The following is a 57,671-nucleotide window of genomic DNA, read 5'->3' on the forward strand; positions in this document are numbered from 1 at the left end:
TGATGTTCATCAAAATTATATCATTGCGTTCCACAAAAATGAGAGGTTTTATAAAATCTAAGCCAAACAAAATCTAAAACTTAAAATCGCACATAAATCGTGTTTCATGATTTTATATTGTTGTTACTTTAATCAAATTACATTTTAATTGATTTGTGTTGAGTATTATAGAATATTGGTCTTTAATGTGAAAAGGAATAGCAATGTTTTCAAAGAAGCACAAAATGCAACTATGCTCAGCAGATATGACTGAGACAAAATCTTTCATGAAAAGTTATAGTCCCTCTTCAATATAATCCCCTTATCTTTGGTTACCACAATACAGACCACACCATTTTCAATATTCCACCAATCTTCAAGGTATGCTGCAAATACCAATGCCACTTCTCTGAGCGGTAACATCAAATCCTCTTGAATAGGAAATACCTGATACTTTTTATTTTTGGGTAAAAAGGAACTTGAATTAATGGAAATATTTCAATAAACTCTAAATCGCCATAACTTTCTACATATCCTGCGGTTGCTTTAAGAGGTACAAATTATATAGAGAACCTTATCAGGAGTAATAAATATCTATTCAAATATTTTCTACTTATCATCAAGAGTTAGCTACACTATTTATACAAGCAGCTTTGGAATGAAATCACGTTGTTTATAAAACATTTTGAACATTAGGTAATTCTACGCTAAAATATTTAAAAGTTATTTCGTTTATTTGTAACTGATAACTCACTCTAACAATTAACTACATTTTAACTATGAATTCAATCTACCTCAAACACCTCATTAGTATATTCCCCTCATTCCCTCAATTCATTTCGTAAAATATAATGGCAGTTATGACTTATCATGATAGTGTAATTACTTTACACTATTTAGTCCTTACTTTGCATCTGAATATAACCTAAATCAATGATTAAAATTCGATTCCTAAAAATTCAGTTCGATACCGAAATTGAAGCCTATGAAATCCCTGCTTTCCGTGGAGCTGTGATTGCCAAAGCTGGTAACGAGCATATCATTTTCCATAATCACCTCAACGACCGTGAGTTTCTATATGGCTATCCTGTAATTCAATATAAACGTATTGGAAAGAACCCTGCTATCATTTGTATAGACTATGGGGTAGAAGAAATACACCATCTTTTTAATAACACTAATATGGAGATTGTCATTGGGCAACGACCTGTTTCTTTGGTTGTTAAAAACCTACAGATGCAACAGTATAATTTACAAGTATGGGAAAAACATTTTGAATATCGCCTATATAACTGGTTAGCACTTAATCAAGAAAATTACGAAAAATATCAGGCTTTAAAAGACGAACTATCACAAACCATATTCTTAGAAAACATATTGAAAGCTAATATTATTTCTTTCGCCAAAGGTGTAAAATGGGATGTTGATAAAGAAATATCATTACGTATAGACGAATTAATTAAAGCCAAAATAGTACCCTATAAGCAACAAAAGTTGTTGGCATTTGACATCCGTTTTAGAAGTAACGTGTTTTTGCCCGACTTTGTGGGTTTAGGGAAAGGCGTTAGCCTTGGATTTGGTACGGTTTCACAGATAAAAAATAGATAGAAAAAGAAGATATAATTATGGCTAATCAAACAAGAGATATAATACACTTAGCTGCATTACTGCACGATATTGGTAAGTTTTGGCAACGAGCGGATGTGTCATACTATAATTCACCCCAATTAGCTAAATATCCATTTGTTATGAAGAATGCGGATAGCATTTGCCCAACTTCTCAAGAAGGGTATTTTAAGTATCAGCACGTTATTTGGACTCAGCTTTTTTTTGAAGATAATTTAGCGATGTTTGAAAAATTGGGAATATATGACAAGAGTAGCCAAGATAACCTGGTTAATATTTCTATTCAACATCATAAACCAGCGTCAAAACTACAAGCTTTTGTTCAGTTGGCAGACTGGTGGGCAAGTGGAATTGACAGAAGTACTTCTGAATATCAGGAAGGTGACAAAGTAAAAAGAGGAAAACTTAAATTCAAAGAAGAGCCATTAATCAGCATTTTTGGGAATTTAAAGGTAAATAACTCGGAAAGTAAGTTCGCAAAAACTGCTTTCAACTTAACTAAATTGTCCTTAAATAATATTTTTCCAACTACAGAAAAATACCAAGCTGGAGTTTCTCAAAATGAATATGCTGAACTGTGGACAGCGTTTTCGGCAGAGTTTAAAAACTTACCAACCGATTCGCTACAAGTTTTTAATACCTCCTTACACTATTTACTAAAAAAATATTGCTGGTGTATTCCTGCTTCTACCATTGATTTAGCAGACAATAGCCTGTTTGACCATTTAAAGATAACTGGTGCAATTGCTCAATCTTTGTATGATTATCATTGTGAAAACTTGAGTGCCTTTAACTATAACCAAAAGTTGACTTTGCAACAAGGGCATTTACCTCTACTATTACTTTGTGTAGATGTATCTGGTATTCAAAAGTTCATCTATGATATTTCCTCAAAATTTGCATCAAAAAGTTTAAAAGGAAGGTCGTTTTCTCTTCAATTAATGCTGGACGAAATTGCAAATGAAATTATCCAGAAGACGAAAACGACTCTTAGCCATATTATTTATAGCAGTGGTGGCAAGTTTTTTATGTTACTCCCTAATACCCAAGCGGTAAAAGATGCGTTGAACAAGCTTGAAGAAGAGATAAAAAACGCTATCTGGAGTAAGTATAAGGGTAATATATATGTCTGTATGGGCTTTGAAGCTTTCGCTTTTGATTTAAACAAAAAAACGGTCATTATCGAAAAAGAACATAAAACACTCGGTGATTTATGGAAAAAAGTAAGCGAAAAAACAGCTGAGAAGAAGTACCAAAAATTCAAGAACTTACTTTTAGCTGATTATGAAAACTTCTTTAGCGATGAAGGTATTGGACACGGCGGACAAAAAGCAATTTGTTCGGTTACAGGTGAAGAATCAGATGAAATAAGTAAAATTGATGATGACGTTAAAATTTCATCACAAGTCAAAGAGCAGAAAGAAATAGGTCAAGCTTTAGCTAAGAACGACTATCTCATATTTTCAAAAAGTAACCAGCCAAATTTGAAGGTTAGAAATTACGAGTCTTTAATTGGTAGGAACTATTGGTTATTGACAAACAAAGATTTACTACAAACTGAAAATTCAGAAGTTTGTTTAACGGTAAAAAATGAAATAAACTTCATCAAGCCTCAAAGTACCAGTGCAAAAAATACCGCATATTCTTTCCGTTTTTATGGTGGTAGTGAGTCGGCACTGGATAAAAAAGGAGAATCCAAAAACTTTGAGCAACTGGCTGGTATTGAAAGAGAAGATAATGACAAAGAGGGTTCTCTCATAGTGAAAAGTGAATGTGCTGGTTTATTTAACAGACTTGCTATTTTACGAATGGACGTTGACGGATTAGGACAATTATTTATTAAAGGCTTTAACAAAGAAACGGCATCATTTTCTGCTTATGCGACATTGTCGGGACAGTTAGATTGGTTTTTTAGTGGCTACCTAAATACGATTCGCTCTAAAGAAGCCTACAAAGATTGGGTAAATATTATTTATTCGGGTGGAGATGATGTATTTGCGGTGGGTCGTTGGGATAACATCATTGCTTTTGCAGAGGAAGTACAACAAGAGTTCAAGAAATTTACAGGTAGAGATGACATTACTATTTCGGCGGGTATAAGCATTGTTACTCCAAAGTTTCCAATCGCTAAGGCGGCAGATTTAGCAGGAGAAGCCGAGCATTTAGCGAAAGACTTTAAAAGGAGTGATAAAAAGGAAAAAGATGCTTTGTGTCTATTCGGTATTGCCGTAGGTTGGGAAGAGTTTACGTTAATCAAGGAAATTAAAGATTTCTGGATTGAACATCTCAATGCAGAAAATCCTGTTCTTTCTCATGGCATTCTCCAAAAGGTGTTTGATTGGTACGAAATATCTAAGCAGAAAGACAAACAAGGTAATCTTAATTTATCATGGAAGTGGAATGCCGCATATTCTTTAAAAAGGTACGAATCAAAGAATAATAAGCAGAAAAATGACGCTTTGAAAGTGATAGAAATAGCGTTGTTGTGTAACCAATTTAGAGAAAACTCAATTAGATTTGATGTATTTGCAGTAGCCTCTCGTTGGGCTGAGTTGATTTTAAGAGATAAAAGAAATTACAACCTTAAACATAAGAAATAATGCCAGAAAAAATTCCAGTTTCTATCCTTTCAGAAGGGATAAAAGATTTAAAATTGATAAAAGAATGGGGTGAGTATTTAGCCAAAGAAGAAGGCTTTGCCAAAGATAAGGTTGGGAAACTTTCTACCTCCCAAATTAGAAAATTCTTTGGGTCAATAAAAAGAATTCAAGCAAGTTTTGAAAAAGCAAAAGGAGAAATTCTTTTACTTGAGCCAAAGTTAGCTTATGCAATGGGTAGAGATAAAGGTAAATCAAAAATAAAAGATTTGTTCTCATTATTAAGTCCAATGATACAAGAAATTAAAGAAGATAAAGCTAAATTTCAGAATTTCGTTAATGTACTGGAAGCAATTGTTGCTTATCACAAAGCAGCAGGTGGCGAATAATTTTTAAACTATTAAAAATCAAGAAAATGAAACTCAAGAAAAAAATAATAATACAAGGGAAACTTACACTGCTTTCAGGTTTACACATTGGCGACAGTAAGGAAAATGTAGAAATCGGTGGCGTTGATAGCCCTATAATTCGCAGAAAAAATAATAATCAGCCTTACATTCCTGGAAGTTCTCTGAAAGGAAAAATTCGTAGTCTTTTAGAGGTAGCTATGGGTGCAAATGCGGATACTTCGTTCAAAAAATATTCCGCAACAAGTATAATAATAGCACAACTTTTTGGCTGGTTTGGAAATGAAAACCATACTGGAAATCCTTCTCGCATTTTAGTGAGAGATGCTATTTTAACAGCAGAGTCAGCAGATTTATTAGAACGTTCAGAATTCACAGATATGCCTTACAGTGAGGTAAAATTTGAGAACGTGATAGACAGATTAACAGGAACAGCTAAAAATGGAGGAATAAGACAAATTGAACGTGTTCCTGCTGGAGCAGAATTCGACATTGAGTTTGTAATTAATGTAATGGAAGATTCGGACGAAACAGCGTTTATATCATTATTGAAAAGTGGAATCGCTTTATTGGAACATGATTATTTAGGTGGTAGTGGTACAAGAGGTTATGGACAAGTGTCTATAAAACTATTTGAACCTATTCATAAAACAGCAGAAGAGTATTTAAACCAAACAACCTGAAATGAAGCAATCTTTTGAAGTCATTTATTTTGAGTTTACAGCTCCTTTGCATATCAGTAATGCAAGAGCTGATGACTATGGTGTAAGTGAAAAAACAATACATTCAGATACTATTCATGCCGCTATTATGCAATCATGGGCAATACTTGGCAAAACTGAATGGATAAAAGCCATTCCTGATTTTACAATAAGTAGTTTGTTCCCGTTCACACCAAAATTAAAGACGAATGAGATGGTCCATTTTTTTGCAAAACCATTTTTGAAGCCAAATGCTGGTAAAAGTGAGGTGCGAACAGAAGATGCAAAGAAATTCAAAAAGATAAAATATGTGGATATCCCTCATTTTGAAAGCTATATTTCTAATAAGGAGGTGGCAAGTACGACTGATTCGATTCAAGATAGCTATCAAACTTTCGATGCAATAGACAAAGATTTTATGACCAGTGATGTACAACCAAGAATAAAACGCCCACGAGATGAACAACAAGATTCTAAGCCTTTTTATACTGAGCGAATATTTTTCAAAAAAGGGTCAGGAATGTTTTGTTTAGTTCAATATGAAAATGAATCTATTAGAAAACAAGTGAAGGCTGCTTTGAATCTGTTGGCAGAAAATGGAATCGGGACGGATAGAGCAGTTGGTAATGGACAATTTAAAGTTTCTTTTGGTAAAATAGATATAGAAATTGCAGAAAATACCAATTATGCCATGAATATGTCACTTTTTTGCCCTGAATCCAAATCTAATTTAGCCGAAATATTAGAAGATAAAAATGTAAAATACGAAATCATAAAGCGTGGTGGATGGCTTTCTGAACCGCATAATAAATTAAGAAAACGCTCTATTTATATGTTTAAAGAAGGCTCTGTTTTTAGAATTAATGCTGCTAAGCCATTTTCTAAAGGAAAGACTGTTGATTTACTGCCTGCCCTTCCGAGCAAAATCGAAAATCCAATTTACAGAGTAGGCAAAGCCTTATTCTTACCAGTAAAATTATGAAAGACATAGACAAAAGCACTATTACTAATACTTTTGAAGTGGAAATACTGACTCCGACACATATCGGCGGAGCTGGAGAAAACCATTGGCAAAAAGGTATAGATTTTATTGCAAAAGACAGTAAAACTTGGATTTTGGATTTTAATAAATTGTGTAAAGTTATACCGGTAGATAAAATCACCTTAGCTTTTACGAGAGCAGATAGAAATATAACGATTGAAAGTTTAATAGGTAATTTGAATATTGAATCTGTTTCAAATAAAAACTTCAATTTTCCAAACCCATCTGGGAGTGAGTTAAAACGCCATATTTTTAATGGAATGAATGGAAAACCTTATATTCCAGGTAGTTCAATCAAAGGGGCAATTGCTTCTGTTTTAATGAATCATTTTTCTAAAAAAACGGATTTTGAGAAATTTAGAGACCCCAATACCAAACTTTTAGGGGGGGCGGATAATTCCATTATGCGATATTTTCAGTTTACTGATGTTTGTTTTGAAGGAACTGTATTAAAAAATACAAAAATTTTCAACCTTCATAATAATTCTGGAGATTGGATTGGTGGATGGAAACACAATAGAGAAACAAATCAAAACTTTAACAGTGAATTTACTACTACTTATGAAAGTTTAGCACCAAAAGATAAATCAACAATGATGCTTTCCTTTAAAATGAAAGCTATTGAGCAATTATATTTTTCTCAAAATAAAACCCCTGAAAAAAATATTCCACCTTCACACACAAAATCTTGGCTTATTAATAAGCCGATGGCAGAATTGTGTTCAATAATCAATAAGCATACACTCTCTTTTTTAGATAAAGAAATTAAGTTTTATCTAAAATATAAATTTGATGATAACTCTGAAAGTGCGTATGAAGAGCTTTTAAAGTTAAAAGAAGAAGCAAATAATTTAGATTCAAGTAAATCCTGTATATTACGATTAGCGGCAGGTTCTGGTTTCCACAGTATTACAGGAGATTGGCAGTATGAAGATTACGTAAATACTGGTGTGCATGGTAATGGAAAAAGAAAATATAAGTCCAGAAAGTTAGCTTTTCAAACAGATTCAAAAGGTAGTCGAGTCTTTCAACCGATGGGTTTTATCAAATTAACCTTGTTGGATGAAGAAACAAAACTAAAACGCCAACAAGCAGAAACTTTAAAGAAAGAACGAGACGCTCAGGATGCAGTAGAAAAAGTAAGAGCAGAGGCGGAACGTCTGGAGAATCAAAGAATTGCAAAAGAAGAAGCCAAAAAGCCTAAAATGTATGATGGTCTTCCAACAAAAAACTTAGAGGTAGATGCAGAGGTAATTGAGAGCGGAAAGCCTAATAAGGTAAAGATATTTGTGAAAGGCTATGAAGAAAAAAAGTTTGAAATGGTAGATTCTGCTTCACAACCAAAAGGTTTTATTTGTAGGGTAAGTTTAGTTATGGAGAAAGGTAGAATAGTAAGAGTTTCATTCAAAGTTCCTAAATAAATCTAAAATATTCAATATTTTTATATAAATTTATAGATTAGATTCTATAAATTTATATAAAATGATAGAGAGAAAATTGCAATCGCATTTAGAGGCACATTGGAACGATGGAAAAGTTTTGATTGTCTTAGGGCCACGTCAAGTAGGAAAAACGACACTTTTGGAAAAACTATGCAGCCAAGAAGGGCAATACTTATTTTTGAATGGTGACGATATTATAACACAACAAAGCCTCGAAAATATTGGAGAAGTACAGCTCAGACAAATCATTGGGAATTATACAACCGTTTTTATTGATGAAGCACAAAGGATTCATAATATTGGATTGACATTGAAAATTATTCACGACCGAATCAAAAACGTGAGAGTTGTGGTTAGTGGTTCGTCGGCTTTGGAATTAAGCAGTAATATTAATGAACCTTTAACGGGTCGTAAATGGGAATATAATTTGTACCCAATAAGTTGGGCTGAACTAACAAATCATTTTGGCTATTTAGGTTCAAAACAACAATTTGAACTTCGTCTTATTTATGGGATGTACCCTGATGTAATTAATAATTTGGGGCAAGAAGAAGGGGTATTAAAACAGTTGGCAAGTAGTTATCTATACAAAGATTTGCTTAATTATGGAGGAATTCGTAAACCCGAAATCCTATCAAAGTTGCTGATTGCGTTAGCGTTGCAGGTAGGTTCTGAGGTTTCTTATAATGAATTGGCTCAACTCCTCAGAATCGACCGTGCAACGGTTGAGCAATATATTGGTTTATTAGAACAAGCCTACGTAATTTTTAGATTAAATCCATTTAGTAGAAATATTCGGAATGAAATCAGTTCCAGTCGTAAGATATATTTTTATGACAATGGAATCAGAAATGCCCTAATCGGTAATTTTAACCCAATAGCAATAAGAGGAGATATTGGAGCATTATGGGAAAATTTTTTGATTAGTGAGCGTATAAAATTAAATCAATACAATAATAGTAATGCCAAAGGATATTTTTGGCGAACACATGCCCAACAAGAAATTGATTATATAGAAGAACAAGGGGGACAAATGTATGCTTACGAATTCAAGTGGAATCCGAAGGCAAAGGCTAAATTTCCGAGTTCATTTGTAGAAATTTATCAACCAATTGAAAAGAAAATTATCAGTACACAAAACTTTGAAGAATTTTTGATATGAAAAATTATTTAGTTATTACACTTGGCACGAGAGAAATTCAGCTACCTGTAAATAAGATAGAAGAAAATAGTTTTGAAGTGATTGAAGAAAAAGGAGAGAGATTTTCCAAGTTCTTTGTTCAACGTATCAATGATTCATCTATTAGGTTTGAAGTAAGGCAACCAAGTAAGGAGTTTCCTGATTATTACACTATTTCACCAAGAACAACAGGAAAGGTAATTGACGAGTATTATGCTTTATTTCAACCAATTATTGATTTTCCGATTATAAGACCAGCAATTGAATACCTAAAACAAAAAAATGTATCACTTGATGTAATAATGCTTGTTTATACTGACCAAGAAGAAGCATTTAAAAGCGGAAGGGTAAAGTTTCAAAACAAAGAAAATGATTCGGTTTACTATGCCGATATAATTTCTAAATTAATCAAAGAAGATAGTTTCTTTATAAATACTGAAATTGACCAATTTGCAATTACAGATAATGTTACAGATTTAGGTTATCAGTATGATGATTTTAAAAGAATAAATCACCTTTTACTATATTCAGAACAGGTAAAACAAGTTTTTTTATATCCACAAGGAGGTATTGACCAAATTAACCAAGCCCTTATCTTACGTTTGATTGAAACCTTTAAGGGAAAAGTAAAGCAACTTCAAAAAGCAGAAGGAGTTGATTTTAAAGAATTAGATTTCCCTTCCAAGTTTTTGAGTAGTTTAAACAAGCAAAAGATTCTAAAGCATTTGGCTGATTATGATTTTGGACTTATTGATTCGGAATTAACAGATAATCCGATTATCAAACACATTTCAACTTACACAAAAAATCGATTAGAATTAAAACATGATAGTTTAAAGAATTCTTTTGATAATCTTATTGGAAGGAGTGAAATAAGTAATCAACTAAAGAACATATTGCAAATCCCAACTTCTAAAAATGAAAAACTAAAAGATTTATACTTGTCTGCAAAAATTTCTTGTCACCAAAAAAAGTATGGTGATTTTTTATGGCGAATTTTTACACTAAATGAAAATTTATTTAGAATAAAAGTAGAAAAATTTCTTGATACCAGAACTGAAAAGTACAGAAATGTAGCATTAGGACAGAGCGATTTAAATCAAGCATGGATTGATAAGTTAAATAGAGTTAACCCTACAATTGTAGAGAAACTTAAAGAAAAAGGTATTTGGTTAAATAATCCAAGTAGAAAAGCATTTTACGTAATATTACAAGTGCTTGACCCTACTTCATCCGATTATCAAAAAATTGGTGATAAACTTGAATTATTATCTGAAAAAAGAAATAAGTTAGCTCATGGTTTAGAAGCAGTTGATAGATACCAAATTAATTTAATTTTAGGTATTGAATATAAAATAGAAGGTCTCTTATCTGACCTCGATAAAATCTTCGATGTTCAAGGTTTTGGAATTTATGACGTGATAAGAAAAGAAATTGAAGATTTACTCTAAAGACCGCCCTTATCTTTTCATGTATATTTAGGAATACAATTCCTAAATATACATGAAACTCACTCATATATTTTCATCATCCCCAATACATTTTCAACAATCTCCTCCCTTAAACTTACAGGCTCTAAAACTTCTGCATCTTTGCCAAATTCCAGTATTTTGGCTATTAATTCGTTATTTATTCTCAAACGATATTCAAATATTTTATAGTTTTCTGTACTTTCTACTTCCTTCTGGCTGTGATGTAAAGGTTTGGTACTTATGTAATTAGCTCTTTTTGACTCAACTTTAATTTTCACTGTTTCCAATTGGGCATACGTATCTGTTCTGTGATTGTATAAATAGGTAAAACCAATAATATCATTCAAAAAAGCTAAATCCTTCGCTTTGGCTTTTTTGAACATAAATTCCGATTTGGTGATACTTACAATTCTATCTAATGCCAGATTATAGATTTTCTCTTTCTTATGCTCGTATCCATAGATATGCCAACGGTTATGATACTCTTTAAGAAGATAGGGACTTATGGTGTATTCACGCAATTCCTTTCCAAAATCTTGATATTTTATTTTAAGACATTCTTTGTTTTTAACCGATTCATATAGTTCATTTATTCTTTTTAATCCACTATAATCATTATTTGATTCAAATTGTACAATGTGTTCTTTGGTAGTATTTGGAATACGTTCTTTTAATTTAAGCCAAATGTCTTCTAAACCATTAAAGGCAGGAAATTCGGCAAATTGCTGTAAGAGGGTTTGTAATTCTTCTGCAAATTTTGAATCATCTACATTAAATCTTTTTAAAAAAGAGTATGGTTTAGTGTAAGAATATTTTCCCTTTTCAGGCTTAATTGGAGCTCTATAAGAATCCTCTAAATCATGAAGGTCATTGAAAATTGTTTTTTTTGTAACTTTTATCCCGTTGTGTAAATAGCTTTTCTCTATATCTGTCCAGCCAACTGGAGTACCTTTTGCCAATAGATTGTGTAATATTTCTAATCTATTAAATTGATTCTTTGTTTTTGCCATTTTATTGAAATTGTGTAATTATATTACACTAATATACACCAATTTTGTATCCGAAACAAGAAAACAAATCTTTAACATAACCCCCTACCATCTTCAATACAACACAAAACATTACTTCATTTCTTCCTTTTGTTCCAACTACTGAACAAGTTGTTATTCTTGAAAAAATCAAGATGTTCTTGACCGATGAGCAGGACTTTCTAATTGTGAAAGGTGCGGCTGGCACAGGAAAAACGTCTATTATGAAGGCGGTTGCTGATTTTTTAAATCAAGAAAGTATTGGTTTTGAATTATTAGCACCGACTGGTCGTGCTGCCAAAAATATTGCTTCAAAAGCTGGTTTTCAGGCTGAAACCATTCATGCTCATGTGTATATTCCTGAAACTAATGAAGATGAAGCCAAAGTCCGTTTCTTACGGAAGACTAATAAATTTTCGGAACTGAGAGTTTATATCATTGATGAGAGTTCAATGATTAGCAACTTAGTGAGTAATTCTCAGGAGTTTGAATCAGACACACCTATGCTCTCAGATTTGATTGCTTTTATCAAACAGGGGAATAAATCCAATAAAATTATTTTTGTTGGAGATGACTGTCAGTTGCCTCCTGTGGGTTATAAAGCTCATCAACAATCGCCAGCCCTGGACTTGTCTTATCTACAAAAGACTTTTCAATTACAGGGTAACATGATTCGATTGTCGAGAGTTATGCGTCAGTCTGAGGGTTCTTATATATTAGATGCTGCTTATGAACTTCGTTCTTTCATTGAAAAAGAACAGGCTTATACTGCCAATATTGGCAGAGCCATGTACAATCCAAATCACGTCACGGATTTATACTTGCAAAGGTATGATATAAATAATCCTGAGAATGTTTCCATTATAGCCTACTCGAATGATTACATTGACAGGTGTAATAAAATGGTACGTGAAAAATTAGGATTAAGAGGTTTATTAGCAAAAAATGATTTAGTTGTGCTTAATCGAAACTATTTTGGAAAAGACTTTACGTATATTCCAAGCGGTGAGGTTGCTAAAGTGGTTGCTACGGGTTCAGTACGCACCGTTGCCGAATTGAGATTTATGGAGGTAGAATTGGCTCTTTTTAATAAAGGAGATGAGGCATTTACGGTATCAACAAAAATTATGTTGGACGCTTTAGAGAATCCTAAATTGGTTACGCACGACAAGAAAAAGGCTCTTTTTGCATCAGCCAATAAGAATAACCCTGCTTATCGAAGTTCTAAAAATATTTGTGATGATGAATTTTTATCGGCAATGCAAGTAAATTATGCTCACGCCTTTAATTGCCACAAAGCACAAGGGAGCGAATGGAATACCATTTTACTCAATTCTTGGATGCCTGACACTGACCAGCGTTTTCTTTACACTGGCATTACACGTGCTAAGAATGAATTATTCACTAACAATGCTCATACATTTAAAAGAGCTTAACCCCAAAAAATCTTCAAGACAACTCAACTGATTATCAACCAAAGAGGTAGTAGCCTTAGTGTTAAAAATGGGCGTTATTGTATTCGTTCTGGTGAAAATGTGGCATTTGTGTCGGTACATGAGGTAAAAGTTATTCACCTTCATTCGGCTACTAAACTTTCATTTGAGGTAGTACAGACTGCTTTAGACCATCATACAGATGTGCTATTTGTTAACCGAAAGGGGCATCCGATTGGACGATTATGGGGAAATACTTTCGGTTCAATTTCAACAATTCGTAAAAATCAGTTGAAGTTTTCTCAAAGCTCGGCTGGTGTGGAATGGGTACGAACAGTTTTAAAGCAAAAAGCTGAAAATCAAAGCAATGTACTTGAATTATTATCTTTACTATCAGAAATTCCTATTGATATTTTGTTACAAAAAATAAACAGATATGCTGAAAAGTTTGTCAATTTTAAGCATGAAGATTTTTCTGAAACATTTGCCTCTTTTAGAGGATTTGAAGGAAGTTGCTCGAAGTATTATTTTGAGGGGATAAAACTAATTTTACCTCAAAAATATCGTTTTGAAAGGCGTTCGCAACACCCTGCATTGGATATGTTTAATTGTTTATTGAACTATGGCTACGGAATGCTATATGCTCATTGCGAATCGGCTTTGATTAGAGCTGGAATTGACCCAGCCATTGGCGTTATGCACCGTGATGAATATAATCGTCCTGTTTTGGTGTATGATTTTATCGAAAAATTTAGACATTGGATTGATTATGTGGTGTGTCATTTGTGTTTACAAGAAGTAATTTTTGAGGAGTTTTTTGATGTTGAAAATCAACAATTTTGGTTGAATACTTATGGCAAAAGAATATTGATTCAAAGTATCAATGAGTATTTAGAAGAACTAATAAATTTGGAAGGATTGAGCAGAAGCCGCTTAAATCATCTCGAATTGGAAGCTCAACGTTTAGCCTCTATGTTGAAAAAAATATAAGTGAAAATAGATTACACTTTATTGCTTTAAGTTTGTCATATCAAATCACATTTAAACCGATATATACCTTCAATACTACTCCACAACTTTCTTTAGGCTTTGCCATTACATCTGCTTCTGAGACTCTTCAGAGAGTAACTATTGAAGACGTTGTTGCTTTAATTTCAGGGCAAAAACCATCTTCATTAGCTCAGGAAGTGGCTCGTTTGCAGAAACTACGTAATATTGATAAGACTGCATACAGAGCTTTAAAAACTCGCCTTCCTTATATTGTAGGGGGGATTTTTCAACAAGACTGCCGTAGAATTGACAATATTAATGCTGTCAACTTTATTATTTTGGACATTGACCATTTGACAGATTTTGATGGTTCAATTCCAGAGGCTATCAAGGCTGATGATAGTGTGTTGATGGCTTTTATTTCACCAAGTGGCGAAGGTATTAAAGTAATTTTTAGATTATCAGAACCTCTTGTGTCTGCTCAGGGGTTTCAGATTGCGTATCGTGACTTTGCAGAGAAGTTTGGGGTAAAAGTGGGTCTTACTGGTTTCATAGACCTAAAAACTTCTGATGTTAGTAGAGCGTGTTTTCTCTCTTATGATACCAATGTGTATTATAATCCTTCGGCAGTTGGAATCACTTTAAATATTATGAGTGAAATTTTTGAAGCTACTGGAGCAAGTCATTATACTGAGGAAAATCAAATAGCTGTGTTGGAAGATAAAAATGTAAACATAGCCAAAGGAGTAATTAATGAAACTGCTTATAAAGCTATTTTAAGGGAAATTAACCCAAATACGCCTGTTCGTATTGAAAAGGATATTTTTGTTCCGAAAGAAATAACGGAGTTGTTTACTGAGGTTGAAAAACTTTGTACCCAAGTTGGCTTAGAACTTCTTGAACAAAAGCCTATTCAATACGGTGTAAAAATCATAGCTAAACAAGGTTACAGAAAAGCAGAGGTGAATGTTTTTTATGGTAAAAAAGGCTATTCTGTGGTAGTTTCTCCCAAAACAGGAATAGATGATAAGCTAAATCAGTTACTACATCAAACAATTTTTGATTTTCTTTTTCCTAAACCTATCCCCGAGGAAGTCTCGTTGGTAGGATTTATTTCACCTAACTAAAAATGTATGCCAAGAAAGAAAAAAACGCTCCCTAAACCAATCACGAAATTGAATGAAGATTGGAAAATGGCAGGATTACCTTTTTTACCTGAAAAACAAATTAATGAGCTTGTTGCCCTTGATAAAATTCCAGAGACAATTCCAGAAGGGTTAAAGGGTTTCTTTGATTTTTTTAAAAATGCTCAAAAACTAAAACGCTCAGAAGATATGTATTGCTTTATTATGTATGACATTGAAAATACTAAAATACGGAATATGATGGCGAAATATCTGATACAGAAAGGTTGTATTAGGGTACAAAAGTCAATTTATTTTGCCCGTTTCCATCGAAAACTACAAAAAGAAGTTACCATTACGCTTCGTAAAATGCAGGCTTGTTACGAAAATCAAGATAGCATTTTGGTATTACCTGTGGGCGAAGATATGCTCAATAGCTTGACTTGCATCGGGAAATCTTTTGAATTTAAAATTATTGCTGCCCCCAAACATACTTTGTTCTTTTAAAATAAACTTTCACATAATCCCCTACTATCTTCAATACTACTCAAAATGTAATCGTCAATGCTCAGGAGGTAACTCGTTTAAGAAAGGCAGGACAACTCAATGAATCTTTAGCTTTGGTAAATGTTTTATTGACTCAAGAACCTAACAATTTGTACAATCGTCGGGCGGCGGGATGGGTATATATCGAATTAATCAAATCTCGATGCAATACGGTAAGCGAATTGAATGATTACTTAGCAATGATTGCCCATTTAACCCTTGACAATCAAGAGTTAATATTTGGGGAGCAGCTTTGTTGGCAGGTGGCGAAACTCTTTTTTCGCTTGGATAATTCAACAACTGGGGAGTGTTGGACGATGTTTTATGACCTTTGGTCAAAAATTCCTCATAACGTATCATTGGGAAATAGTACACTTTTGAAGGCTATCTTAAAACATCAGACTGAAATACCCCATCAGTTATTTTGTCGAGACTTTGACAAATTTAACCAGTTTCAAACACAAGACTATCTTCCCGAAATAATGGCTAACGGTAAGGCTATGCCCGCACTGGTGGAACGGTATTATATTGCGGTTGCTAAAATTTGGTGTACGCTCATTGAAAATGATAAATTTTCTGATTTAACCTATAATTTGAATTCGTTTTTAGAAAAACTTGATAAGGTATCGAAAGAGCAATCTAAAATGGTTTATCTTATTTATTATCGGGCTGTACTAAGACTCAACTTAGGAAAGTTTGAAGAAGCAAAGGAGATTATCATTCCATTTGCTCAAAAAAAGCAGACCGATTTTTGGGTTTGGGATTTATTGGCACAACTACATCCAACAAATATGGATATGCAATTTGCGTGTTTGGCAAAAGCTCTACTTTGTAAAGCATCACCTGATTTTTTGGTAAAAGTGCGTCAGAGAATGATTGGATTATTGATACTTCGACAAGAATGGAATGCCGCAAGGGTAGAAATTGATAATATTATAGAGATTCGAGTTGGCAATAAATGGCAAATTCCTGTACAATTGAGAGAATGGTTATCACTCCCTGAGATTTCTAACGCTAATCAATATACGAATGTGCATGATTTATATAAAACTCATAGTATTGAAGCAGAAAGTCTTTTACAAAATACAGCTAAGTTTAAGGGCATTATTTGGAAAATAAACCCTGAGAAGAAAACGGCTCAATTTTTTGTTAGCGAAAATGTCTCTGGTGGTTTTAACTATGAAAGATTGAAGGTAAAAGTAAATGTTGGAACATTTATGGAATTTTCATTAGTCGAAGTTAACAATACAGACAGTTCTTTTTGGCAAGTGATAACAGCTTCTAAAAGTGATGATACAATTCCTATACATTTAGAAAAGGGGTTTTCGGGTATCTTAAAAAAAGTTGGAAATGCAGGTTTTGTAGAAAATGTATTTATTGAGCAATCATTGGTGATGAATAAAGAGGGATTGGTAACTGGCAAGGCAATTAGAGCGTTCGATTCTTCTAAAAAGATTTGGGGATGGAAAGCAATTGCTATCGACTAATGTCTTGAAACGGTTTCATTATTCTTAACTTTATTTGAGTATATTTGTGAATACGATTTGATGAATGTACCTTTTTTGATATTGACATTCCATGATAAAATATAAATTTACAGCAAAATTATTAATTAATTACCTATATTACAGCACATTACGAAAAAGTGCTACAGCAACCCAACTTCCAGTAGAATAAGGATTAAGACTAAATGTTTTATAAATTTATGAAATTATTTTTAATTTTCACAGCAACCCAACTTCCAGTAGAATAAGGATTAAGACTCGTTATCATTACAATAATTTTTTAATTTTAGTACATCATACAGCAACCCAACTTCCAGTAGAATAAGGATTAAGACTTTTCTCCTGTAATAATCCATTGTGAATAATTTCCAACAGCAACCCAACTTCCAGTAGAATAAGGATTAAGACTTTAAATTATTTTCTTATTTTATGAAGTATTTGTTTTACAACAGCAACCCAACTTCCAGTAGAATAAGGATTAAGACATCTTGTTTTCAATTTTATTACATTATGTTTAGAATTAACAGCAACCCAACTTCCAGTAGAATAAGGATTAAGACAGATAATCTAAAGTATTCAAAATACTTTCTATTTCTCTACAGCAACCCAACTTCCAGTAGAATAAGGATTAAGACCAATATGATATTTTTTATTTACTACTTTCATATTTCTAATTACAGCAACCCAACTTCCAGTAGAATAAGGATTAAGACTTGAACGTATAAGATTTTCTACCATGTGAAAGACGAATACAGCAACCCAACTTCCAGTAGAATAAGGATTAAGACTTGAACGTATAAGATTTTCTACCATGTGAAAGACGAATTTACAGCAACCCAACTTCCAGTAGAATAAGGATTAAGACATTTCTCAATATTTTCTTTGCTTACATTTCCTATTGACAGCAACCCAACTTCCAGTAGAATAAGGATTAAGACAAATAACTTTATTTTCTTCAATTTCTTTCATCAAAACAGCAACCCAACTTCCAGTAGAATAAGGATTAAGACATTTATCCAAAGCATCTAAAATGCTATCAGCATAAACACAGCAACCCAACTTCCAGTAGAATAAGGATTAAGACTCTCTTAAATTGAATGTTTGAAGCCTTTAAAGTGTTACAGCAACCCAACTTCCAGTAGAATAAGGATTAAGACTTTGAGTGAGTCTGTTACAAAATTCCATTAATTGAAACAGCAACCCAACTTCCAGTAGAATAAGGATTAAGACTTGTTAAATTTTTAAATTTTCATAAATTGAATCATAAACTACAGCAACCCAACTTCCAGTAGAATAAGGATTAAGACATAAGATTTTAATTTATCTACATTTAATTTTTTCATGGACAGCAACCCAACTTCCAGTAGAATAAGGATTAAGACATTACCTCTAAATAATTCAATGTTGTTACTATCATGCAACAGCAACCCAACTTCCAGTAGAATAAGGATTAAGACCAAATTTGCGGGAGGAGTCGAGCCTTAGATAAACCAACAGCAACCCAACTTCCAGTAGAATAAGGATTAAGACCCATTAAATTACACATTCTTAATAAATTATTAGCAAAACAGCAACCCAACTTCCAGTAGAATAAGGATTAAGACAGAAATTGAAAATCTATAAATATAGATGAATTTTTCTACAGCAACCCAACTTCCAGTAGAATAAGGATTAAGACAAGAATTCAATAACTTCATCTTGATTTAATTTTTACAGCAACCCAACTTCCAGTAGAATAAGGATTAAGACATTTTTCTTATGATTCTCTGTTGGTTCTTTTTCCATGTAACAGCAACCCAACTTCCAGTAGAATAAGGATTAAGACAAGCTATTCCATTTTCAACTGTATAGTAATTTCTGCTACAGCAACCCAACTTCCAGTAGAATAAGGATTAAGACATAAGGTACGTACAGTCTGAATAATCAGCACTGATATTACAGCAACCCAACTTCCAGTAGAATAAGGATTAAGACTAATTTCGGTTATTTTCGCAAAGTACGCCTATACCGTAACAGCAACCCAACTTCCAGTAGAATAAGGATTAAGACAGAAATTCACTAAATCATCAGGATAATTATCCTTACTTTTACAGCAACCCAACTTCCAGTAGAATAAGGATTAAGACGTCTCACTTGCAACCGTAAAGGCGAAGGTCACGCAAAACAGCAACCCAACTTCCAGTAGAATAAGGATTAAGACCACTATTGGAAAGCCCTTTTAATTCTTTATTGATTGACAGCAACCCAACTTCCAGTAGAATAAGGATTAAGACATTATTTGTAAAATATAATATACCATTCTTATTGAACAGCAACCCAACTTCCAGTAGAATAAGGATTAAGACCTTCAAAGGTATTTGAAATACTGTTTACATAAGACTTACAGCAACCCAACTTCCAGTAGAATAAGGATTAAGACATAAATATAATTAATACAAGGATAGCCCCAAGTTTGGACAGCAACCCAACTTCCAGTAGAATAAGGATTAAGACCATTTTTCTTTTCACCCCTGCAATGACCCTACCTGACAGCAACCCAACTTCCAGTAGAATAAGGATTAAGACTAAGAACATATCTCATGTTAGGTTGTAAGCCTAAACAGCAACCCAACTTCCAGTAGAATAAGGATTAAAACGTAACGTAGTCAGCGTTTTGAACGCTGACTACGTTTATACATCAACTCAACTTCCAGTAGAATAAGGATTAAGACTTTACGGAGTAAATATCATCGAAAAAACAGTCCTAACCCTCCGATAAAAAAGCAAGAATTAAGACTTCCTAACAACATGATTATCAAAACATTAATTTTTGTTTTCACGTCTAACATAGTAGGTCAGGAAAGTAGGAATTAAGACATTTTATTAAATACGGATGGAGCGAGATTTTGAGAAGAATTTTAAACTAAATCAAGCACATAAAGATGGTGTGAATGGCAAAAAATAAACAAAATAAAACAAATCTTTTAATATCCCATTCTCAAGAAATTTTGATTGAATTTTTCGTTATTTCCCCGAAATAAATTTCGGGGCTACAAAAATCTGCCGAGATTAAGGCTCTTTTTAGGGCAAGTTTTAAAGTGTCAAGAACGCTACAAGCCTAACAATCTCGTCAATTTTGGGAAATCTGATTGCGAATCTGCAAAACGTTTTTTCCCAAAATCAACGATATTCACCTCCTACCTAACCTCAACCATTCTTCGAATAGAATCTTCCAAAGCCATTTTAAAAGCTCCGTCGTTTACGTACAGTTTATAGAGTTCTAACTCGCTCTTGCGTTGCTGACTGATAGCATCACTAATCATTCGCATTAATGCCAAATCTCGGTTTTGCACATCATGATTATTCACATAATGTGTTTTAAAATTGGGGTGTTCTCTCACAAATCTGGCAATACTCACAAATTTAACCCGTTGTTCTTCGGGCGTGGCGTTCCAGCCTTGAAACCACTTTTCATTGAAACTCTTGATAATCAAATCCAAAGGGTCTATCTCTTCGCCATCACGTACTCCTCTCGGATTGGCATTTTGTGGGTCAATCATGGTTTCTTTATCGTCCAACGTTATGCTCTGCCCTAATTTTGTACGTTGTAGTCCATACGTTGATAAATCTATCTTGTTCAAGAGTTCGTCTAATTTATCATTTTCTGGGTTTTTGATAATGAGTTTTGGTATCAGAAATTTCAAAAACCAATACAATTTTTCCCAACGCTCATTCTCAAAACTCATGATTGCCGCTACTTGTCCGTAAATCTTTACAAACTGTTTGGCTTTAATTTTGAAGTCTGCTTTGTGTTTTTCTTCCAGTTCCAACGCTTCGTTAAAACGTTCGGCGGCGGTGTCAATAATTGGGCTTAGTTGTTGAGCATCGGCATTTTTGAAGTATTTCTCCACAAAATCTTCTATTTCGTTCCATTCATAAACGCCCACTTCGTCCAATTCTATTTTTAACTCGCTCAATACGCCTACATCGGTGGCTTTGCTGAGGGTTGTGGATGTATAGAAGGGGTCAAAAGCGGCTTTTATGTCTTCGGTTGAATTGAAGAAATCAAGAATAAATAAATCTTCTACTCTTTTACCCAATGAATTGGCTGAACGGTTGAGTCTTGAAAGTGCCTGTACCGCCAAAACGCCTTGCAGTTTTTTATCAACGTACATGGTGCAAAGTTTGGGTTGGTCAAAACCTGTCAAGAATTTATTGGCGACCACTAATATTTTGTATTCATCATCATCAAATTTGTCCTTGATGTCTTTTCCTGCAAAACCATTGATACTGTCTTCCGTATGTTCAATACCGTTCACGGTTTTCTTACCAGAAAAGGCTATTACAGCTTTGAAATTGACGTTTTTATCTGCTAAAATCTTACGAATTGCCATAAAATAAAGAATCGCCGACTCAATACTTTGCGTTGCCACCATTGCTTTGGCTTTGCCTTTTAGTTTTTTAGTAGCCACCACATTTCCGATAAAATGGTCAATCATGATTTCGGCTTTGGTTTGTATCGTTTCTTTGTGGCGTTCTACGTAGGCTTTTAATACTTTCTGAGCTTTTTTTGTCTTGAAATCAGGGTTTTCTTCAATGGATTTTTCTAACTCATAAAAGCTTTTGTAGGTGGTATAATTGGCTAAAACGTCTAAAATAAATCCTTCTTCAATCGCCTGTTTCATGGAGTATAAATGAAAAGGCTTGAATGATTCGTCTGTTTGTTTTACGCCAAATTTTTCGAGGGTTGTATTTTTGGGTGTTGCCGTAAAAGCTAAGTATGAGGCATTTCCCCGCATCTTGCGTGAACGCATCACTTCCAAAATCAAATCTTGGGTGTCTATTTCTTCTTCGTTTTCTTCATTCGCTTTTTTACCCATCGCACGGTTCATATTATCGGCGGCAGAACCGCTTTGCGAGCTGTGGGCTTCGTCGATAATGACGGCAAATCTTTTATCACTCAAATCCGCAATGCCATCTATGATGAAGGGGAATTTTTGAATGGTGGTAATAATGATTTTTTTGCCTGTTTCTAAATTGGTTCGTAATTCCTGCGAACTAAACGCTGGAGCTACAATATTTTTAACCTGTGAAAATTCTTTGATGTTTTCTCTAATCTGTTTGTCTAATATCGTGCGGTCGGTTACCACAATGACGGAATCAAAAAGAGGTTTTTCTATGCCTCGGTTGCCTCTCACGGTGTCGTCAATCGGATAACATTCTATCAATTGATAAGCTGCCCAAGCAATGGAATTTGATTTGCCCGAACCTGCCGAATGTTGAATTAAATAGGTTTGTCCTATTCCTTGCTGACTGGCATCTTTCAAAATTCGTCTTACTACTTCTAATTGATGGTAACGGGGGAAAATTAGATTTCTTTTGTTAAGTGGTTCATTGGCTTTTCCGTCTAAAGTAACAAAATGTTGAACAATATTGGCAAGGCTTTGGCGGGTCAATATTTCATCCCACAAATAGGCGGTTTTATGCCCATAAGGGTTTACAGGATTGCCTGAGCCTTGATTTACGCCTTTGTTGAAGGGTAAGAAAAAGGTGTCTTTGCCGTTCAAACGGGTGGTCATAAATATTTCGTCGGTGTCAACGGCAAAATGCACTAAACACCGCCCAAATTGCAATAATGGTTGGGTGATGTCTCGGTTATTTTTGTATTGATTTACGCCATGAACTCTGGCATTTTGCCCTGTCCAATGGTTTTTTAGTTCAATTGTTGATACGGCTAACCCATTGATAAACAGCACCATGTCTATTTCTTCACGGGGATTGGTTTTGGAATAACAGATTTGCCGAGTTACCGAAAATTCGTTTTTCTCAAAATTTTCTTTAACCGTTTTGCCACTCGACGCTAAGGGCGAAACGTAAAGCATCGTAAAATTGGCATCCTCAACTTCTAATCCTTTGCGTAAAATATGTAACACGCCGTATTTTTTAATCATACGGTCGAGGCGTTCTAATATTTTGAGTTTCCAATCGCTGGCACGTTGGAGTTTGGCTAATTCTTCGGCTTGGGTGTTTTCTAAGAAATGCCAAAAACGTTTTTGGTCAATGGCGTAGTCTTTGTTGAAGTCTTGCGGATTGCCCAACCAATAGCCGTTGCCCGAACGGTAACTTTCGGCAACTTCAAAAATATTGCCTTGCGGATATTGTGCTTTTAGTGCTTCGAGGGTAGAACCTGTTAGCTTTTTTTCAATGGCTGCTTCGAGAGCCTGTTCGTTGGTGGTGCTACTCATAGATTTTGGGGGTTTCTACGGAATAAATTCCGTAGGTAAGTTATCGGTTGCTCTTTTGCTACGGAATAAATTCCGTAGTTAAAATATCGGTCGTCCCGATGGGACTTTTTCATCATTCAAATGCCGTAGGCATGAACGATATTGTAGCAACCGATTAAAATCCGTTGCAATCGGTCGTCTCATTGGTTTGAAAATTTTAAATCAATTCTTCAAATAGATAAGTTTCATCGTAATCAATTTCGTATTTCTCAAGCATATTCAAATACTCTTCCTTGAAAGTTTGCTTTTTATGATGTTCCTCTTGGTTTAAAATATACTTATAAACCTTATCAATGTGTGATTTACTGTATGTAAACGCACCAAACCCAATTTGCCATTCAAATCTATGTGAAAGTAATCCGCTTTCGTTGAGCCATTTAGAGGATTTTGCTTTTGCATTTTTCATTACATCAGAAACGCAACAAGTTGGTTTTAGTTTAAAAAAACAATGGACGTGGTCTTCTACACCATTCACGATGATAGTTTTACAACCTGTTTCGTTTATTAAATTGCCAATAACCGCTAATAATTCTGATTTCCATGCTTTATCAATTACGGCTTCTCTGTATTTTACCGCAAAAACAGTTTGAATATACAATTGATGGTATGTATTTGCCATAAATTATTTTTTATTTAATTTTCAACCGATTAAAATCGGTTGCTATAATATCGTTCATGACTACGGCATTTGAGCTGTACCACATCGTTCCAGATTTCAACCGATTAAAATCGGTTGTTAGGATATCGGTCATGCCTATGGCATTAGAGTCTCTCCACAAAGTCCCAGCGGGACGACCGATGTACTAACTACGGAATTCATTCCGTAGGCTCAAACCCGCACCTTCCCCGTTACCGCACTATTAATTAAGGTACTTTTATATTCCTTCAATTTTTCAATTTCTTGCTCTTTTAATTTAATGGCCGTTGCAATCTTTTTTGATATATCTTTAATATAATTAACTATTTGCTCTTGTTCCATTAACGGAGGTCTTGTTAAGTAGCTATTTTGAATCGTACCTAAATAGACACCTGGTTGTGCCGAAAATCCTGCGTTTAACCACAAGTAGTTTTGGAAAGGTTCACTTTTTATGAAGTAGAATATAAATTTGGTTAGACATACATTATTTGCACGAATAGTACAAACACTTCTCTGTGTTACTATTGGCTCTATTAAATTTTCAACGATAGCTACCTTTCCCAAGGTTGCACCTACAATTGCTAATTGTATATCTCCATTTGAAACCAGAAATTTATTCGAAATTTCCTTAAAATGTTTTTCCGAAATACGGCTATCATCATCCCGAAAAACAAAATTATCTTCAATAATATTTCTTACACTTAATAGTCTGAAACCAGTCTCTACTCTTGGATAGCTTCCATGTGTTCCATCATATATAAATTCTGAGGCAAATTTAGTTTTTATAACCTCCCAATGCTCAGGAATATCCCCAATCCATTCTACGCCCGAGGGTTTTAGTTTTACATCTGGATTAATACCACGAGTTACCGCCCGATGAATCAATATTTGGCGACGCTCTTTTAACAAGGCAATTTGTTTTTCTTTTATCGTAACAGCTTGGTCTATTTGGGCGGTTTTACGGTCAAGAAATTCAGCAATGCGGGTTTGTTCGCTTAGTGGTGGGATTAATGTTCTGAATGCGAAAAAATTGTCCTTAGAAATCGTATTTCTTAATCCAGTATAAAGAGGCTTCATTCTCTTCCCATTATCTAAATTAAGATAAAAGTAATAAAGAAATTTTCTATCAAAGCTCTTGTTTACATCAAATACCGTGTAAGCACCTGTAATCATTCCATCAAATTCAGAGAGTCCGACAGTTCTTGGTGTTTCTTCTACATCAAATAAACAAAATATAAAATCACCTTTTTTAACCTCTTGATAAGTGTCAAATTCAGCAGGGAATTTACCTTGTGGGTTTTCCATATCACGTTTAATAACCCCAAAAAGTGTTAAAGAAAGTAGTTCGTACAAATGTGATTTTTTACCAACTAAATTTTTCTTTAATCTAAAAATGTATTTGTTATGTAATGCCTTCCAATGCTCAGGAATTTCCCCCAGCCATTCTACGCCAGAGGGTTTATAGGTGGTATATTTTTGTATGTTATTGTTCATGTTTAAATTGGTTCATTTTAGTTATTTCTATGGCTCTGTGCAATTTGTTAGCAAACCATTCTTTACTGGGTAATTCGGTTAAATATTGGGCTACTTTGTATTTTTCCTTTCCCAAACGAGTTTGTCAATAATTGCGACAGTGTCGCAAGAATCTTAGCACCATAGGGTAATTGGTTATTTTCTTTAAGATTCGTATTAATGTAGTAACCTATATTGAAATACAAAAGAGTCGTTTCTTTGTTGAGACTAATAGCCACTTTTTTTCGAGCTGAAAAAATCAGTTGTTCCACTCCTGCAAACAATTCATTACTTGTGCGTAAGATTAATTCCTTATTTTCCACGATTTATTTTTGTAAGTTTTCTGATTAAATAAGTTCGGAACTGTATACTTATTAATGCAAGTCCTAAAAACCTCACCCCCAGCCCCTCTCCGATGGAGAGGGGAGCATTCTTCCGCTTTTTTCTCCCCTCTCCATCGGAGAGGGGTCGGGGGTGAGGTTTTGCATTAATAAGTATATAAGTCCGAATAAGTTTCAGTAATGTCTGTTTTTCAGACAATTGAAGCATCTATTTGAAGATAAATAGCTATTTCTTCTATTTCCCAATCATCACATTTTTGAATTTGGCAGACGCTGTCTGCCAAATCTAAGACGCTTTAATTTCAATCTAAAATAAACCCAAAATCTCCCGAATCAAACCATCACTTTCATTTTCCAAAGCCAAAATATCGTTTGAAACTTCCTCTAAATCACGCAAAGGTTTATGACGATAGAAATACTTATTAAAACTGATTTCATAACCAATTTTGGTAGAATCCAAATTGAGCCAAGCCTCTGAAACGTGCGGTTTTACTTCTCTGATGAAGTAGTCGTAAATCAATTCTTTCAACGGCACATTTTCAGTATCACGCAAATCAGATTCCGTTTCGTATTCCAGATATTCTAATTTTTTAGCAGTCGGGAAATAGCCAAAATCAGCTAATTGGCTTTCTGTACAGCCCAAACGTTCTAATAATTGGCTGAGTTTTTCGGGGGTAAACTTACTTATACCTTTGATTACCTTTTCGGCAGCAGCACCGTACCACGAAACCGCATTCAAGATTAAATTTTTCTCAGAAGCCGAAAGTTTTTCTTTACGGGCTTTCAGCTCATCATCTACCAATTTCTTGAAAACATTAAAGTCATTATATTCTTCATTACCAATGGCTTGCATCAAAACCTTAGCGATTTCTAAAATATTTTGTTGCTTTTTCCAAGTCAGCGGATTGACCAAAGTTTCTTGCAATTTGCGAGAAAGATTCAACTCCTGAGCGTCGCACCAATCAATAATTTTCTTTTCAAATTTGGGTAAATCGGTATAAATACTTTCGCCAAAAGTTTCGTAAGCCCAAGTCATGGGTTCACGGAGACTATTTACAAAACGTAAATCAGCAATGCGTTCCGCTGAAAATTGGGCTTTCAAGCGTTTTGGACGTTCAATGGTAACTTTGTAATAGCCAAAATCTTGATTATCAAATACTTTACTGGCAATTCCTTCATCGCCCAAACGTTCAATGGCGGTAAGATTTTGGTAAACATCAATAATTTGCTCAATGTGTTCGGGGGCAAATTCACAGTTTTTATTCCCTAAATTTTTGCGAAGTTTACGGTATAATTGCCCTGCATCAATCAACTGCACTTTCCCTTTGCGGTTAGCTTTTTTGTTGTTGCATAAAATCCAGATATAGGTAGTAATTCCTGTGTTGTAAAATAAGTTATTGGGTAATTGAATAATGGCTTCGAGTAAATCATTTTCAATAATGTAGCGACGAATATTACTTTCTCCCCCGCCAGCATCACCCGTAAAAAGACTCGAACCATTATGAACCGACGCAATACGAGAACCCGTAAGGCTAATATTGGCAGGTTTCATTTTATCAACCATTTCCATCAAAAACAGCAATTGTCCATCCGATGAACGTGGCACAGCTTCCACGTCTTCTGCTTCGCCCCAATAATTTTTGAGTTTAATCAAGAAACGTTTGTCAATGACTTCATTACCATCTTTAATGTATTTTACCTCACTTGCCCATGATTTACCATAAGGAGGATTAGAGAGCATAAAGTCAAAATGAATACCCGAAAACTCATTGGTTGCCAAAGTAGAGCCGTTTTTGATATTAGCAGGGTCATTGCCCTTAATCATCATATCGGATTTACAAATGGCGTAGGTTTCGTCATTGATTTCTTTTCCATAGAGATAAACGTCTCCTTTAGCCTGAATTTGCCCTTCTTCGTCTTTAATAAAATTTTGAGCCTCTGTAAGCATACCACCAGAACCACAAGCAGGGTCATAAATAGTCATAACCGCAGGGAGATTCTCTTTGATGGGGTCAAAAATAACGTGTGTCATCAGGTCAATTACTTCACGGGGCGTAAAGTGTTCACCTGCTTCTTCGTTATTATCTTCATTAAATTTTCGTATTAATTCTTCAAAAACGTAACCCATTCCTAAGTTAGAAAGCGGCGGAAGTTTCCGTCCTTCGGGGTCATTTTTTTCAAAAGGCGTTAGATTGATATAAGGAGAAGTAAATTTTTCTAACACAGCCAGCAAAACATCTTTGTTAGCCATGTGATTAATTTGACTGCGGAGTTTAAACTTGGTGATAATTTCCTTCACATTGGTACTAAATCCATCAATATATTCTTTAAAATTTGATTCTAATAATTGTTGGGAATTGGTGGCGGTATCATGGAGTAACTGCAACGTCCACTTCGAGGTATTATAAAAAACATAGCCAGAAGCCTCCTGAAATCCTTTATCGTCTAATTCGGTAAAGCCAGCTTCTTCCGTTTGAAACCTGAGTTCTTCCATTACCTCAGCTTTTGAGATTTCGAGTAGAGCATCCAAACGACGGAGAACAACCATTGGCAAAATTACGTCACGGTATTTACCACGAACGTAAACATCTCGGAGACAATCATCAGCAATAGACCAAATAAAGGAAACAATTTTATTGTGTGAAGCGGTGTTCATAGGGGGTGTTTAAAAATAAGAGAAAATATGAATTTATGCCCAAATATAGCTAAAATGGCTGATATTATTTGGGAAATAGAGCGTAAAAGCAAGCATTTCAAATCACCGAGCTTACCCCTATCACAATGCAGCCATTCATTTTTTGAGAGGTTTGAGCGATGGCATGAATGGGCCGCATTGGGATAGGGGTATGCTCGCATTACTTCCAAAGATGGTCTTCGTAAGCTTGTGCGTAAGGTCTGAGAAGACGGTCTTTGGACAACACAACAGCCGATAAAAAAATTATCTCACCAATATTTTGCTCCTTATTGAGAAAAAGTATTAGATTTGCAACAATTAATTACATATATACTCAATTAACATTTCTTTTCCTATGAATCAAACCATCAATCTCGACCCACACGTTTTGACTGAAAAAAAGAAAGCAGTCATTAGTTACCTTTCTCAGCATCACCCCGACATTTTAGATTATTATGCTCAAAATGATTTGGAGGAACTTATCAATCAGCGAATTGATACATACTACCTCGAATCAGAAAGTTTGATTCTCTCAGGAATGCAAGCTACCGAAGCAGAAGAAATTGCCAACAAACATCTCTTAACATTCCAAACGTCATTCTCCAATTTAGAAGGATTTCTGACCGAAAACTACGGATTTTCAATTGATACTTTTGATGCGGATACTCGTGAAAAAATGCTGTATTTTTCTAAAGAATACCGCTCTCAAATCGACTCAGGGGCAAATATCTCTACTTTAGTCGATGCCTTCTTTTTAGTTTAAACCTCAAATTATTTGGAATAAATAAATTGATATTGTGTAGGGGCGTATCGCATACGCCCACATCTCGACTTTTTGGGCGTATGCGATACGCCCCTACGTAATGATGACAATATTTAATATTATTAATTAATTAATTTGTTATTCTTACTTATTACCATAATCATCAGAGTATTTGTAAACAGATGTAGCCATTCGTTTTCAGATACTCTTTTGCATTTTCTCTAAACTTAAAACCATGTCATATCATAAAAAACAAGTTCTGAAAGACAACTTGGCGGCTATTCGTTTGGCTTTTGACTTAGTTGCCAACCAACAAATTGCAGCAGGAACAGACCGAGAAATGCTTTTAAAATTCAACGGTTGGGGAGGAATCAAGGAGTTATTGCTACCCTTAGATGATATAAAAGCATGGAGTCTTGAATCGCTCAAATTGAAAGCAACTATTGAAGAACTTCATCAATTTCTTTCTACTCAGGACAAATACCAAGACTACCTCGAAAGCATCAAAAACAGTATTCTTACCAGTTTTTATACACCAACGGCTGTCATTGAGTCGCTTGGGAAAACATTAGTTGCTCATGGTGTTTCAGCAGAAAAATATCTTGACCCTTCAGCAGGCACTGGTTTATTTCAAAAAGCCTTTGAAAGTCAAGGTTTAAAAATATCGGAGTCGCTACTCATGGAAAAAGATGCTTTGACCGCCATGATTTTACAAGGCTTAAACCCTTCGGGTATTAATCATGGTTTTGAAATGTTAGGAAAGAAAAAGTTAGAAACGTATGATTTAGTTTCCTCTAATATTCCTTTTGGCAATTTTAAGGTTTTTGATGAGGCGTACAATCTTAATCCCAACAGAGCCAAGCGATTAGCCACCAATAATATTCATAATTATTTCATGGTAAAATCGTTAGATGCCTTGAAAATCGGTGGTTTGATGGCTCATATTATGCCACAAGGCGTTTTGGATAGTCCTGCCAATTTGCCCATTCGGCAGTTTTTATTAGCCAATGCCAATTTAATTTCTGCGGTTCGACTACCCAATAATACTTTTTTATCTGCTGGCACGGAAGCGGGTTCTGATTTATTGATTCTTCAAAAAACTAATCAGAAAACAAACCTCTCTCCTATTGAACAGTCATTGGTTCGTTCTTCTTTTTTGGAAAATTCGGCTGATTCATTCGCTAATGCTCGCCCTACCCAATATGGTATCAATGAATTTTTCAAGAATCATCCAACAGCAATTATTTCCGATGAACTAAAATTTGGAACAGATTTGTACGGAAAACCGAGTCTTGAATATTTTAAAACTGGTGGAATCGCTCAAATTGCTTCTTCTTTGGAGGCAATTCTACAAAAAGATTTTTCTGCTAACTATCGACCAACGCCAAAAGTTGCTCAGACTCAAACGTTAAACTTCAATCCTTCGCCCAAAACTAAATCGAAAGATGTTTTCCAATTGAATTTATTTGGCAGTGTAGAACCCGAAAAAATGTTGGTAAAACCTGCCAAAATTGCTTATCCATATCCATTGCTCGAAGGAGAAGTCGATGGGCAATTGATGATTCATGATGATAAACTACGCAGACTAACACTTGATATTTCTGGTAATTATCTGAGTGAAACTAATTATCCTAAAAATGTGGAGAATTTATATCGTTTAGCCATTCAAATTCGGCAGGAATACGAAAAACTGTATCGTTTAGAAGCAACAGAAAATATTGAATATGCAGGTTTACGGACTTCACTCAATACACTTTACAATGATTTTCATACTCGATATGGAGCGATAAATTCCAATAAAAAAGTGTTGGATGAAGACCCGAGAAACAAAGAAATCATTGGTTTAGAGCGAGTTCAGGAAGGTAAGTTTGTTAAATCAGATATTTTTCATCATCCTATTGCGTTTAATCAGGCAAAAGAATATTCGATTCAAGATGCGTTCTATGTAACGCTCAACCAAACGGGTTTTGCGGACATTGCCATGATTCAAAAATTAGCGAATCAGTCAATTCCACTCATCGAAGAAACGCTTTTAGCAGAGAAATTAATAGCTTTTAATCCCAAAACAGAACGATACGAAGGCTATACTTCCGTTATTTCTGGAAACGTCATTGAGAAAATTAATTGGTTAGAAAATCAATTAGCAAGGTTTGAGAAACAAGCAGAATCGGGGCTTGATATTGACTTTTCTAAAAAGGAGAGATTTCACCAAACGCTTTCTTTTCTCAAAGAAGTTGTCCCTACTCCTATTCCTTACCAAGATTTAGATTTCAATTTGGGAGAACGCTGGATTTCTCCAAAAATCTACGAAGATTTTGCCCGAAAATTATTCAATTCTAATAGCGTTACGGTTGACTATTTGGAGAATACCGATAATTATATTGTCTCAAATAGTAAATATGACCGCAATGAAATCATTAATACATTGTATGCTGTGGCGGCAGATAATACTCGGGTGAATGGCATTGACCTATTGGAACACGCTTTGTACAATACCAGTCCCAAAATGGAAAAACTCATTGGTTACGATGAAATTAGAAAGAAAAATATCTACGTCACTGATAAGGATAAAACCATTTTGGTAAATAGTAAAATTGATGAAATTAGACAGAAATTCATCAATTATTTAGAAGAACAAAACGAAGAATTCAAGGCTCAATTGGCTCAAACCTATAATCATAAATTCAATTGCTATGTAAAACCTCAATACGATGGCAAGCACCTGTCTTTCAAGGAATTAAACCTTACCAATTTAGGAATTCCAGATTTATATCAATCTCAAAAAGATGCCATTTGGACAACCGTACAACAAGATGGTGGCATTATTGACCACCAAGTAGGCTTGGGGAAATCGCTCACGATGATTGTCGCCAGTCACGAAATGAAACGTTTAGGTGTTGCTCAAAAGCCATTAATTCTTTGTCTAAAAGCCAATGTTGCTCAAATTGCCGAAACTTATAAAAAAGCCTATCCTAACGCTCGTATATTGTACAGCGGTGACGTTGATTTTTCTAAAAAGAATCGAGAGGTAATTTTCAATCAAATCAAAAATAATAACTGGGATTGCGTGATTCTTACCCACGACCAATTCGGGAAAATTCCCCATTCTTCCGAAGCATTTCAAAAGGTTTTGGGAGATGAATTAACTAATTTACAAAAAGATTTAGCGTCAATGAACGAGTTAAATCAAAGCTCTGAAACCAAACAACAACACAAAGGACTCATTAAACGTAAAATCAATCTCGAAGCCAAGCTAAAAACCAAAATGGAAGCCATTAAGGGGCATCGTGATGATGTTTTAAACTTCGATTCGATGGGATTTGACCATATTTTCGTGGACGAATCACACATTTATAAAAACTTAACTTATTCTACAAGGCACAATAATGTGGCTGGTTTGGGCAGTATGGAAGGTTCTGACCGTGCTTTGAATATGTTGGTTGCCATCAGGACTTTACAGGAGAAAAAGAACAAAGATTTATGCGTTACCTTTTTATCGGGTACGCCCATTTCCAATTCACTCAACGAGTTGTATTTACTCTTTAAATATCTCCGACCGAAGGAGATGAAAAAGCAACAAATTTTTAATTTCGATTCTTGGATTGCCACTTATGGCGTTAAATCCAAAGAATACGAAATTTCTATCACTAATAATATCATTCAAAAAGAGCGTTTCAGAGAGTACATCAAAGTACCCGAATTAGCCATTTTTTACAGTCAAATTACGGATTATAAAACTTCTGATATGGCTGGTATTTTTCCACCGAAAGCCAAAACAGAATTGGTGGTTTTGCCACAAACTTTGGAACAAATGGATTTCTCTCGAAGATTGCAAGAATTTGCCAATACGGGTGATGGCACGCTGATTTATCGGGGAAAATTAACTGATAGCGAAGAGAAAGCAAAAATGCTGATTGCCACCAATGAATCCAAGAAAATGGCTTTGGATATGCGTTTGATAAATCCTTACTTCAAAGACGATGTTAATAATAAAATCAATCAGTGCTGTTTAAAATTATGGGAGCTTTACCAAAAAGGCGAGCATTATAAAGCCACACAAATGATTTTTTGCGATTTAAGTACGCCTTCTTCTAAATCAACAGGGTTTAATGTTTATGAAGCAATTCGAGACAAATTAATGGATTTGGGCATTCCTAAGCACGAAATTGCCTTCATTCAACAATTTAAAAATGACCGCCAACGCCAACAACTATTTGATAAAATGAACTCAGGCGATGTGCGAGCATTGATTGGCTCAACGGCTACTTTGGGGACGGGAGTAAATGCTCAAAAGCGAATGATTGCCATGCACCATTTGGATATTCCTTGGAAACCTTCTGAATTTGAGCAGCGTATCGGGCGGGGAGCAAGACAAGGAAATGAATATGCTCGACAGTTTAACAACAATGAAATTCATAATTTTGTCTATGCCGTTGAGCAAACATTAGATTCGTATAAGTTCAATTTATTGCTCAATAAAAGTATTTTCATCAACCAAATTAAAGCCAATCAATTGGGCGTTAGAAAAATTGATGAGGGCGGCATGGACGAAACCAACGGCATGAATTATGCAGAATATTGTGCCATTCTTTCTGGGAATACTATGCTTTTGGATAAAGCTAAATTAGAGCGAGAATTGAGTAAGATGGAATCCGAAAAAGCTATGTTTTTGAAAGGACAAAAAGAAGCCAATGAGAAAATTGGAGCATTAGAGCAATCTTTAGAACTCAATAAAAATCGTTTAGAAACATTAAGCAACGATAAAAACAACTTAGTTCATCAAGGATTTAGCTTTGAATCAGAGAAAACTCATCTGTCAAATTTGGTACTTAACGAAAAAACTTTTGAAGATTTTTTGGAGAACCAAACTGCCACCATTTTTGAAGGAACAGATTTATTTCCTAAAACCGAAAAAGAAATTGGTCAGTATTTAGTACACCTTAAAAATTCCATTCAAACGGCTGGTTTTCATGAAGTTGGTGAATACTTTGGAATGAGACTTTATTTTGAGTCAATCATACTGAGAGACGTTGAACTCAGAAGCACCATAGACCATAGTTTATTTATTGAAGGCAATGACGGTGTAAAATATACTTTCAATGGCGGTTTCTTAGCGAATACGCCCGAAATAGCTCTCAATTATCCGCACCGGGCTTTACTTAAAATTCCTTTCTTGCTTGAAAATGTATTAGAAAATATTGATTCTTTAAGTAAGAATGTAAATGAACTCCGAAAATTCACACAGGAAACCTTTCAGGGCGAACAGCAAATTGAAACCAAAAAGAAAGCCCTCGAAGTCATGAAAAGTCAGATTGATGCAACCATTGAGCAGAAAGACTCGACACATGATATTAGTCATTTAGTAGCTGAAGAAGGTTCTTTGAAGGTAAAAACGAACGGAGTAAAAGTCGGAATGTAAAATGAGTTAAACTTATTTGTCTGTCTTGAATATTTACATTATGGCAATTTTTTCATTTATTGCCATAATGTAAATCAATCATTCTTTTTTTTATAATTTTGTCGCATGATACCAGTACCAAAAAGCATCAGCATTAGGCTTTTTTAGTTTATTGAGTTTTGTATTGTGAGGCTGTTCAATAATTTTATCAACGACCTCTCTTTCTGAAACAAAACGCTCAATATCAGCAGATTCAACAGCAATTAACTTTGCTAAATACGCCGCCTTTGCCGCAAAAATAAAAGAAGCGTCTAAGTTAAAACTGCTCGAATAAATGTACGATTTTAAACCATTGATACCACTTAATAACTCTGTAAAATTGCCTTTGCCATCATTTCCTCTGAGTGCAATACATAAAGCTGTTTGGTACATATCTTCTAAAACATCGTCTGAAGTAATCGAGAGGTTTCGATATTCCGTTTCTACTTTGGCTAAGTGATGAAACGTTTTTCTCACAATTGTTAAATCTTCTACCACATCGAATAAATTTCCGACATCAAAAAGTTGTTTAATGATTTCTTTACTCCTTGAATCATCTCCTTTGAAATAGGGTACACCCGTCGTATTAGGAGCAAAAGCTGTCATTTTATCTCCCAATAAATCTTCAAAAGAAGGAGTTTTAACCGTCTGAATTACATCTTCAACCCATAAAAAAGGGGATTGAATGGGGGTTTCAACAATTTTTTGATAAGGATTTTCTTCAAATAGAATATCCAATAGAATGGACTCTTCTTTGTTTCTTGTTGCGTGAATGGGTTGATAGAAAAATTTAAAATGACCTTTAGAAATATCAATATGATTTTTTCGTTGTTGCCCTTCTATACGCAAAAAACCTTGTTTTTGAGCAACTTCTTCCAACTGTGAAAGTAATTTATCGTAAGGTTTAGGCATGATAATATCAATGTCAATCGACAGCCTTTTGGGCTTATCAGCTTGCATTAGTAAGAGAGCAGTACCACCTTTAAAAATAAAGTCTAATTCAACATTCACTAAACCTTCCAATAATAATAAAGCCCGAATCGTCTTTTCTACCAATAATTTATCTTTTGCTCCTGTACTGACACTTACTTGCTCCAGCCATTCGGCTGATAATGTTTTATCTTGATTAATCATGTTATTAAATTCTCTAAAATATATTATGACAACAGGGATAATATTTTTTTCTCCAACTGTTCCTTAATTCCCCTACGGTTGGCATAACGTAATAATTTGGTTTTGCTGAAAGTGTATTTACTCAAAGCCTCTTGGAAAATATACGTGAGTTCTGCTCCTTGAAATGCTTCATAAAGTTTGTTTTCACTTACCAAATCAACCAATAATTTCTCAAGACTGATAGTCCTTACTTCATCCACATTTATCAAAGGAGATTCTGAGATTAAAGGTATAACGACAATTGCATCCTGCTGATATGAAACATAATTATCTAATACTTCTCTTGAGGGTTTTACATAGACATTTTCAAAATTATCCCGTAACAAATTGAATACAGCATCAACACCTACTTTTTCCACTTCGACAATAATTGAAAATATACCTGGTTGATGCAAAGAAAATTCGTTGACGATGGAGGTACGCCAAATACAAACGTCCAGCAATGACTTTTTAAGCTTGATTAGCTGATATATTTCTTTTTCTTTAGCGTTTAATTCTGGCATGTAATCATCTTTTTTTTCTTTTAAAGCATATTTTCCATAACCTGTCCTATGGATAATTTCATCTTTAAGTAGCTTATTAATCAGATACGTAGAACTTTCCAAGCCTGTCTTTTGCTTGATAAAATTTACTAATTGCTCACGTTCAACCTCCCTATTTTTCTTAAAAATAGGTTTTAAATCACGTATATGAATGAGACTATTTAGCACAATATTTAGTTTTTATTCAATACAAATATAGGTATTTATTTACATTATGGCAAAATTTTAAAAAATTGCCATAATGTAAATAAATACCATCACATTTTCTTTTTACTTGATTTTGCCTTTTGCTTCTTATCATCTAAAAATACTCGCATATTGGCTTCAAAACGTATTTTTTCTAAGAAATTGACTTCACGATTAACCTTTAAATCCCTAATCTTACGAGTTTTCTGTTGTAAAACTTGCGTTTCTATTTCATTAAAATCTCTGCTCCTTTCCTCTAAATACAGACTGACTGCCGTATTTTTTGAATCTGTTAATAATTGTAGTGTATTGCCTTCGGGAGTAGTATCAAGTCTATAAATCTTGACTTTATCTAATTTACCCGTGGATAAGAGTTGTTGAAAAACCGTTGGAATGTTCTCGTAAATTTGGTCGTGGTATTGCTTAGATACCAAAATGGGTTGCTGCTGTTTAAGCAAACCGTCCTCATACCTTTCTTCCGCATTTAAGTAACTATACATCTTATTGATTGATACCATAAGAAGTTCCGTTTGGTAATTTTTATCTTGAAAAGTTTTGAGTTTCTCAGATACTTTGTCAAAATCATTCAGAGAACTACTTAATATGACATTTAAGCCTTTTTCAAGAGCGAAATTTTCCAAATGTTGAAATAAAATTAAAGCCAAATCCTGCGTCATGGGTAGAAATAATTCAGGAGTTTGTAGTCTAATTTGATTCGCTTTAGGGTGATACTCCCTTAATTCATCCAAAGACAAATGAATAACGTTTTCGGATAATTCTTCACAAATAGTTTGATTCAACGCTTCCTTAAAACTACCTACTTGCCCTGCGATAATAATACATTTGGGTGGACTGTTTTCCACTTTTGTGGCACTGATATTTGCCAATACTTGTGATTTCAAATTTTCAATTTCAAAATCATCTACTTGATATATTTCCTTTAAATTTTGGAGTAAATCTTGTTGCATATTCATTAATGGTTTAATTAAGGTTTATTAATACATTTTCTGAAGTTTTGGGGACTTCAGAATTAGGGAGAAAACAAATCTATTAAAAGGTTGAATGGGTTTTGGGGTAGGAAAGGTTATTAATAATCATGAGTGTACAATACGTAAAGATAGAAAAACATCATATTAAATACGAGTACACCAAATTAATATTTTATACAAATGGCTTATATATTCCATTAAGTAGAAAAAAAATATATTAACGAAGAAATACCATTCAAAAATTAGCAAAAAAGAAGATTAATGAGATATAGATATTTGCTAATCTACTTGAAAATTCGTAAATTTGCATAAAAAAACACCATGAAAACAGATAATCAAAACCTAAGTAAAACACCCCAATCTCCCATCTTTCAAGATATGTATGCCCTGACAGAAAGTTCAAATAGTATTTTGTACGGACTAAAAGCACATTATGCTATTGAGGCAAATCGTGATGAGTCAAGCTCAGAAAAACGGAACGAAAACCAGCAAAAATTGGATGAAATTTCTCAATTGACTCAACATATTTATCTGCATAATACCCCCGAAAAACTACAAGCCATTATCAACCAATATGGACCTATTCTAAAAAAAATTAATGCGTATGAATAATGAAGTAGTCAACACCTTAAAAGTCAAATATCCCGTTGGGGAAGAAGATTATCAAAAAGCTCTAAACACCATCATCGTTTCGGAAACAGCGGGGATTTACCCATCTAAAAATCCAGTTGTTACCATTTTAGGAGCTCAACCTGGAGCAGGGAAAACCGAAATCCAACGCATTACTCAGGAAGCATATCAAGGAAATATTGTTGTTTGTAATGCTGATAATTTAAGAGCCTTTTATCCCAGAGCCTTAGAATTGAATCGCCTGCATCCTAAAGAATTTCCTTTGCTTACTTCCGATTTTGCTCACCGTCTTAAAGATGGTTTACAAGCACATTGTCTCAAGCATGGGTTTTCCTTCAGTTTAGAAACTACTTTCAAAAATCCGAATGACTTAAATGAGATGATGGACACATATACAAAAGCGGGTTTTCAAACGGATATTAAATTATTGGCAGTAAATCGCTTGATTAGCCGACTATATACTGAAAAAAGATATGAAGATATGTATCAATTAGAAGGTGCAGGTAGAAATGTCCCCAAACAAGCACACGATGAAAGAGAAAAGGCACTCACACCAACCGTAGAAGGTGTTATCAAGGCAAATAAATTCAGAAATATGAGCCTTTATAAACGAGCGATTGTCACCTCTGAATCCAGTATTCGGTCGGGAGTCAGTTTATTAGCAGAAAATCCCCCAGATGCTTTAAACACCTTCAAAGAGGAAAAAAATCGACCACTCACCGACCAAGAACGGTATTTTTACAAGAATGTAGCGGAACAAGTATTATTTCAAAAACAACAACGGAATGCCACTTTTGTTGAAATATTTGCCTTCAAAATGGAATTTAATGATTTACTAACTCAAAAGCAGCAACAAATCGACAAGTCTTTAAATAAGGGAATCGGATAAATGTCTATTGAGCATCTACAAAATCACTAATTAAATTAGGCTGTGCTTGACCAATCGTTTGAATTAAATGCTGACGAGTCCACATACCTGGCGTTCTGGTTTTAAGAAAGGAGTATTTTTTTCTCAATTCTCCGCCCATATAAGCTTTAAAATTGGTAATAAATGTATGAGGAGATTCATCTGAAACCTCTGTTTTCACCTCCATGCTCACAATGAAATCCTCTGTGATTTGTAAAGAGCATAATTCGTAGCCTAATTCATAACAAAATTTATAGGCTAAACTGGCAAAATCAGCGTGAATTTCCGATAACAATAGGCGTTTTTTGCCATTAGTACAAAACACGAAAAGGTAATGAATAAAAGTTTTTTGCATTTTAAATGATATTTTTTATTAATTAACTATATACATAATTAATATTATCTTATATTTGTCCTAATTATTTCTAAACCCAAATTTAATACATTTAAAATGGTTTTCTCTATTTTGCTTTTCAATTGGACACACTACGGGAAATACGTAACAATCCTCACCCTAATTACTTGGGCAGTATTTTTCTTTTATGATTACTTTATTGGCAATACCGCAAGGGATAAAGCTTCTATCTTGGATAATCCAATTCCCCAAGTGCCTAAGCATGACCACAGAACCCAAATCATGACGAAACACGTAGAGTATGATGGAATGCTTTCTCAGGCTGGGGAAAAGATATAAGGAATGAAATTCGGCTGCCTAAATTAAATACCTAAACTTATTCAAATATCTAATAGAAGGAAGTCAAATACCTCATTCTAACAGATAATGTTATCATTAAAATCTAATTCCTATGAAAACAAAATGTATGGCGGTCGGAAGAACCGCCCTTTGCCTTATGGCAACTTTCTATGGTCAAGCCCTGATGGCACAAAGCAACTGGGGTACAAAAGTAGCCACTGCATCCGAATCAGGAGCGTCAGAAATTCAAGGTATCTTGGACGGAGTCACAACCCTACTAATGGCTATATCGGGAGTGGTATTCCTTATTGGTATTACTTCGGCTGGTTTTAAATATAAACAAGGCGACCAACAAGCTTTTAAAAATTTACAAGGGGTGATGATGGGGTCGTTGGTAATTCTTATTGGGGTAGGTTTGGCTAAAATATTATTCTTCTAAAACAATGATTAACCAATATTACACCCACAGAGGAGTAAATCAACCACCGTTTTTCAAAGGGTTTCCGATGTCTTTAATACTAATTTTTGGTATTGTGATGCTAATAACGATTTTGGTAAGTCTTTGTTTAGCGTTAGTTATCGACCATTTATTGGTGGGTTCAGTCATAAGTATTTGTCTGGTAGCCTCTGTGGGATTTTATACGTTCAATTTCCTTCGTAAAATAGGAGCTTACGGCTATCAGAAGATGTTGGTTAAATATTTTTACCGTGTGGAAAAAATAAAAGGTGGAAGACCATCTCTAAAAAAAATAAAACTATACTAAACTCAGTTTAAACAAATTACCTCTAAACTTAATTTTAAAAACCTCTAAACCCATTAACGATGATTATTAATACCCAAGAAAATTTCCCTATTTTGGGAGCAACTGATTTTGGGGCTTTACTGAGTCGCAACGGGGATATTACCTTTGCCTACGAGTGTACGTTTGCGAATCTAAATGCCTTATCTTCGGACAATTACAACCTCATTAACCAAAACTTCAAGAATGCTTTTGCATCCTTGCTACCGAATACGCTCCTGCACGCCCAAACTTTCTTTTGTTTCAACCATTACGGAGAAAATGATATTAGTTTACCAGCTTCTTCGGAGACCTTTTTAGGTTCAGCGAATGAACGACTTTTGTATGAAAAGAAATTTAAAGAAACCAAAAGCTATTTGTTTTTTACCTTAGTCAATATACCTCCAACAAAGAAAAACTTGTCGAGCAATGATTTATTCAATTCATTACTGAAGATGGATAAGAAAAATCTATCTCGGGAAATCATTGATAAATTTCAGCAAGGGGTTATCTCTTTTCTTCGTTCTTTGACTCAAGGTTTAGATTTTACCTATCAATTAGTTCCAGAAGCAGATTTATTGGGTAGTCGTAGTCGAATGGGCATTTGTGAAAAATATTTGATGCTCACACAGGACTCGCAAAACTCTATGAAAGATGTTCTTTACCACAAAGACAAAAACTGCTTAAAAGTGGGTGACAAATTCGTGGGTATTTTTAACATTGATTCGATTCTTTCGCTTAATGATACTATTGCCAACTTTACAGCAGACAAAAACCTTTCAACAGAAATTAGTTTTTTCCCATCAGCTTTGTGTAAACCTTTCACACACAAAATAGACGGGGAGTGTATTTACAATGTTGTGATTTACAAAGAAAGTACCGACCTCATTAAAGCGGATTTACAAAGTCTTATCAAACAAAAAAGTGGTATTCTGTCTTTCTCGGAAGAAAATGAATCTTCTTTACAAGACACCAAAGCATTTCTGCAAAATCTTGTGGACGGCACGGGAAGAATGTCGCCTATTCGCTTTTACGCTAATTTGGTGTTTTGGACTGCCGAAGGCTACGAAGATTACAAACTGTTGAAATCACAAATTAATGATGGTTTCAAAAAGGTAGATTTAATACCTTTTGAATGTAATGAAGAACTCCCGATTGTCTTTATGAATACCATGCCAGGAAATGCAGGTAATATTGGTAGTGACCAAATGATACTCACGTATAGCGATGTAGGTTCGGCATTTTTGAATTTTGAAGAAACCTTTACTTTTGATGGAAAATCGGCATTAGGATTACCATTAGTCAATAGAAATGGTGCAAGAGTTATCGTAGATATTTTTGCAGAAAGTGGAAATTCTCGGCAAAGAAAGGCAATTACAGGGTATAATTTCTTTTGTTTGGGACCAACAGGTTCGGGAAAATCCGTTACCATGAACTATTTGGTACGTTGGGCGGTAGAAAGTGGTGCTTTTGTGATGTTAGTGGATGTAGGTCACAGTTACGAAAACCTCTGTAAAAACTATCTGAAAGGCTCATATTTTTCCTTTGGAGATGAAACGCCCATCAAAATAAACCCTTTCATGATTGAAGGAGAAATGCCCTCCGAAAGAAGAATTGATATGATTCTCAAAATCTTACTCAAAGCTTGGAAAGGCGATGATGAACCAAGCAAATTAGATGAAAATATCATTTTACAGTCCATCAGCTACTATTATAATTACCTTAGCACGCAGAAAAAAGAAAATCTTCAACTATCTCCTTGCTTTAATACCTACTATGAATACATGGCAGGATTGTTTAAAAATAAGGAATTACAGCATTTGAATACTTCAGGTAAATTTGATATACTTCATTTTTTAGATGTGCTAAAGATATTCTACGAAGGCGGTATTTACGGCGAAATCTTAAATGCCAGTTATGATATTGACTTAAAAAACGAGCGTTTTATCGTCTTTGAACTTGACAATATTAAAGGCAACAAAATACTGTTTCCTTTGGTGGTTATCTACATGATGGGAACTTATGAGGAGATTTTAAAAGAAAAACTTAATCAGCGGAAATATCTCATTATCGAAGAAGCTTGGAAAGCTATCATGTCAGATATGTTTGCCCAATACATCAAGGAGGTTTACAAAACGGCTCGTAAGTTCAAAGGGACAATTGGACTTATTACCCAAGAATTAGACGACATTATTTCATCACCCATAATCAAAGAAACAGTCGTTACTCAGTCTGATATTAAGATTATTTTGTCGATGGCAAAGTACATGAAAAAAATTGATAAAGTGGCTCAAGTGCTTTCTTTGGAAGATAAACACGTGTCTATGTTATTAAGTCTCAATCGTGATTTAAAACCTGACGATAAATTCAGAGAACTCATGATTCAGTGGACAAATGAGGTCTATGGTATCTATGGAATTCTACTTTCCCCCAAAGAATATTGGACTTATACCAGTGAAGCACCAGAGAAAAACTTAGTTAAATTTCTTTACCTACGAGAATTCAATCGGAGCTTTGAAACCACCATCAACTACTTGGCAGACTTAACCGATAAACACGGTGGTTCGCCTCAAGAAGTCATTCGTTTTTGTGACGAAAAATATAATTATAGTTCCAAAATTGCCAACAATCCTAACATCATTGCTTATGAATTTGAATAAGGAAAAAACCTTTGAAATAAAATACCTTAGAGATATTGACAAAGGCATCCAAACGGGTAAATACTTAATAATCGGAAGTTTAAGTTTTTGTTTTTTAATAGTATTGACTACCTTGATTTTGTATAAACAAGCGGTTATTGCTCAAAAACCACAACCGTATATCATGGATAGGAACGGAGAAATCCGTAAGGTTTATGATATTTATAATGATGGTTTTGAAACCTTAGAAAAGAAAGCTATCGTCACCAAAGCCCATGAATTGTTCTTTCGTTTAGAACCAGATGAACAACAAATTCATCGCAATATTCAGAAGAGTTTTTACTATGCCGATTTCATTCCGCTTTATGAATTTTACAATAGTCAAAATTATTATAACAATTTAGTCCAACGAAATGCCATTCAGTACATTAAAACCGACAGTATTGCCTTTCATAACGAATGGGGACGATTCTACGGCAAAATGTTGATTCGTGGGCAAGGTGGCGTAACAAAAGAAAATTCACTGATTACAGAATTTCAAGTCGAAAAAAGAGACCGTACCGACAATAATCTCTATGGATATTATCTGAATAAACTCAAAATTGTGGAGAATAAAGAAATTAGTAGTCGGGGCATTAAGGGAAATCATTTTTAACATTAAACCATAAACATCGAAGAATTATGGAGAAGTTTTTTAACCTCCGTTTTATAAAATATCCCATCACATTGATTCTAAACCTGATATTAGTAGGATTTTATCTTTACATATTTCCACCATCTGAAGCCAAAGCCCAAAAATCAACAGATTTTGATTCCGTGAGTTTAGATATTCCTTTAGCCGACAAAAAAATTGAAGAAAGAAACGTCTTTTCACAAGTCGGAGAAGATACTTTAAACGAATTTTCAGCCCTTGAATCACAAAAGGATTTAGAAGTCAAAAAAGAGAATAGTAAAAGTGATTTCTACCGAAGAACAGCTAAAAGCAGTCCGAAAACAAGAATAAAATCAATATCGAGTCATCAGACTACCATTGCCAGAAATCATCGAAACTCAATTCTTGAAGCAAATCAAGAGAAATCTTTGAGTGCTTCAATTGACAAAGGTCATTTAGTGAATCAAAATGCCTACCAAGTCAAACATCAACAAACAATTGAGCGACTAAATCAACGGATTCAGGAGTTAGAAGATAAGAAAAAAGGACATTTAACGCCACAAATTGCAAATTTGTCGCCTTCAAACGCTTCTACGATAAAATCACCCAAAAAAGAGGATGGATTTAACTATAACGATGATGTTTTGTTAGCGTCTCTCGCCACTGAGGACTTACTAAATGGGCAAAGTAAAAACCGTTTTTATTCAAGTCATGAAGATAGAAATGCTAATGCCAATCCTCAGTATTCAAATGTCATTGGAATTCAAAAAACAAACTCACGCCCAAACAAATCCATCAACACATTGATTCGAGGGCGTTTGATGGAATCTAAAGTAGTGAGAAACAATACAACCATTAAAATCATGCTTTCTGAGTCAAAAAATATCAATGGAATTGCCTATCAAGCAGGAGATATTTTGGGAGCAAAAACGCATTTACAAGGAGATAGGCTACTCATTAGCGTAGAAGGGTACTTAAAAAATGAGGTGTTTGTGCCACTGAATGCTCAGGTTATGGATTTAGATGGACTCATTGGACTTAAAGTGAGTATTGATGCCGAAAACGAAATGCAGAAACAGGCATGGGGACAAAATATGGGAAGTACCGTTGGCTCTGTAAATCCGCTTTTAGTCTATAATCCACAAGGGAATTTAGCTCAAACCGTCGGAAATCAAGTAGCAGGTTCTTTAGTAAACCAATCTCTCAACGGAGCAAATCAATACATCAATGCCAAAATCAGAGATACAAAAATCAGCATCACGGCAGGACAGCAACTATTTCTTTTAATCAAACCTTAATACCATGAAATTCAAATATATGTTAGGCTTGAGTTGCGTATTATTAGCTCTTGAAAGTCAGGGACAAAAGCTTAGTGTAATACCCAAAGATTCTTTAAGTGCGTCTATTTCAAGCCTAAGTCGTCAAAAGAGAGTCTTAGAATTTAAAGAAAATAACATCAAAGGGAGTTATCCGCTGAGTGTTGCCTTTTATAAAACTTCACATATTGTTTTTGATTCTCCTGTCAAATACTTTGATGCTGGCTCGGATAGAGTTATTTGCGAAAAAGTGACTGGAGTTGAAAACGTTTTGAAGGTCAAAGCCAATCAAATTGGCTTCTTTGAAAGCAACGTTACCGTAATTACCGCCAATGGTTCATATTACAGTTTTGTAATTTCTTACAACGAATCACCCAATAAATTGAATGTCAATATGTGTAATGGACTGAATGAAACATTTGACTATAATGATTTCACCAGACCCGAAAAAATTATCTTCTCTGATACCTATTATACTGAAACAGAGATGATTGTTTTCGCAAAAAAAGTCATTCTTCAAGGGAAAAGTAAAACAACAGCCATTAGACACATTGCCGAAAAATCGGGAAAGGTAGCCTTCAAGGTCACCAGTTTAGCAACTAAAGAGGGTAACATCATCATCGGAATTAAGATGAATAATCGCTCTCCGTTAGATTACACAATGGATTTTATGAAATTTTATATTCGAGACAAAGCTCGTCGCAAAAAGCAGGTAAGCCAAGAAGTAGAGTTAAAACCAAGCTTTGCTTATGTGGAACGCAATGGAATTTCCAATGAAGCCAAATTAGGGGTTTCGGGAGGAGAATTTGATTTTGTATTTATGATTCCGAAATTTTCTATCAGTCAAGAAAAACAAGTAGAAATTGATATTGCCGAGAAAGATGGCGGTAGAAATATGACCCTCAAATTGGATTACGAAACATTTTACTACCAAATGAACCGACTATGAAAAGGCTATTTTATTCACTACAAATACTTTTATTGGGCATATTGCTTGACTTTTCGGCAATAGCACAAATACGGAATCATGGTAATATTTATTTGGAATTTTCGGGAGGTATTCCATTACTTTTTGACAATCAGGGACAATCTACGAATTTAAGAAATATATTTTCTGAGTGGTCGCATGGAGAACAACTTTGGGGTTTGGGGCTATGTGTGAGTAATGCAAAGGCAAATAATCATCGTCTCGCAATTATGTACAAGCAGGAAAATGTAATGGATAGTCCCGCCAATTTCAAGAATTTCTTACTCAAGTATTCATACGAAACGACCCTTGTAAAAGGGCGAAATCATCTCTCCTATTTGGGACTTTTGTATGGCGGTGGGCTGGGTCTTGAAACGTTACAACACTCACCAAATTTAGCGTTAAATCAAGAGAAAATTTATCCCTTACTCACCATAGGTTTGAATCTGGAAAAGTACCTTATCAGTCAATTTGGCATTTTCATACGATTGGATATGGATGCCACTACTGCAAACATTTCTCAAAATATTAAAGCCAATGCCCAAATGGGAATCAAATGTAAAATACGTTAACATGAAATATTTTTTAATCTGTTTAATCATCACCACAACACTAACAGGGTGCCGTCCACAAATTGATACCAGTGTATTGGATGCAAGTGTTTTTGATTATCACTTCGGTAGCTTCATTCAGACCAAGAATGATACCATCAAAACGGGTGATTGGGTACAATTTGAAATGTATTTAAAACCCATCAGCACTTCTCTTTTAAAAGAACCAAAGCCAGACATCATTTTAAAGACCTCTACGGACAAAGACCTTAAAATTCTGTACGAACTGGTCAATAATGAGGACAAAAAGCTTTCAGAAACCCAAAGAGTTGGGGACGTGATACGTTTTTCAAGTTATGATTTAAAGGAAAATTTGGTCTATCTGAATATCAAAGTTTTGCCACCAAATGAAAAAGGAGCTTTCAAGTTAAAGCTCAGTACCGAGTGGAATTCCGTAGTGAAAGAGGTACAGAAAAATGTTGTTGTCAGATAAAGAGCTTGAATACTTAAAAGATAAAAGAGTATGGGTTTAAATATTGTTTTTCCCAAAGAATGGCAAAATGTAAGTGTACTCCCGTAGTACGACCTGTATTACCACATTGACCTATAACTTGACCCTGATAAACAAAATCGTCAAGATTTACCTGTATCCTTGACAAATGTCCGTACAGAGATTCATAACCCAAAAGGTGTTGTATTTTAATGTAATTACCGAGAAAAACATGAAATCCAGTTTCAATTATTCTACCATCGGCGGCGGCGTGAATAGGTTGATTTTTTATACCCGCAAGGTCGATGCCTTGATGTTTTTTCATTTCACCCGTCAAGGGATGGAAACGATAACCAAAACTTGAATTGATACGTTGGTTAGCAATCGGATTCAACAAGGGTATTTTAAACGAAAGGGCTTGTAGGTAGTCGTTAGTAAGTTCTGTTTTGTGGTCTTCTTCGAAATAAAGTTTCAATAATTCCTTTGGTACATAAGCACCGAAAACATGATGGAGCGTTGAATCACTTACTTGGGCATAAAGATTTGGATTCATCAGTAGAAGCACGATAATTAAATACGTTTTCATAGACAATAGACAAGATTTCACAAATAGTTTAGTATCTACAAAACTAACTATCTATCTCACTATAACCAAAATACTCAAACCAAAATGACTTTAGATACCATTATAGAATCCTTAACGGTAAGCATATTTTTCCTCGCTGTTTTCTTGGTAGAAAGAAAAGGCGTGCTTTCGGGAATACCTACAAATCATTTACAAGGACGGATGAATCAATACTTATATCATAATAAATGGCTGTACGTACTACCCTATTTTTATGGCATTGGCATTGTGGGGGGATGGGAGTTGGAAACTGGAAGAATAGTGCCAACCAGTCAAATCGTAGGTTTTGTATTATTTATACTATTTCAAGTTTGTGGACTAATTTATAAGCAGTCCCAATCTCCCTTTGAATATGTTATCAACTTGAAAATAATCTTTTCTAAAATTCATTGGCAATTCTTTAAAACACCTCCTGTCAATGCAGAAGAAGAACAAAAAGAAGCCTTTATCACTAAAAAAAAGGCAATTCGTATTTCATTTCATGAAGCAGTTTTCTTTCTAAATGCCTTTGTGTTGCCGTTGCTTTTCATCATCGCAAACGCATATTTTCTAACAAAAATTATTTCTTTAATCAAGCTAAAATTTTAATAAACCATGAGAAAAATCAAATGCTTTTGGATGGCATTATCCCTATTGCTGATTGTTCACACACTTTCGGCAGCCGTCATTGACCCGTCTAATTTAGCCCAAAACATCGCTCAAGTGATTCAATCAAAATTGATAGGTAAAATTCAAGGCGACCAAAAGGAAATTGCTAACTCACAACTGAAAACAGAAAACCAAACAACCGCTGACATCATCGGAATGAATTCAACTGTAAAAACCCAGTTTAACATGGATTTAGCTGAATTTAATTACCTCAATAAACCTTCTGATTTAATCAAAAATTACTATCAGAAGGATATGGATATTCGAGGAAAAAACTATCAAACTCTGCTACATTTACAACAAGTGAAAACCTATTTTGTCAACAATATTATTGCTATCATCACCCCTTTACAAAAGGAGGTTTTCATTAGGCGTTTTAATCAAATTAGGGAAGGAATTCAAACCATTGATACACGTTATCAGGCATTCACCAATACAGTCGATAATCAGGATGGTTCAGCGGTAAATCCAGATGATGCAGCCACCTCATTTAGTAATGGAGGGCAAACAGATACAGGCATGGGCAGGCGAGTCGATACTCGAAGTATGGAAAGAGCTTTCAATAGTGCAACCAAAAACATCACCAACCAACTCAGTGATTTAGGAGGACTCAAAGGAGTTTTTGAAGATATGGATGACCCAACAGGCATAAAAATGGCGGCTTTAGAACATCATTTGAGAATTACAAATAATCAAGAAGGACTCAATGCCTTTTTCCAAAATATAGCGAATGGTGGTGATTTGAGTCGAGCGTTTAGTAACATTGAATCAACACTTTCTAATAAAATAGATGACCTTTCAGCAGATTTTCAAGACCAGATGATTAGTACCATGTCAGATGCTTTAGGAATCGGCTTGGGTGGTTTATTTGGAGGGTCAGCACAAGAAAAAGGCAAAGGTCAAAAAGTTGAAATTGACGCAAAATTAGGGCGGTTGACGGATATGGATAGAATTCAACTCATCAATAAGCAGGTAGATTTATACGCTAAAATAGAGGGAGAAATTAATAAACTTCATGCCGAACTAATTGCCATCAAACATCAAAAAGAAACCAATCAATACGTTGATGATACTCGTTTCAAAGTCCATGATTTCTATCAAAAATCTGGAGCAATGGATTCTTCAAAAATGCTCAATTTTGACAATGAGTAAAGAATTTTCAAATTTAACAACATAAATTAAATCTCATGAAACAACTAATTTTAGTTCTCAATTGCTGCCTAATAATATGCTTTTTCAATGCTTGTGATTCCTCTAAAGACAGCTCTGAAAATATCGAAAGTAATAGTAAAGTCTTGGAACTTTATGCCAAAAAAAAGTATAAGTTAATTGATTTTACGCTTGAATCTCCATTCAAAGCTAAAGCTGAGTGGAAAGTAAATTCCTCGCCTAATTGGTTGAAACACCGTTATCAACCAATGATTGATGCCTTGGCTTTTCATTGTTTTGATTCTACTGCTATTTATCAAATACACGATAAAGGCGTTATAAAACACGATGATGAAATTGGAAGTGTAAGCAATCATCTTTTTGAATTACAAATGCAAGCAGAAATAGCCAATAAAGTTCCCAAACTCATTTTTAGCGGAAAATTCAGAGAAATGCAAAAAGAAGATTTTAAAAGTACAGCGTCAAATATTTATCATTTTCCATTAGTCAAGCCTGATAAATCATACTTACACTTTTCGGGCGATACGCTTCAAATAACATTCACCCGAAAGTTTGAAAATTTGATAGAAACCCCTATTTATCATTTGACGCTCAAAGCCATTTAAAAATACCTCGTTTAAAACTAAACCTATGGAAATTGCAACGCTTATTACCGAAATTAATACCATCACTCGTGATATTAAAACCGCCTTCTCTCCTTTCATCACCGTCGGGCGAAATATTGCGGGTGTTGGTTCACTCTTTTGGGTATCGCTCAAAATGTGGCGTATCATGGCAACTGGTGAAGCTGATGGTTTAGCGACACACATGGAATCTTTGGTAAGACCATGCTTTTTGGCATTAATGCTTATTTTTTACAATACTACACTCAGTTTATGTGATTTTTTGGTTTCTCCCATCGGAGCATCAACACAGGGTTGGGCGATTTCGTACATGGAAAAGAATGATGCCTTAGAAAAGCAATACAAGGTGGATTTGGAGAAAGCCATTTTAGACAATCAAGAATCCGAAGCGGATAAATTAAAAAATGCCGACCCTAATAACCCCAACGATGGAGCTGTTGATAAAGAACAAGGTGTAATGTATGAAGTAAAACAAGCGATTGCTGAGGGTTATGAAAGTATGGTATCCACTATGAAAAGTATTTATTACAATGTAAAACTATTTACTTCTGTTTCTTGGTGGATTGGGATGCTGGTTGGGGTTTTAAACACGCTCATTAATATAGCTTTAAAAATCAGCTATTTAGCCATATTAACCATGCAGAATATCAATTTAGCCATTTTGGTGGCATTTGGTCCAGTTGCCATTGGTCTTTCTATCTTTCATGCTTTTTCGGATAATTGGAAGAATTTCTATGCCAATTATGTTGGAAAATTATTGTGGTTTCCAGTTGCTAATATGTGTCTGGCAATTGCTTACCGACTCAAAAACATTTCGGATGAAAATTCCTACGAAGTCCTAATTGCATTTGCTAAAAACACTCATTTATTAGGCTCGATGGCATTGGGAGGCGTAGGAGCAATCAATAGTGGACTCGAAGCCTACGACACCATTCAAACTATCGACTGGACTCCAGTATTTCTTTCCATCGGAGTAACAATTATTGGCTGTTTTGCCGTTATGAAAACACCTTCTTTGGCATCCTTAGTCATCAGTGGTGCTTCAGGTGGCATGACCAGCTCACCCATTTCAGGTTCTACTTTTGTGGCAGCCACCAGTTTTATGGCAATCAAATCAGCCCAAATGCTCAGTAAACCTTTAGCTGAGGCAGTGAAAGTCATGCAATCAGGAGCAAATAAGTCCTCTGCTACATCAGGAAATCATAATTCTAATCAGGGAGCTAATCCTAATTCTTTTGTGTATGGATTGGGAGGAAGTGGGCAAAATGCAGGTAATAAGGCTTCTAATCAAGTTTAATTCATCTCTACTTTAAATCAAAACAATCATGGCACAATTCAATGAAAAGGAGCATTTACAGAATACCATTGCTCTGGCGGAAGAACTAAGCAAGCTACTCAAAAATGCAGCTATCATCACTCACGAAGGCTTTAAAGCAACGGGAGATTTAACGGAAATGGCAAAAAACCTAATGGCAGGGAAACGCTCTCCCCTACTAACCTTAGACGATTCGGAGTCTGCCAAACAAGGAAAATACCTTCTACTTTATGATGAACAGAAACCTCGCTTACATTTTATTGAAAAACAACAGCAACTCCAAATACCTCAGTCATTATCACCCCTAATCACTTCGGAAGATATGGAGAATTTGCAAAAATTTGGGACAATGAATCGGATTATTTACGTTGATGAAAAAGGTATCGCTACCCCAAAATATATTGCCCTTGATAAAGAAACAAATACTTTGGCAACCATGAACGCCAATCGACTTTCCATTTCCGATACCATACTCGGCGTATCACTGACGGATTCTCAAAAAGAACAGCTTCGTCAAGGTTCTCCCATTATTTTAAAAGGTTTACAGTCAAAAGATGGAACTGAATCTTGGGATGCGGTTGTGAGTGTTGACGCACTATCTCGTGGGCTTTCTTTCAAAAAAATTGATTTATCCATCCCAAAAGAAATATTGGGAGTATCAATTAGTCCCGAACAACAACAAGCACTTAAAAACGGAGAATCTGTACTGATTCAAGATATGATTTCTGCTAAAACGGGGAATGTTTTTTCGGCTCAGGTAAGCCTTACAGATGGTCACTTACAGATAAAACCCACTCCTGACGCTCCAAAGATACTTTTAGGAGTTTCTTTGAATAATGAACAAAGAGATATTTTAAGAAAAGGTGAACCGCTTTACATAGAAGGAATGACCAGCAAAGCAGGAAAACCATTCAATGCTGTCGTTTTTTTAGACTCTCAAAAAGGTTTACAATTTGATTTTAAAAATAAAAAAGAAGCAATTTCTATCAAACCAGAGCAAGAACTGAGTATTCCCGTTTTAGATGAATCAGCCTATGGTGGAAGGCTCAAAAAAACACCGTCCGTTGCTCTATCAAAGGAAAAAATTATTAAAAATGCAGTAGAACAGACCAGTCAAAAAAATGAAACAAAACAAAAGAATCGGGGTCATTGATGCTCTAAGAGGGTATTTTATTCTTTGGATTGGACTTTTTAATACCTTTGCAGTTTTTAATGCCTTACGTCCTACTCCTATCATTTCGCTAATTTTACTACTTTTTAATGATAAAGGCTGGTTTTGTTTGAGTATCATTTTTGGTTATGGCTTCGGGAAATTAATGCAAACGGATGCAAAGCACCATAACTCTTTTCCCAAAAGAATGGGAATTTTATTTCTTATTGGCATACTCAATAATTGTTTTTTCTACGGAGATATTTTAAAAGAATTTGCCATCATCGGTTTACTACTATATTTCTCTCAAAAACCATTACGCAGTTCTCCTAAATTCATCATTTGTATTTTAACAATTTGCACACTACTTTCCATCTATACAATTCCTCCAGATATACATAAAGTAGGGAACTTGATTAACTATTTGACCACCAATAATTTTATCTTCGATAATATCAAGTATTGTTTCAGTCTCAATATTCATTCCCGCTATTTTGGAATAGTTTTTCATTTAGAAATGCTTTTGCTTGCGACATTGGGCTATTTAATGGCGGTATCAAGATTCGGAAGTTTGATAATAACTCATCGTAGGAAACTTTTTAAGCTCTGCTTTTTCTTAGTTTTAGGTAGCTTAACCTATTTATTATCACCCATTTGGAAAAATTTAGTAGGACTAAATTTCTTTATCTACGTCTTATCGCTCTCAACCTGCTTTGTCATTGGCTTTAATTATTTGTATAAAAAATATACGTTCGTTGCTGGACAATTAGAAAATTTGGGACGAAGGTCGCTAACACTTTATCTCTGTCAAAACCTGTTCTTAGCAACGCTTTGGACGTTTGACAGTGTTTATTTACACTCACATTACAATCAATTATTTTTTGTTTTTTGTATTGGACAAATCTTGTTGGTTTGGGGTACTAAATTTTTGACAGTTCAAGGTGTGGGTGGCGTGGAGTGGTTTTGGAGGAGATTGGTTGGTTAGTAGAATTTCGTTAAAAATATTATCATTCAATTATGTTGAATTTAGGATAATAAACAAAACAGATAATTCAATTTTTGGCTATCAGTACACTTACATTATTTCTACCAAATTAAACAATAAATCATAAAATTTTCGAACCAAATTTGAGAATCTTTTTCTCCAAAATTGAAGAAGAACCAATTTTGCTACATTATATAATTAGACCAAAATATTTTCCTTAATTTTAGAAAAACTAAGGAAAATATTTTGGTCAAACAAATAAACTTACTATACGGTAATCAACTGTTTGTCAATCAGATACACCAAAGAGTATCTAATAATCTCTCTCTGTCCTATTAGACGTAATTTAGTAGCATATATATTGAACACACCTACTCATCCCACCCAAACTCACGCTCTTCTCGTCGCCAGTTCGATAAATTATCACTCAAAAAAACTTGGAAAAACTCTCGATAATGAGCCTGTAAATCTTGGCATTCGGTTGAGTTATAATCAAAATAGGTTTTCTTCTTTGGTTCTATCACACTATCATTGACTAAAAATGAACGGCTTTCTTCATCGCATAAAGCAATTTTGGTGGATATATGTTGCTGGAAAAGCTCGTTCATAATTTCTAACTTATCCATAAACTTTTCGCCCTGCGGACTTAGCCCTTCATTACTCACATAATGATTAATTGTCATGATATATTTTAGCATATTCTCTGCCAATACCTCCAAATTGATTTCTATTCCTTCCTTTTTTTGAAATTGATACCTGATTATTTCTAAGAATTGAAGTAATACTAAATCACTTTTTACCTTTTCATAATTTTGTCGAACAATGATTTGTACTCGTTGCTTTCGCTGCTCTTCTGTTTCATTTTCTTTTAACTCGAACGTCATATTCAATGCAGGAATCTCTTTGATGGGCATTTGGGTAGTTGGCGAAGCTTCATGAGCCAGAGCGTCAACTCTACCATGAAAACGCTTGAATTTTAAAGGAGCAGAGAAGTCATCTGAAATTGTGCCTACCATTTCTCCTTGTGATAAGTTTGCAATCGTTGAAACCGTTACCGCTTCATTTAATTGATTAGAAATACTGTATGAAATTCCCTGTGCCGATAAACTTTCCGAAACTTGCTCTTGATTAATTTTCCCGATACATTCAGAAACCGTTTTAGCTAATTCACCTCGAATCTGTCCTGTAACCACTGAGCCAACCATGTTGATTATCATATTCGCTTTTTCTTGCCCATACCGATGAACGAATTGTGAAGTATCTTGAATTCCTAAAATGCAGGCTACCTTGTTAGAGCGAGCCGTCGCAATGAGATTATTAATGGAATTAAAAGGAAGCGTTGGCAATTCATCAATAATAACTCCCAACGGCAATTGGTTCTTTTTATTGATGGTTTTCGTGAGTTTTCCATTTAATAATGAGAGCAATACTCCGTAAGTTTCTTCTCTATCGGGGTCGTTACCAATCACTAAGCAAGCTGGATTTTCAGGATTTGAAATGTTAATATTAAAATCTTCTCCTGTAAATACCCAGTAAATATTGGGGTCACTGAGCTGTCCCATTGGTATTTTCAATGAATCTACCTGCCCTTGTAATTGTTCAAATACTTCTTTATCAAAAGCACTCTGAAAGGTCGATGCGATATTTCTGACATAAGGGTCAGACATCAATAAAGGAAATAACAATTCGTAAGGTCTTTGTAAAAGTTCAACCACGTGCGGCAAACTACAAAACTCTTGTCCGTATTGATTTGATTTTCGTTTGAGATAATAAATACAAGCGGTCAGTAAGTTTTCTGCTGATTGGTCAAAGAATTTATTACCACCATCTCCGCCACCTTTTGACCCAGAAAGCCCTTCCATAATAAACTTAGCACTCTCTGTGGCATCCACTACTTCCAAAATTAAATTAGATGAAATGGGATTAATTCGATGCGTTTTCATGGGATTTTTCAAATCTATTTGGTAGTATTTGGGAAACTTCTTCTTAGTTAAACGCTCCCATTGCTCAATACTCCCATATTCTTGCTTCAAAAGTTCTTTATAGTGCCAAAGTCCATTGAAAACCTCTAACGCCAACGTTGGAATCTTAAAATCATAAACATACAGACAAAAACCTTTATGTATCAATTGGTGAATTGCTAAATTGATTGTCCCAAATGACTTTCCAGAACCAGGTGAACCTGCCACTAAGATGGCACGAAAAGGATTAACAAAATTTAACCATCCACGATGCCATTTCCCTTCAAAGAAAAAATAATAGGGAATATTCACACTAAAAGGCGTTTCTATTTTCTCAATCATCTGTGGAAATGTTTCTTTCTCCCAGTTGAAAGTATCTACATTTGAAATCTGTACTACCTGCAAAAACAGGACGATGTGACTGATGTAAAAATAATAGGCTACACACAAGAGACTTACATAAATATAAAATCCCCAATCGGTATAAGGCAAGAGATAAAAAATCAAAATTGATAATACCACTAAGCATACGCCCAAAAGTGTATTTTTAACAATTACCTTCCTATCTAATTCTTTGTTCTTTCCTAATGGGGTCGTTATGGCATAAATTAGAAGAATAATTACCGCCAAAACATTCACGAAGAGCGATGATTTTAACATCGGTAGTTTCTCGATGAGTGAAACATAGATGTGGTCTAAAAACTGAATTTTAAAATTGGCTCTTGATAAGGGATAATAATAAAAAAAGAGGTGAATAGGTACTAAACTAATGCCTAAAAACTTAATTAATTCGGCATTTTTACTTTGTTCGTTCATGGTTTAGATTTATTTTAAATGTTAGGCTATTATTTAAGGTAACGTCGTTTTCTTCTCCGAATCAGCGTGTCATCATCATCTTTTCCCCAGACTTTTCTTCGGGCAAAATCTTGATATGTTTCTGAAGGGTTTTGAATATAAATAGGTTGAATCTCCTCTGTTTCGGTGTTTACTTTAGACTCTTTTCTTAGTTCATTATCAGACTTACCAAATTCATCAGCGTTAATTTTCTCCTTTTTTCGTTGATAAGCAGGTATTTTTTTAGGATTCTTTCCATAACCAGTGTTTTGATTTTGGGTGTAATATTTCTCTTGACTTTCAGCAAATTGAATTTTACGATTCAAATAAAATACTGCTTCCAAATCATTTTTAAAATAGATTTTATCATCAATTTTCACACTTTCTCCATCAATACAGCATGTAGTTCCTGATTTTTCAGCGACTTTCTCCAAGTGTTTGAGATTACGAATTTTGTTAAATTGTTCCTGCTCTCTCAGAGCTAAAATGTCATCGTGCTGAACTCTTACCTCAAAAACGCCCTTAGATTGAGCCATATTCGACTGTTTCTCTGTCAAATGCAGTCTAAACTTCAACCCAATAGCAATAGCTCTTTCACTGGCTTTTACCTTTTCTTTCCACTCAGGATAAATAGTTACATCATTTTGAACTCGATTAAACACTAAATGGACGTGTAAATTATCAGTATCACCATGAGAAATGGCAACATATTGCGTTTTATCAAGTTTAGCATCTTTGACGTACTGTTCACAGATTTTACCGATTTGCTCTTTACTAAGCTTTGCAGTTTCATCCTGAGAAAAAGATAAAATATGTTCACCTACCAATCGAGATTTTCTATCGAAGCTTTCGTGTTGCTCACATTGGGATATAATATCATCTACTAATCTCGCTCGTCCTTTTTTATCTTCTTTACCAAAAGGAACTCGGATGTTATCGGAGAAAATAATAATCTCTGGCTTTTTATCAACCGATTGTCTGTCTTTCAATCTGCCTTCAAAGAGGTAATTAAAAAGATTTTTGAATGATTTTCCCTTCTCACTTACGACTACTACCATTCTTATACGTTAGTAAAATTTGGTCTATAACATCTAACTCTTCTGTTATTTTTCTAATCATCATAATTACACCTTCCCTGTGAGCCAA

Annotated in this window: 47 protein-coding genes and 1 CRISPR repeat array (1 of these 48 running past the window's edge); of the genes, 32 read left to right on the forward strand and 15 right to left on the reverse strand. The window is 34.6% G+C overall.

From position 1 onward, the window contains the following. The first annotated feature begins 912 nt into the window (after positions 1 to 912). The 8 genes from VB796_RS21225 to VB796_RS21260 all read left to right on the forward strand — a co-directional run bounded on the left by VB796_RS21225 (position 913) and on the right by VB796_RS21260 (position 10,425). A complete protein-coding gene (locus VB796_RS21225; protein WP_323348596.1) occupies positions 913 to 1,587 on the forward strand; it encodes a CRISPR-associated endonuclease Cas6 in 675 nt (224 codons plus the stop codon). 17 nt (positions 1,588 to 1,604) lie between these two features. Further along, on the forward strand, positions 1,605 to 4,205 hold the full coding sequence (gene cas10, locus VB796_RS21230) for a type III-A CRISPR-associated protein Cas10/Csm1 (RefSeq protein WP_323348597.1): 2,601 nt from the start codon (positions 1,605 to 1,607) through the stop codon (positions 4,203 to 4,205). Continuing rightward, on the forward strand, positions 4,205 to 4,591 hold the full coding sequence (gene csm2 / locus VB796_RS21235) for a type III-A CRISPR-associated protein Csm2 (RefSeq protein WP_323348598.1): 387 nt from the start codon (positions 4,205 to 4,207) through the stop codon (positions 4,589 to 4,591). Before cas10 ends, csm2 begins: the two co-directional genes overlap by 1 nt. Positions 4,592 to 4,617: 26 nt before the next feature. Further along, positions 4,618 to 5,292: a type III-A CRISPR-associated RAMP protein Csm3 gene (csm3, locus tag VB796_RS21240; protein WP_323348599.1), complete on the forward strand. Its 675-nt coding sequence runs from the start codon at positions 4,618 to 4,620 to the stop codon at positions 5,290 to 5,292. 1 nt (position 5,293) lies between these two features. Further along, entirely contained in the window at positions 5,294 to 6,292 is a 999-nt protein-coding gene (gene csm4, locus VB796_RS21245; protein ID WP_323348600.1) for a type III-A CRISPR-associated RAMP protein Csm4, read from the forward strand. After that, positions 6,289 to 7,773 carry a type III-A CRISPR-associated RAMP protein Csm5 gene (csm5, locus tag VB796_RS21250; protein ID WP_323348601.1) on the forward strand — a complete coding sequence of 495 codons (1,485 nt, stop codon included), beginning with the start codon at positions 6,289 to 6,291 and terminating at the stop codon, positions 7,771 to 7,773. The genes csm4 and csm5 overlap by 4 nt, the downstream gene beginning before the upstream one ends. 61 nt (positions 7,774 to 7,834) lie before the next feature. Next, positions 7,835 to 8,956: an ATP-binding protein gene (locus VB796_RS21255; protein WP_323348602.1), complete on the forward strand. Its 1,122-nt coding sequence runs from the start codon at positions 7,835 to 7,837 to the stop codon at positions 8,954 to 8,956. Further along, a complete protein-coding gene (locus VB796_RS21260; protein WP_323348603.1) occupies positions 8,953 to 10,425 on the forward strand; it encodes a hypothetical protein in 1,473 nt (490 codons plus the stop codon). The genes VB796_RS21255 and VB796_RS21260 overlap by 4 nt, the downstream gene beginning before the upstream one ends. A 59-nt stretch (positions 10,426 to 10,484) precedes the next feature. On the opposite strand, the gene VB796_RS21265 is transcribed toward VB796_RS21260, so the two are convergent. Further along, complete coding sequence (locus tag VB796_RS21265; RefSeq protein ID WP_323348604.1) at positions 10,485 to 11,456, reverse strand: WYL domain-containing protein; 972 nt, start codon at positions 11,454 to 11,456, stop codon at positions 10,485 to 10,487. Between the two features lie 110 nt (positions 11,457 to 11,566). Between VB796_RS21265 and VB796_RS21270 the strand changes: the two genes are divergently transcribed. From VB796_RS21270 to VB796_RS21290, 5 genes are all read left to right on the forward strand, one after another. After that, a complete protein-coding gene (locus tag VB796_RS21270; protein WP_323348651.1) occupies positions 11,567 to 12,910 on the forward strand; it encodes an ATP-dependent DNA helicase in 1,344 nt (447 codons plus the stop codon). A gap of 33 nt (positions 12,911 to 12,943) precedes the next feature. Beyond that, positions 12,944 to 13,897, forward strand: a complete 954-nt coding sequence (gene cas1 / locus VB796_RS21275; protein ID WP_323348652.1) for a CRISPR-associated endonuclease Cas1 — start codon at positions 12,944 to 12,946, stop codon at positions 13,895 to 13,897. Between the two features lie 32 nt (positions 13,898 to 13,929). Further along, positions 13,930 to 15,024, forward strand: coding sequence for a CRISPR-associated primase-polymerase type B (locus VB796_RS21280; protein WP_323348605.1), 1,095 nt, complete (start codon positions 13,930 to 13,932; stop codon positions 15,022 to 15,024). A 6-nt stretch (positions 15,025 to 15,030) separates the two neighbouring features. Next, positions 15,031 to 15,528 carry a CRISPR-associated endonuclease Cas2 gene (cas2, locus tag VB796_RS21285; RefSeq protein ID WP_323348606.1) on the forward strand — a complete coding sequence of 166 codons (498 nt, stop codon included), beginning with the start codon at positions 15,031 to 15,033 and terminating at the stop codon, positions 15,526 to 15,528. Positions 15,529 to 15,677: 149 nt separating this feature from the next. Continuing rightward, entirely contained in the window at positions 15,678 to 17,054 is a 1,377-nt protein-coding gene (locus VB796_RS21290) for a DUF7017 domain-containing protein (RefSeq protein ID WP_323348607.1), read from the forward strand. Between the two features lie 163 nt (positions 17,055 to 17,217). After that, positions 17,218 to 19,783: direct repeats of the CRISPR family, unit length 37 nt; unit sequence ACAGCAACCCAACTTCCAGTAGAATAAGGATTAAGAC. Between the two features lie 465 nt (positions 19,784 to 20,248). On the opposite strand, the gene VB796_RS21295 is transcribed toward VB796_RS21290, so the two are convergent. From VB796_RS21295 to VB796_RS21320, 6 genes are all read right to left on the reverse strand, one after another. Continuing rightward, positions 20,249 to 23,296: a type I restriction endonuclease subunit R gene (locus VB796_RS21295; protein WP_323348608.1), complete on the reverse strand. Its 3,048-nt coding sequence runs from the start codon at positions 23,294 to 23,296 to the stop codon at positions 20,249 to 20,251. Positions 23,297 to 23,492: 196 nt separating this feature from the next. Next, a complete protein-coding gene (gene tnpA, locus VB796_RS21300; RefSeq protein WP_323348609.1) occupies positions 23,493 to 23,954 on the reverse strand; it encodes an IS200/IS605 family transposase in 462 nt (153 codons plus the stop codon). A 10-nt stretch (positions 23,955 to 23,964) separates the two neighbouring features. After that, on the reverse strand, positions 23,965 to 24,087 hold the full coding sequence (locus VB796_RS21305; RefSeq protein ID WP_323348610.1) for a hypothetical protein: 123 nt from the start codon (positions 24,085 to 24,087) through the stop codon (positions 23,965 to 23,967). Between the two features lie 77 nt (positions 24,088 to 24,164). Continuing rightward, the gene (locus VB796_RS21310; protein ID WP_323348611.1) at positions 24,165 to 25,466 is read right to left on the reverse strand and encodes a restriction endonuclease subunit S; all 1,302 of its coding nucleotides are present in this window, start codon (positions 25,464 to 25,466) and stop codon (positions 24,165 to 24,167) included. Between the two features lie 62 nt (positions 25,467 to 25,528). After that, positions 25,529 to 25,807 (reverse strand): DUF1016 N-terminal domain-containing protein, encoded by a 279-nt coding sequence (locus VB796_RS21315; protein ID WP_323348612.1) that lies wholly within the window; start codon positions 25,805 to 25,807, stop codon positions 25,529 to 25,531. 325 nt (positions 25,808 to 26,132) lie between these two features. After that, positions 26,133 to 28,481 carry a class I SAM-dependent DNA methyltransferase gene (locus tag VB796_RS21320; protein ID WP_323348613.1) on the reverse strand — a complete coding sequence of 783 codons (2,349 nt, stop codon included), beginning with the start codon at positions 28,479 to 28,481 and terminating at the stop codon, positions 26,133 to 26,135. A gap of 373 nt (positions 28,482 to 28,854) precedes the next feature. Here VB796_RS21320 and VB796_RS21325 point away from each other — a divergent pair, with 373 nt between their 5' ends. Both VB796_RS21325 and VB796_RS21330 read left to right on the forward strand, forming a co-directional pair. Then, positions 28,855 to 29,262 carry a hypothetical protein gene (locus tag VB796_RS21325; RefSeq protein WP_323348614.1) on the forward strand — a complete coding sequence of 136 codons (408 nt, stop codon included), beginning with the start codon at positions 28,855 to 28,857 and terminating at the stop codon, positions 29,260 to 29,262. Positions 29,263 to 29,497: 235 nt separating this feature from the next. Next, positions 29,498 to 34,681, forward strand: coding sequence for a helicase-related protein (locus VB796_RS21330; protein WP_323348615.1), 5,184 nt, complete (start codon positions 29,498 to 29,500; stop codon positions 34,679 to 34,681). Positions 34,682 to 34,771: 90 nt separating this feature from the next. Here VB796_RS21330 and VB796_RS21335 read toward each other — a convergent pair whose 3' ends face one another. The 3 genes from VB796_RS21335 to VB796_RS21345 form a co-directional block, all read right to left on the reverse strand. Further along, a complete protein-coding gene (locus VB796_RS21335; protein WP_323348616.1) occupies positions 34,772 to 35,833 on the reverse strand; it encodes a nucleotidyl transferase AbiEii/AbiGii toxin family protein in 1,062 nt (353 codons plus the stop codon). 23 nt (positions 35,834 to 35,856) lie between these two features. After that, the gene (locus tag VB796_RS21340; protein WP_323348617.1) at positions 35,857 to 36,582 is read right to left on the reverse strand and encodes a DUF6577 family protein; all 726 of its coding nucleotides are present in this window, start codon (positions 36,580 to 36,582) and stop codon (positions 35,857 to 35,859) included. An 89-nt stretch (positions 36,583 to 36,671) separates the two neighbouring features. Next, positions 36,672 to 37,568 (reverse strand): zeta toxin family protein, encoded by an 897-nt coding sequence (locus VB796_RS21345; RefSeq protein ID WP_323348618.1) that lies wholly within the window; start codon positions 37,566 to 37,568, stop codon positions 36,672 to 36,674. Between the two features lie 342 nt (positions 37,569 to 37,910). On the opposite strand from VB796_RS21345, the gene VB796_RS21350 reads away from it, so the two are divergent. Together VB796_RS21350 and VB796_RS21355 are read left to right on the forward strand one after the other, a co-directional pair. Beyond that, positions 37,911 to 38,201: a hypothetical protein gene (locus VB796_RS21350; RefSeq protein ID WP_323348619.1), complete on the forward strand. Its 291-nt coding sequence runs from the start codon at positions 37,911 to 37,913 to the stop codon at positions 38,199 to 38,201. Then, positions 38,194 to 39,108: a zeta toxin family protein gene (locus VB796_RS21355; RefSeq protein WP_323348620.1), complete on the forward strand. Its 915-nt coding sequence runs from the start codon at positions 38,194 to 38,196 to the stop codon at positions 39,106 to 39,108. Before VB796_RS21350 ends, VB796_RS21355 begins: the two co-directional genes overlap by 8 nt. Before the next feature lie 4 nt (positions 39,109 to 39,112). On the opposite strand, the gene VB796_RS21360 is transcribed toward VB796_RS21355, so the two are convergent. Then, positions 39,113 to 39,481 (reverse strand): transposase, encoded by a 369-nt coding sequence (locus VB796_RS21360; protein WP_109745250.1) that lies wholly within the window; start codon positions 39,479 to 39,481, stop codon positions 39,113 to 39,115. 96 nt (positions 39,482 to 39,577) lie between these two features. On the opposite strand from VB796_RS21360, the gene VB796_RS21365 reads away from it, so the two are divergent. The 9 genes from VB796_RS21365 (at position 39,578) to VB796_RS21405 (ending at position 47,217) form a co-directional block, all read left to right on the forward strand. Next, positions 39,578 to 39,820: a hypothetical protein gene (locus tag VB796_RS21365; RefSeq protein ID WP_323348621.1), complete on the forward strand. Its 243-nt coding sequence runs from the start codon at positions 39,578 to 39,580 to the stop codon at positions 39,818 to 39,820. 112 nt (positions 39,821 to 39,932) lie between these two features. Next, on the forward strand, positions 39,933 to 40,259 hold the full coding sequence (locus VB796_RS21370) for a DUF4134 family protein (RefSeq protein ID WP_323348622.1): 327 nt from the start codon (positions 39,933 to 39,935) through the stop codon (positions 40,257 to 40,259). 4 nt (positions 40,260 to 40,263) lie between these two features. Next, positions 40,264 to 40,584 carry a hypothetical protein gene (locus VB796_RS21375; protein WP_323348623.1) on the forward strand — a complete coding sequence of 107 codons (321 nt, stop codon included), beginning with the start codon at positions 40,264 to 40,266 and terminating at the stop codon, positions 40,582 to 40,584. A 59-nt stretch (positions 40,585 to 40,643) separates the two neighbouring features. After that, complete coding sequence (locus tag VB796_RS21380; RefSeq protein ID WP_323348624.1) at positions 40,644 to 43,259, forward strand: TraG family conjugative transposon ATPase; 2,616 nt, start codon at positions 40,644 to 40,646, stop codon at positions 43,257 to 43,259. Beyond that, the gene (locus VB796_RS21385) at positions 43,246 to 43,893 is read left to right on the forward strand and encodes a hypothetical protein (protein ID WP_323348625.1); all 648 of its coding nucleotides are present in this window, start codon (positions 43,246 to 43,248) and stop codon (positions 43,891 to 43,893) included. The genes VB796_RS21380 and VB796_RS21385 overlap by 14 nt, the downstream gene beginning before the upstream one ends. Positions 43,894 to 43,919: 26 nt before the next feature. Further along, positions 43,920 to 45,188: a conjugative transposon protein TraM gene (traM, locus tag VB796_RS21390; protein WP_323348626.1), complete on the forward strand. Its 1,269-nt coding sequence runs from the start codon at positions 43,920 to 43,922 to the stop codon at positions 45,186 to 45,188. A gap of 4 nt (positions 45,189 to 45,192) precedes the next feature. After that, a complete protein-coding gene (gene traN / locus VB796_RS21395; RefSeq protein WP_323348627.1) occupies positions 45,193 to 46,155 on the forward strand; it encodes a conjugative transposon protein TraN in 963 nt (320 codons plus the stop codon). Continuing rightward, positions 46,152 to 46,745 (forward strand): hypothetical protein, encoded by a 594-nt coding sequence (locus VB796_RS21400; protein WP_323348628.1) that lies wholly within the window; start codon positions 46,152 to 46,154, stop codon positions 46,743 to 46,745. The genes traN and VB796_RS21400 overlap by 4 nt, the downstream gene beginning before the upstream one ends. 1 nt (position 46,746) lies before the next feature. Further along, positions 46,747 to 47,217, forward strand: a complete 471-nt coding sequence (locus tag VB796_RS21405; protein ID WP_323348629.1) for a hypothetical protein — start codon at positions 46,747 to 46,749, stop codon at positions 47,215 to 47,217. A 13-nt stretch (positions 47,218 to 47,230) separates the two neighbouring features. On the opposite strand, the gene VB796_RS21410 is transcribed toward VB796_RS21405, so the two are convergent. Further along, positions 47,231 to 47,800, reverse strand: coding sequence for a M23 family metallopeptidase (locus VB796_RS21410; RefSeq protein WP_323348630.1), 570 nt, complete (start codon positions 47,798 to 47,800; stop codon positions 47,231 to 47,233). A gap of 84 nt (positions 47,801 to 47,884) precedes the next feature. On the opposite strand from VB796_RS21410, the gene VB796_RS21415 reads away from it, so the two are divergent. The 6 genes from VB796_RS21415 to VB796_RS21440 are packed head-to-tail and all read left to right on the forward strand — an operon-like array spanning position 47,885 to position 53,730. Further along, positions 47,885 to 48,427 carry a hypothetical protein gene (locus VB796_RS21415; protein ID WP_323348631.1) on the forward strand — a complete coding sequence of 181 codons (543 nt, stop codon included), beginning with the start codon at positions 47,885 to 47,887 and terminating at the stop codon, positions 48,425 to 48,427. 6 nt (positions 48,428 to 48,433) lie between these two features. Next, the gene (locus VB796_RS21420; RefSeq protein ID WP_323348632.1) at positions 48,434 to 49,639 is read left to right on the forward strand and encodes a hypothetical protein; all 1,206 of its coding nucleotides are present in this window, start codon (positions 48,434 to 48,436) and stop codon (positions 49,637 to 49,639) included. 35 nt (positions 49,640 to 49,674) lie between these two features. After that, positions 49,675 to 50,262, forward strand: coding sequence for a hypothetical protein (locus VB796_RS21425; RefSeq protein WP_323348633.1), 588 nt, complete (start codon positions 49,675 to 49,677; stop codon positions 50,260 to 50,262). A 25-nt stretch (positions 50,263 to 50,287) separates the two neighbouring features. Then, the gene (locus VB796_RS21430; protein WP_323348634.1) at positions 50,288 to 51,577 is read left to right on the forward strand and encodes a hypothetical protein; all 1,290 of its coding nucleotides are present in this window, start codon (positions 50,288 to 50,290) and stop codon (positions 51,575 to 51,577) included. Positions 51,578 to 51,605: 28 nt separating this feature from the next. Further along, positions 51,606 to 52,748: a DUF3945 domain-containing protein gene (locus VB796_RS21435; protein ID WP_323348635.1), complete on the forward strand. Its 1,143-nt coding sequence runs from the start codon at positions 51,606 to 51,608 to the stop codon at positions 52,746 to 52,748. Beyond that, positions 52,717 to 53,730, forward strand: coding sequence for a DUF418 domain-containing protein (locus tag VB796_RS21440; RefSeq protein ID WP_323348636.1), 1,014 nt, complete (start codon positions 52,717 to 52,719; stop codon positions 53,728 to 53,730). Before VB796_RS21435 ends, VB796_RS21440 begins: the two co-directional genes overlap by 32 nt. 371 nt (positions 53,731 to 54,101) lie before the next feature. On the opposite strand, the gene VB796_RS21445 is transcribed toward VB796_RS21440, so the two are convergent. The 3 genes in view from VB796_RS21445 to VB796_RS21455 are tightly spaced (at most 29 nt apart) and all read right to left on the reverse strand, a layout consistent with a single transcriptional unit that may run on beyond the window. Then, positions 54,102 to 56,507: a type IV secretory system conjugative DNA transfer family protein gene (locus VB796_RS21445; RefSeq protein ID WP_323348637.1), complete on the reverse strand. Its 2,406-nt coding sequence runs from the start codon at positions 56,505 to 56,507 to the stop codon at positions 54,102 to 54,104. Between the two features lie 29 nt (positions 56,508 to 56,536). Continuing rightward, a complete protein-coding gene (locus tag VB796_RS21450; RefSeq protein ID WP_323348638.1) occupies positions 56,537 to 57,583 on the reverse strand; it encodes a relaxase/mobilization nuclease domain-containing protein in 1,047 nt (348 codons plus the stop codon). Beyond that, on the reverse strand, positions 57,564 to 57,671 hold the 3' end of the coding sequence (locus VB796_RS21455) for a plasmid mobilization protein (RefSeq protein WP_323348639.1). 258 nt of this gene lie beyond the right edge of the window; the window shows 108 of its 366 coding nt (coding positions 259-366); the start codon falls outside the window, past its right edge — the gene reads right to left on this strand; the stop codon is at positions 57,564 to 57,566. Before VB796_RS21455 ends, VB796_RS21450 begins: the two co-directional genes overlap by 20 nt.

Origin of the sequence: Arcicella sp. LKC2W (assembly GCF_034931005.1) — a bacterium.
In the GTDB taxonomy this organism is placed as follows: Bacteria; Bacteroidota; Bacteroidia; order Cytophagales; family Spirosomataceae; genus Arcicella.

Bases quoted from the DNA above. Each gene is read 5' to 3' on its own strand.
- VB796_RS21305 (WP_323348610.1), bottom strand. From the start codon at position 24,087: ATGACCGATATCCTAACAACCGATTTTAATCGGTTGAAATCTGGAACG.
- VB796_RS21430 (WP_323348634.1), top strand. From the start codon at position 50,288: ATGGAAATTGCAACGCTTATTACCGAAATTAATACCATCACTCGTGAT.
- VB796_RS21415 (WP_323348631.1), top strand. From the start codon at position 47,885: ATGACTTTAGATACCATTATAGAATCCTTAACGGTAAGCATATTTTTC.
- VB796_RS21325 (WP_323348614.1), top strand. From the start codon at position 28,855: ATGAATCAAACCATCAATCTCGACCCACACGTTTTGACTGAAAAAAAG.
- tnpA (WP_323348609.1), bottom strand. From the start codon at position 23,954: ATGGCAAATACATACCATCAATTGTATATTCAAACTGTTTTTGCGGTA.
- VB796_RS21420 (WP_323348632.1), top strand. From the start codon at position 48,434: ATGAGAAAAATCAAATGCTTTTGGATGGCATTATCCCTATTGCTGATT.
- VB796_RS21345 (WP_323348618.1), bottom strand. From the start codon at position 37,568: ATGCAACAAGATTTACTCCAAAATTTAAAGGAAATATATCAAGTAGAT.
- VB796_RS21450 (WP_323348638.1), bottom strand. From the start codon at position 57,583: ATGGTAGTAGTCGTAAGTGAGAAGGGAAAATCATTCAAAAATCTTTTT.
- VB796_RS21380 (WP_323348624.1), top strand. From the start codon at position 40,644: ATGATTATTAATACCCAAGAAAATTTCCCTATTTTGGGAGCAACTGAT.
- VB796_RS21330 (WP_323348615.1), top strand. From the start codon at position 29,498: ATGTCATATCATAAAAAACAAGTTCTGAAAGACAACTTGGCGGCTATT.
- VB796_RS21265 (WP_323348604.1), bottom strand. From the start codon at position 11,456: ATGGCAAAAACAAAGAATCAATTTAATAGATTAGAAATATTACACAAT.
- VB796_RS21435 (WP_323348635.1), top strand. From the start codon at position 51,606: ATGGCACAATTCAATGAAAAGGAGCATTTACAGAATACCATTGCTCTG.
- VB796_RS21360 (WP_109745250.1), bottom strand. From the start codon at position 39,481: ATGCAAAAAACTTTTATTCATTACCTTTTCGTGTTTTGTACTAATGGC.
- VB796_RS21365 (WP_323348621.1), top strand. From the start codon at position 39,578: ATGGTTTTCTCTATTTTGCTTTTCAATTGGACACACTACGGGAAATAC.
- VB796_RS21350 (WP_323348619.1), top strand. From the start codon at position 37,911: ATGAAAACAGATAATCAAAACCTAAGTAAAACACCCCAATCTCCCATC.
- VB796_RS21445 (WP_323348637.1), bottom strand. From the start codon at position 56,507: ATGAACGAACAAAGTAAAAATGCCGAATTAATTAAGTTTTTAGGCATT.
- traN (WP_323348627.1), top strand. From the start codon at position 45,193: ATGAAATTCAAATATATGTTAGGCTTGAGTTGCGTATTATTAGCTCTT.
- VB796_RS21425 (WP_323348633.1), top strand. From the start codon at position 49,675: ATGAAACAACTAATTTTAGTTCTCAATTGCTGCCTAATAATATGCTTT.
- cas10 (WP_323348597.1), top strand. From the start codon at position 1,605: ATGGCTAATCAAACAAGAGATATAATACACTTAGCTGCATTACTGCAC.
- csm4 (WP_323348600.1), top strand. From the start codon at position 5,294: ATGAAGCAATCTTTTGAAGTCATTTATTTTGAGTTTACAGCTCCTTTG.
- VB796_RS21355 (WP_323348620.1), top strand. From the start codon at position 38,194: ATGAATAATGAAGTAGTCAACACCTTAAAAGTCAAATATCCCGTTGGG.
- cas2 (WP_323348606.1), top strand. From the start codon at position 15,031: ATGCCAAGAAAGAAAAAAACGCTCCCTAAACCAATCACGAAATTGAAT.
- VB796_RS21405 (WP_323348629.1), top strand. From the start codon at position 46,747: ATGAAATATTTTTTAATCTGTTTAATCATCACCACAACACTAACAGGG.
- VB796_RS21400 (WP_323348628.1), top strand. From the start codon at position 46,152: ATGAAAAGGCTATTTTATTCACTACAAATACTTTTATTGGGCATATTG.
- csm5 (WP_323348601.1), top strand. From the start codon at position 6,289: ATGAAAGACATAGACAAAAGCACTATTACTAATACTTTTGAAGTGGAA.
- VB796_RS21310 (WP_323348611.1), bottom strand. From the start codon at position 25,466: ATGAACAATAACATACAAAAATATACCACCTATAAACCCTCTGGCGTA.
- traM (WP_323348626.1), top strand. From the start codon at position 43,920: ATGGAGAAGTTTTTTAACCTCCGTTTTATAAAATATCCCATCACATTG.
- VB796_RS21225 (WP_323348596.1), top strand. From the start codon at position 913: ATGATTAAAATTCGATTCCTAAAAATTCAGTTCGATACCGAAATTGAA.
- VB796_RS21260 (WP_323348603.1), top strand. From the start codon at position 8,953: ATGAAAAATTATTTAGTTATTACACTTGGCACGAGAGAAATTCAGCTA.
- csm2 (WP_323348598.1), top strand. From the start codon at position 4,205: ATGCCAGAAAAAATTCCAGTTTCTATCCTTTCAGAAGGGATAAAAGAT.
- VB796_RS21370 (WP_323348622.1), top strand. From the start codon at position 39,933: ATGAAAACAAAATGTATGGCGGTCGGAAGAACCGCCCTTTGCCTTATG.
- VB796_RS21255 (WP_323348602.1), top strand. From the start codon at position 7,835: ATGATAGAGAGAAAATTGCAATCGCATTTAGAGGCACATTGGAACGAT.
- VB796_RS21440 (WP_323348636.1), top strand. From the start codon at position 52,717: ATGAAACAAAACAAAAGAATCGGGGTCATTGATGCTCTAAGAGGGTAT.
- VB796_RS21375 (WP_323348623.1), top strand. From the start codon at position 40,264: ATGATTAACCAATATTACACCCACAGAGGAGTAAATCAACCACCGTTT.
- VB796_RS21410 (WP_323348630.1), bottom strand. From the start codon at position 47,800: ATGAAAACGTATTTAATTATCGTGCTTCTACTGATGAATCCAAATCTT.
- VB796_RS21335 (WP_323348616.1), bottom strand. From the start codon at position 35,833: ATGATTAATCAAGATAAAACATTATCAGCCGAATGGCTGGAGCAAGTA.
- csm3 (WP_323348599.1), top strand. From the start codon at position 4,618: ATGAAACTCAAGAAAAAAATAATAATACAAGGGAAACTTACACTGCTT.
- VB796_RS21385 (WP_323348625.1), top strand. From the start codon at position 43,246: ATGAATTTGAATAAGGAAAAAACCTTTGAAATAAAATACCTTAGAGAT.
- VB796_RS21295 (WP_323348608.1), bottom strand. From the start codon at position 23,296: ATGAGTAGCACCACCAACGAACAGGCTCTCGAAGCAGCCATTGAAAAA.
- VB796_RS21320 (WP_323348613.1), bottom strand. From the start codon at position 28,481: ATGAACACCGCTTCACACAATAAAATTGTTTCCTTTATTTGGTCTATT.